We start from the raw sequence: 55,709 nt of genomic DNA on the forward strand, positions 1-55,709 counted from the left end.
TTTTTGCCATTTTTTTAAATGGTTGAATTTTAATAATCTCAGTCAAAAGAGTACATACATATCCAAAAAGTTTAGTTGTCTGCTTATAGTTAAGTGAAGCAACCAAATAATCTTGGTTAGAAAGTCCATCAGACTCAATTAAAAATGTATAGCAAAGTAACATTGCACATAACATTGTCTTACCTTGCCCACGGGCAACTGATAATAAAGCGGTTGTGAAACGTTTTGAACCATTATGCTTACGCCAACCCATTAATTGAGAAAAAATAAACTCTTGCCAAGGCATTAGCTTTAATTTTTCATCAATGTTGTCTACGTTTGGAACTAATGACTCAAATTTCAAGAAATTACGGATACGTTCTAATTGATATTCATACTCAAAATCATCATTTCCAATTCTTTGTAAGTCTCTTAAATGACGAAAACAAGCAAGTTTAATCATATATCCAGCTAAATAACGTCCATCTAGTACATCAAAGCAATATTTAGTGCCTGGATCATTATATTTTTTTCTAATCTTCGAAAAATCTATACTCTGATATGCTCCATCAATGTCATTCGTTTTAGATAAGTCAATTTTCAATAAGAATCACCTCCTTATTTAAAATCATCAACTGATCCATCATCGTAATCACCATCTTCATCATCTAAATATTTTAATAATTCACCACGTGATTTGGGTGATAAACCTAATTCAGAACCAATTGCTTTAAGGTTTTTCTGTGAATCATTATAAATTGAAGTCATTGGATTTCTTTTATATCCAACAAAGTCATGATCTATCACTTGACCACTTGCATCTTGTATTGAACGATAAATTGGTTGAACTTCATGATTCTTTTTAATGTGTTCATATGCATGACGAAATATTTCATAATCAGTAACGTATTGTTCAAGCAATTTTTCATCGCTTGCCCTAACATTTCCTTTTTCGTTCAAAAAGCGCACACATTTTCGCCATGCAGCAGCTGCAATCTTCCCCATATAAGCTGGTGGACGAACTGGCAAAGTCCCATTATAATCAGCATTAGGGAGCTTCTTGACCATTGTCAGTACCTCCTTTTTGTTTTAACCCCCCCTATATAAAAATTTTCAAAAATAGAATTATTTATAAGAAGGCGGCAGTGTGGTGCGGACGCCGCGGGCATCCTAGGCGGGGGTCTATTTTTGTTTCAGTTCATCAATCCATTTGAGTTTGTTCATTTTTAATAATTCATTGTCGTTTTTATATTGTTCTTCTTTTGTTTTCTTGTTATGACACTTTGCGCACAAAGTCCATAGGTTATTTACATTAAGCATTTCTTTTTCGTCACATAAACGTAATGGGACAATATGATCTGCATAAAGCCTTTGTTTAGCAATACCACAAATCTGGCAAGTAAAAACATCTCTGTTAAGAATATAGTTTCTAATCTGTTCCCATTGTTTAGACCGATAGAATTTAGCTCTGTTGGCATCATGCTTAGTCGTTGCCTTTCGTCTTATGGTTTTGTCATAGTGCTCGGTCTCTTGCTGCCTATGTCGTCGATGAATTGGGTCATTATCACGTTTGTAAAGCCATACCTTATATCTCAAATGATGTTGCTCCCAATGTTTAGGGCACCAACGATACTTAGCTTGTATGATTGCATGACATCCGTTCTCTTCACACATCTTCACTCTTGCCATTACTATTGCCTTTCACCCAATATGTTCTTATTGATTTCAATAATTTCGTACGATTAATTCATCATCTTTATTAATTTCATTACCATTCAAATCATAATAATGTACTGATCCATCAATGTATTCCATACAACTAATATCATTACGGAAATCGAACTCTATTTTATCCGGGTGTTTCCTATCTCGTTTCCGATGAACGTTTGCCATCTTGCTTTCCTTTCTGCTTACGTTTAATATCTTTATCAATCTTGCAAATCATTTGATATTCTTGGTAACTTGAATAAACAAGACCATCACGCTTATAAGTCATTAGCATCATCCTCATATGATGTTATTTTCTGAGATAACTCTTGAATCCCATCTTCTGTCATATATTTGATATTCATAGACTTAGATTTTTTATGTTGATCATTAGTTATCCAACTTATATTCAAACTAACCAATCCGTTTCTACTATTAGAGTTAATCAATTTATTATCGATATATACTTTAGGAACATCAGCAATATCATTAAATTCAATTCGAATTCGTTTATGTTCATTGTTTGACCTAATATTTTTAGATAAAGTGCTTAATCGCTTTGCAATCTTCCCTCTAATGTTAATTCCAGTTTTCATAATATAATTAACTTCTTCCATTGAGTTACCTCCAATTAATTTTATGTACAAAAAAAGACATCCAATACGGATGTCATTAATTAACCTGACGTCATAGACGTTGCGAACAGATTGACGTGATGCAATTTGCGATACATACATGGGCTATTGCCCGATAGTGCGTCTAGGAATCGAACCTAGATAAAAAACCTATCACACTAACTAATGATTGAATTTGAAAAGCATATCATTATATAAACAAGAAATGGAAAACTATATCGTTTAGTTATAATTTTATATAATACTATTATTGCATGTTCAAAGGTCGCCTGATGGTCGCAAAAAGGACACTAAAAGGTCGCTTTTTTATATACTATTAAATCAATTCCATAAGCTTCCATAGCGTATGCAAAGTCTATCGATGCTTGATTCTTTAGTTCTTTATATCTTGTACTTCCATATCCAATAGATTGAGCAACTTTCCAATCAGCTATTTCATTAATATAAACGTCCCAAAGTATTTTTCTTTTAAATCTTGATGTAGATTTAATTGCTTTTAATACATTCCTAACTTCATCTTGACGTTCAAACTTCTTAATCATTGCTTCTTCATTGGTATTTCCAACTGGAGAACTAGAAGGTACGTCTGAAATAGTAGGTGACTTAATATCTGCATCTGATAGTCCTGCCAGTAATAATAATTTAGGAAACTCTTTATTTAAAAATCGTTTAGCTTTAACTGCAGTCTTTTTTTCATCAATTTCTGGTATTAATTCCATCAATGCCCTCCTGAAGTTGGTAGTGTATAATGTAAAATGTCGAACATACATTTGCCTGCCAACTGGTGGGCATTTTTTATTTACATAGAAAATATAAAATAATGGCAATAATGACTGAAAGTGTAATTATTAAAATTAATCCTTCAACTATAAATTTAACTGTAAATATAGATGTTAAAAGCAAATAAGTATATTTACTCATTACATCTTTCCGTTCATAGCATTATTTACATCATTCATATTTAAAACTCCAAGTTTTAAACTTTCCACAACCAGTTTACGTCTTTGAATTGCTAAATTAATATTTTCAATAGTGCTGCATACTATTACCAATGCAATCATGCCTGAAACCAAATATACAAATATCATCCTTAATTCTCCTTTTTTACGAGTAATATAAACGCATTCTGCGGCGGTTTCAGTTTATTAATGGGTAGTTATTCACCTATGTGCAACATATAACGTCCATTTATTACCAAATTCTTATGTTTATTCTTCTATTTCATAATTTCCATACAATACTGCTTTTATAAATTTTTCAGTATTTCCAGGTAATCCAATCCAACTTTTAACATCTGAAAAATTAAAAAGTTCTGAATTCCAGATAAGAGCCGCTGAAAAAGAACCAAAAACATCAGATAAAATGGTATATATTTTTTTATCATCTTTCTTTTCCTGTTTAATAAAGTCAGCAACATAAAACGGAATTTTAATTGTCTCTTTTTCTTTAGGTTGCGTTGGACCCTGAAGTTCTATTTTAGGTAATGAGCTTAAATTTTTATTGATAAAATCATTTTGTAAATCTAAATTCGATTCCAATGATTTGCTTTTATCTTCCAAAATAGATTTGCTACTTAAAAATCCAACTACATATCCAGATAATCCAATTAAAGCACCTGTAAAACCACCAATTATAAAATTGCTCATATTTATTCTCCTATATCCAACTTTAAATATCCTATTTGCGTAACTATATTCATAATCTGATTAAATATTATTTTTAATCCTTCACTATCGGTTTCAATAAAATTATCTTCTAACCTCTCATCGGAACTAATAAAATGAATATCTTTGTTAGTTTTGATTTGCAAGTATGAATTATCGGGAATTTCAATTTTATAAATTTCTTTGTCTTTATTTTTATCTTCATATTGCTTTTTATTTAACATTTAATTTTCTCCCACACATTGGACAATAATTAATTTTTTGATGTTCTTCCAATATATTTAATTGATCGGATAATCTTAATGTTTTACCATCAAATATTTGAGCAGAAAATATATTTCCATCATGATATTCTCCTGAAATTAAATCTTTTTCTGCTAGCCCAAAACCGTGACCATCATCGTGGCAATATTTACAATCATCTTGTTCTTTAGTCATATACACACTCCTTAAATACTTCCGGCAATTGTTCTAATGTATCTCCCATATGAATGTTTGAAATAAAATTACCGCCCCAATCACCATCTCGTATTTCTAAAATTGGAAAACGTCTTTTGACCAAGTCTTCTTTAGCAATATAAACATCTAAAAAATTAGTTGGTTCGAAAATCCAATATTTCCAAGGAATATAAAAATATTTAACTTTTTCAACGTATTGATCATAAACTTCTCCAGCATTGCAATCGTAAGGAGCATCATCCCAATCATCGCCCCATTGTTCCCCGTTTTTACCAAGATAAAGCTTAATCAGATTCCCTTTGCATTCCCAATCAATGATTTGCAGTTTTTTAGTCATCATTGTTCTCCTTGATTACGAAATTATCTTTTTTATCATAAACATCTACGTATGTTTCTTTCTTGTCACCGTTATAAGTAATTTCAAAAAGTAGTTGATTAGTTCCACCTAAGCCTAAAATTGCTTTGCGATTTTGAAGTGTCTTACATTCCCATACTTTGAAAATTTCACCAGTATAAAAATCTGTTGGAAACTCCAATCCACTCATATCCCCAAAATTCTCTTTTACATATTTTTCTACTGCTTTTTCACATGTTTCATTAAATTCTTCATTATTCATAATTAGTCCTCTACTTCCACTAATTCTTTTTTAATCAATTCTCGCCAAATTTTTTCTACTCTAGCTTCATCTTCCCCAAGAGCTAAATCACAAACTTCTGCCAAAAATAATTCATCATCCTTCAATTTGTGCATTTGTTTTTCAGTTTTTACGTCTTTTTCTATATATTGAAGTTCTCCAAGCGACCATTGACGTTTTACTTCCATCTCATTATCTTCTGCCCAGCAAAAAACTATATCTGACATTGCATTATCTTCCAAAATGTCTTCAGGTAAACGATCTTTATCATATTCATCAAGATAATTAGAATTTTCTTCAATCAACTGATCAGTATCAACTTTTTCTTCATCGCAGTAGATAGATGCTATTTCAAAAAAATTTCTATCCACAAATGAATCAAAATCATATTTACTTCTTTTCATTTGTGTAGTCCTCCACATCTTCAGCAAAAAACATACCAGCAGGTTCATCTTTTAAGAATTCTTCAGCTTCTTCTTGTGTGAATTTAGTTTTCGTGATCTTATCTTCTAGGGAACTTTCAACAGTAAATCTGTTAATGGCTGGATACTCATTCAAATAATTAGACTCACTGTCTACCTTATCTGACCGTAACCTAATGTATTTTAACTTTGGCTTCTCAATTTCATAACCAACCACAAACATTTTTGCTAATAAATTTATAAAGTTTGTATCATCTAATCGTCGGTATTCTTTGATTTTATCGTCAGCATAATTTCTAGCTAAAATAACGCATGAAACATCATTGTCATAATAATCTTTTATAGTTTCAAATTTTTTTGCTAATTCTGAACTAACAACAGGTTTTTCAATTTCAATCTTTTCTGCCATGTTTATCTCCTTTAACACCGTTAAATATGTTTTTAATTTTCTAATCATTAGTTTTCGATAAAATTAAAATAGCTAAAATAATAATGTACATAATAAATTTGCTTAAATTTGATAGATAAACTCCAAAAAATATTTTGGCAATCCAACTAATAATAATCGTTACCAAATATGGAAAAACAAACATCAAGATAAATGCGACGATGCAGATTAATGCTAAAAGAATTGGCAATGGGAATAATTTAATCAAAAACTTCATATTTTTCTCCTATATTCCTATTCAAGAATTTGTTGAACTTTGCTGATTGATTCTTTTTTCTGTTCGTCAATCAAATGACCATATGTGTGCACAATTTGATCGGTTGTCGAATGGCCAACTTGATCTGCGATAAACATTGCTGGAATTCCTTTCATAAGTGAATAAGAAATATAAGTATGCCTAATCTTATGCATTGAGATGTTCTTAGTAATTCCATATTCATTCTGTAATCTAACAAACTGATGATTTAACGTATCGTTATAAATAGGTGCGTCTGCTTCTAAAACTAGTGGCTTTAATGCTTCAGGTCCTAGCCACATGTGACGCCATTCGTCATAACGTCTAATTAACTTAATGATTTTTTTATCAACGTAAACTTTTCTAATTGATGACTTGTTTTTGGTATCTGCAAATTCATAAGTTTTTCTTTTATATTCAAGTGTTTTATTGATATCAATATAATCATCATGAATATCATCAATAGTTAATCCTAATCCTTCAGCAAAACGGCATCCTGTATGCAATAAAATTGCAAATAGCATCAATTTTGCTTGCAAAGACATAGATTTTACATTTGAATTACTTCTATTTCCTTGTCTTCCTTTAGGTTTTACGGGTACTTTGTCAAAATTCGTTAGCTCTTCTAATTTATAATCAATTCGTGATTTAATTTCTTTACATTCAGAAGATGATAAAGTTTTTGGCTTGTTTCTATGAGCTTGCTTTTGTTCAGTTGACCAACTATCTTCAACAGAATGAATTTCTAGTCCATGCTTTGGAAGTCTTGCAAGAAATCCATTATCTCGAGCATAAATCAACGCTGCTAAAAGGTGGCGCTTAAAATCAAAAACAGTTTGTCTTTGGCGTGTTTTACCATACATGTCTAGCATTTGTTGAAGTACCATTGGTGTTTCTTCTAAATCAACTAGCATTAAATCACTAACATTTTCTTTAAGCCATTTACTAGCCATTTCGTATTTTTGATAAGTAACAAAAACCACATTTCTTTTTTTAACGTTGATTAAGTACCAGTCAAAGTATTCACAAAGCGACATCTTACGCATGTTCTCTCGTAAATCTTTGAACGTTTGTTTAAAACTTTGCTCATCTTCATTTTCCAAAAATTCTGTTACTGAATTCTTTGAATCGATTATTTCTGCCATCTTTATCTTTCTCCCATTCTTTTTTAATTATTAAGTTTTTACTGATGTTTTTATCCCAAATATCAATGTTTGATTCTACGTGTGGTTCATATCGATCTTCATCCCATTTAGAAATACCAAAATATTTTTTGACCGTGTCATTGTATGGCATCAAATTTACAGTACTAAATCCAAATGAATCATCTAAATCATTTTGAATAAAGAACACACCTTTTGCTACACGACTCAAAGCATCACAATTAACCACTATGGCATTCATGCCCCTAATTGATAAATTGAACAGTAAAAATGGAATTGCTCTATCTGAAAGTTCCTCACACCAATACAAATGTTCATGTGGGTAATATTCCCATGGAACTTGTTTAATACAGTCAGACCACCATTTTTCAATGGTAATTCCACCAGTTCCAGAACAAACATCCATATTCATTCCGTTTTTTTGATCCATTCCAATTATTTTAGTTAATATGTTAGAAACGGATGCTGGAGTGAAGTCTTGTTTATGCTTCTTTCGATCAGCTTGTTCTTCTTCAAAATATCCCTGAAACCAGTCATAGCTAATATCATTATTAATATTCAGAAATTTACGAAAGGTCTTTTCTCTTAGATCTCTATCGAAAACAATTTCCATCATCCTACTTGGTGCTTTAAATGCTTCATTGATTTCTAATATTTCATTGATCTGTGCCATTGTTAGCATTTTGTTTTCCACTATCTTGTGCCTCCGGTTTGTTTTCTTTTAGAACACTATCCTTTAGCCTAGTAATACGTTTTCGTAATTTTTTATACTCAGCTTTATTAATTTTTTCGAAATTACAATCAGCAGTCATTTTATTGAAAATATCAAACATTGGTTGGTGAGCAATTTCTGCCACTTCTTTCATTCGTTCAATTAAATAGTGCTTTTCGACATCTGTTGCATCGGTTCGTAAATCTTCAATATATTTCATATCAATAACATCATGGTCATCAGGATTTAAGAATTTATCAATCCCACTATTAGTAGCGCTTACTTGTTTAGACATTTTAACGATGGAAACAATTAAATCTTTGATCTTAAACCATTCTTCATCTGTAAATTGGATCGTCTTAGTCATATAATTCACTTTCCTTTTTGATATAACCCCATAAAAAATTACGACGATTATAAATCCCGTTATTTTGAACACATCTTGCAAAATAATTCACATCTGTAATTTCATGTATTTTTAAATTTTTTTCTGGGTTATAATATCTAGCTTTTCTAGGCATAAATTGCATTTTATAACCCATTTTTTTCATCTTCCAAAACAAATCTCGAATATATCCACTAGCTATTTGTTTTTTGTTATAGTCAAAAGCAATGAAAATTTTATATATTTTTCTTTTTTTAAATAAATGGACTTCCTCACCAGTTTTACGATTAACACGAATAACAAAGTAATTGCCCCAAACACAAGAACCTCTTTTACAAAACTGAGACATGTTCATAACATTTGGTTTAGGTTTTAAAAGATCATGCTCTTTAAACCAATTACAAGCTTCAAAACAACGACCTGTCATAATTTCTTTCATATTTTTATCGTAAATGCGATAAAGCCAATAATCTTGGCATATATTAGCAATTTCATACTTAACTTTTTCATCTAAGTAACATTTACCATTTACATATTCGCCAGTTACTAAATCTTTTCGAAGCATGAAGTAATTCCCATATTCAATTTTTCGTGTTCCTAATTCATTAAAATGTTGGCCCTTAACTGAGTTAAATTCTGGAAATCCATGGTTGTTTAAAAACTTAACTGCTTCGTTAGATTTTCCGAAAAAAATAAGATGCCCTTTTTTATCAAAAATATCGTATCTAAAGTTACTATGTTTAATCTTTTTTGTTTCAAACAACTTTTTTATTTTTTGAAAAATAACATCGTCATCTGGAATGTTTCCGTTATATTTATTTTCTAATTTATTTAGATATTTAATATAATTTTCTTTAGTAATTTCAATCATAATAATTTTCTTTAATTCAATCTAATTCATCCGCTATTTTTGGTCTTTCTGCCATAGATTTCTTCAAAAAAGAAACCAGATCTATTAAGTCTTGCAATCGTTACTAAGACCTCAAAACGCTTTTCAAATTCTAAAATTCTAATCCTTGCATCGCTGGTTATTTGATTACCTTTTACATCAACAACCTTTGTAATATTTCCGTCATTGTCACGAAATACAAAGTCGGGAGCATATCGTAAAGCAGCTAGTGAATAATCATTGACGGTTATTTTGGGCGAATACTCAAATGATTCATGAACTGTACAATTTACATCTTTATCATGTACATGTTGCATGTAGTATTTGAACTCAGCTTGAGAATCAAAAGTATATCCATCAAACTTAACTTTTCTTGCATGGTATTTATTAACACCTGTTCGTCTAATCATGCTGTAGCCTTTTTACTTTGAACTCCTAACCAGTCAAATACTTGGTGATGAGTTAATTCTTCGTTGATAATTAAACGCTTTATTTCATCGCTGCTTAATCCACTTTTAGAAACCATTAACTTATAAAAATCTCTTAGTTGATTAGTTGAAGGTTCAGTTTTAGTGTCCCATGGTTCTTTTTTGTACAACTTGCACATTTTCCATTCGATTCGAATTGATGTTTGAATAAACTCTTGTGGACTCAAAATGGCACACCTCCAATATCTTCAGGAATATCATCATCTGTGAACTTCGGATGTTGTGTATTATTTTCATGATTTGCCCACTTTGGCAACGTCTCTCGGACATTGTTTTGTTTATACTTACTTTTAGATTTCATCTCACGATTAATTCGTTGTTTATGCTCTTCAGTAAGCTTTTGAGCTTGCTCAACAGTTGTTACCTTGTTTTCTCGGTAACTCTTCATGACCTTTAACAGATACTTATCAATACCTCTTGAATTAATGTTGTATCTAGCAGCTTCAGAAATGGCATACTTAACTAACTCTTCACCAAATTCTTGAACCCAGTCTTGAATATCCTGTTGAGCAACTGCATTAGGAAATCCCCAAATCTCTTGCCAAGTCGTAAAAATGCTTTTGCTTTTAGATTTTTGTTCTTGGTTTTGATTGTTTGGTTGAACAGACGTGCCAGCGTCATCATCATTATTCATATTCTCTGTAGTAGTCTCTGGGTAATCTCTGGTATTGGTGTGTTCATTTTGAACAGTTGGAGCTGTTCGTTTTGAACACGTCGTCTGTTCATTTTGAACACATGGACTGCTCACTGATTCATTATTTAATTCATCAATTGCATCATAATTAATCGTGTACCATTTCGTTTTATCGAAACCTTTTTTATTAAAGTTTCCAGTTTCAACTAAACCCATTTTTTCTAGACTTGTAATAGCTCGTCTTAATGTTGATTTAGAAAAGAAAGGCATTTGTTCAAGCAATCCATCATACGTGTTGTAAGTCCATTTTTTTCCATTTTGAAAGTTGTTAGTTCGTTGCAACCAATAATGAAACTGCTGTAAAACAATCGCTTCATTTAGCCCTACTTTCTTAGCCAAATTAGGCAGAACAACTAATGGCTGTTCATCAATCAATAAATTACTCATGTTCGTCCTCACGATCATTAATTTGTATAAATAGACTTTCTTCGTCTAATTCTATTAATAGTTCCAAAATTAAACTGACAATCTTGCCACTCTAATTTCTTATGAATCCAACTACGCGAAACTGCATAGCCACAATCATTAATCTTTGCTGCTAATTCACTAGCAGTCTTAGCTTTAATCACTGAACCATCTTTAAATTGACACTTATAAATATAATGGCTTGTCCCATGTTTCTTTTTAATTGGTTTATTCTGATGAATTGCCTTGTCACGCTGACTTTCAGAATAAATTTGAATTTGTCTATATCGTTTATCTTTTAATACTTTAGGATTAGTCATTGATCCATAATCTTTTTCTAAAGCATCGACAAGTTCAATTAACTGTTGATTTGTTTTAATCATGATGTCCATGTCCAAATTCAGCTGAAGTTAAATTGTTTTTGATTCTGATTTTAAGAATCCCTTTATCAATCATTTTGTTCATTTCCAAAACTTTGTAAAAATGGACTGCTTTTATAGTTATTGATTTTCCGAGTTAATTCTTTATTTCGTTTCTCAGCTATAAATGCAGCACGACTATTTTTATGCTTGTTCATATCAATGATTTTTTTATTTGTTGCTATTTCTTTTTGCCATTTTTCTATCTGCTTATTAGCTACCATTACTATCTCCATTCAGATTGAATAAGATGCCCATTACTGGTAGAATTAAAATGTATTATATTTACCAATACGCATAATTCATGACTGTTCACGGTGCAACGTGAATGGTCTTTTTTTATACCTTTGATTAACTTACTCAACATCTCTTCCACCTCCCGCTAAATCCTTTAGAGTTTCCCATGCTCCATATTTGTGCAAATCTTTAACGATTAGGTAAATAATCAATGCAACAACAATTCCAATAATCAAAGTACTAATTGCTTCCAAACCAACTGTTAATAAATAGCCATAAAAAAACCAGTCCATTTTAAATCCCCTTTTCTTTATTTTCTCTACTACGTTCAACAAAATATGTTGCATCAATTGCTTCTTGTGGCATCCGCTGCCATGTCGATATATCACAATCAGGTAACCGATGTTGCAAATAACTTATTTTTTCTTTTCTAGTCATTAATAATTTCCCATTACATCTCTGAAACTGCCTCAAGCAGTTCATTATCAATTCTTGATTTTTCTAGTGCTACTGCTGATTCAAGTGATTCATCCGACATTTGTTCAAAAATCTTTTTATCTCTTTCTGAATGGATAGTTAATAAGTACTCAATTTTCTCTGATCTATTCATTTCTAATCCTCCCTAAACTTTAACTTCATGTTCTTTTATATATTGTTTTATTTCACCCAAGCGAAGCATTGGACCTCGACTCCAGGGAACAATAATTGCAGTGAACAAACCTTGTTGAATATATTTGTTCATCGTTGTATATGATCTAATACCAAGTTTTTTCATAGCTTTGTTTTTTGGAATCAAATCATCATTATCTTCAAATTCATCAATTCTGAAGTTACTCATCTAATTTTCCCCCTTGATAACTTGATAATTTTGCAGCTTTATAAAGACCACTAGCAACATCCGCAACATTATCTTTTTCTTCAATTTCCGCATTTACAACTATTTTTTCGTCATTAAATTTAGATAATTTTCGTATCTCATCCATTTCTTCATTTAATTTTTTAACTGAACTAACACTTAAATTTATTCTGATTTTAGTTGTCATTCATATCATCTCCCTAATTACGTTGATTTTTTAACTAGCTAACCAAATACCAATTAATGCACCAATAGTCCAAAATGGTAAAAGATAAATACAATATAAAAACGGATGTTGCTTTGGATTAATGAATAAGTCATGAAAATTTTTTAATCCACAAATTATTTTTTGATACATTTATTTTTCCAATCCCCTTTAATATCTAAATCATTAAGAAGATGAATAATTATTTTTCAAATCCTTTGATAACATCTATTTCTTTTTTATTAGAGACCTTCATGCTACTTGCGATAGCGTGAAGATCTTTTTCTATTTCACACAAGCAATTTAGCAGTTCCCTAAAATATGAAATCATCTATCTCACCACCTTCTTTAATTGCTTTTTTTGCAAGTCTGATTGCAAAATTTTTTCTATTGGTTCATCTAACATTTCAGAAAGAATGGGCAATTCACTGACTTGAAACTTATACGTTCCATTTTCTCTACGAGAATATGCTGCAACACCATTCAATCCTAAAGCATTTGCCATTTCCAGCTGCGTAATTTCTTTCTTTTTTCTAACACTTCTAATTAATTTTAAATTGATTCCACTTTTATTTTTGATATTTCCACTTCCTTTCAATTGCGATTAATGCAATTAATTACACTTAACATTGTATCTTGCGATTTTATCAATGTCAATTGTTTATCTTGCTTTTTTAACAATTTATAATATCTTTTTTCGCAAACATGTTAGGATAATATTGTGTTAATCGCAATTTATGGAGGTATATATCTTGGCTACTATAAAAACAATACAAATAATTGCTAATTTATTAGAAAGAAAAAGTATGAGTCAAGTTGAATTAGCTAAAAAATTGGGTATTGGAGAAAGTGCATTTAGTCGAATTATGAAAGGCTCAAGAAAAATTTCAGCTGATGAACTAAATGAAATGGCAGATATTTTTGGTGTGACTACAGATTATCTATTAGGAAGAAAAGTAAATCTTGGAAGTACCCCTGTTGCTGCTCATATGGATGATAATCTAACTGAGGAACAGAAAAAGGATATTGCTGATTATATTGAATTTAAAAAAGCTCAATATAAAAAAGAAAATGAGAGTAAAAATAAGTAGGTGTTGATTATGAATAACATCGAGAGATTAATGTCTCAATATCCAGATGTGAAATTTGAATTTGAAAATATGCCAACTGGTATGTGTGGTTTAAATATTGGTAATAAAATAACCATCAATAGTGATCTTGATTTACAAGAACAGTATCAATGGTTATGTGAAGAATTAGGTCATTTTGAAACATCAGTTGGAGATATTTCTGACTATTCTAATATATCTTCATATAAACAAGAGAAAAAAGCACGTAAATGGGGAATGAAAAAACGAGTTCCAAAGGAAGTACTTATAAAGATAATTTCTGAGCCACACGAAGATGATTACGAGATTGCGGATGAGATTGGAGTCCACGTTGACTATCTTCATTCAGTAGCTATGATTTATGGTTTTAATTATAAATAATAATAAGTCCAGATACGGATGACTTTAAAAGCTGAAAGTCAATACATAAGGAGTTTTTTATGAATAAATTTTTGTTGAGTATCGCTGGAGCTAGTGTAATTTCATTAACTGGTATATATGCAACAAATTTGCAACCAACTTACGCACAAGTCTCTTCAAAAACATTTCCTAAAGAAGTTCAAGGTAAATGGACTAGCCAAAATGGAGATACTTTTAAAATAAATGATAAAAAAGTAATTTTAAAGATTGCTAATGGCAAGAAAAAAGGTACATATAAATTTAAACTAAAAAGCAAAACTAACGATAGTTATAAATTAAAAATTGATGGTAAAAAGTTTAATAAAACCAAAGACTACTCATTGTCTGCATTCCAAAACGGAACAATGAAATTTACTTATGGTAAAAAAACAATGCAGTTTAATAATGAAAATGTAAAAACTGATGAGAATAAAACAAACTCTGTTTCCCAAACATCTTCTCAATCCAAAATTAATACTTCAAGTAATAGCAATACAAACTCCTCTAACCAACAAAATGAAGAATGGTCCGGAGAGAATGCTGTTGCTGCTAGAACTGGTCAAGGTCTCAGTAATTATGATCGTTACCTAGCAGAAAGATATCACTATAACCCCGTTTCAGGCACTTATGAAGGTACTCCAGAAGAACAAGCACAGGGTAAAGCACTAGCAGAACAAGACCAATCTAATTGGAATGATGAGCAAAATAAATCATATGTAACTAATGCCGATGATTCTCAAGCAATGGCTGAAAAAGATGCTGCTTATGCAGAAATGGATAATGAAAATCAATAAAAAAGCCTGCAATAAGCAGACTTGAAAGGAAATTTTTATGAGTATCCCATTTATTAAAGATAGCAGAAACTCAAATTATGAAGAAAGAATGTTGAGTGAACCTTATAGACATGTAGGATATTATAAACCTAATTTTTGTCCATTTGAAAATATGGCAACCCAATTCATTTATCAAACTAATACAAAAATATATGAATATATAGACAAAAAACAAACTCATAATCATTTAGGTATTGTTTTCCAATGTACATCATGTGGTAGATTTTGTTTGATAGATTATGACATAAATGATAGTAGTTTTTGCACACCTATAGATTATCCAAATACATTTAGCACTGATGAATTCCCCTTCCCTGAAATTATTGCTGAAAAATTCCCGAAATTCAAAAAAATATATATTGAATCTGAAATAGCTGAAAATAATGATCTAAATGAAATAGATGCAATGGGTTATAGAAAAGCTTTAGAATTTTTAGTTGAGGAATTTTTATTAACTATAGCAGACAATGAAACCGAAAAAGAAACCATAAAAAATAATTGGTTAAAAGCAAATATAGATAAACTTTCGGCTTTAGATCCATCACTAGCAGATAATGCCAATATGGTAGCTTGGATTGGTAATGATAAAACCCATACAAAAGAATTGCACCCTGATCAGACAATCGATGATATGAAAAACTATCTAAGTGTATTAACTGCTTATATTGCATTTAGAGTACAAGGTAAAAAAGGAAAGAAATATATGGAAGATTCCAAAAAATCCCGCAATAAGCAAAATTAATAAAATATTGGACTAGCAAAAATATATTTAATGAATAATTATAATGGAGGGTATATTTTAATTAAAAACTATATAGTCTTACCCAAAAGTATGAATATGAAACCTAATATAATAGAAAATCTATTAAAAGATTTTTATATTATAATGAATTCTAAAAGTGAACTAAAAAAAGAAGTCATAATAGATTTTTCTAGTGTTATATGGATTTCTGGTGAATTTACCCCTTTTTTAGCAACTCTTATGAGAGAACTTCAACATAATGGATTCAAGGTTAAAGTTATACCAAGTAATAATAAAAGAGTTAGTGAGTTTCTAGATAAAAATGGATTTAATTACTGTTTATTGAATCATGATATTACCGTTGATACATATGATACAACAATCCAATTTGTTGAATTAGTACCCCAGTCTATTGATGAAGTTAATAATTATATAGATAAAAAACTTTTTCAAAAAATCAAGAACGAAGTTAGATATGACATTCCAAAAAACTCTTCGTTTTATGCATCTATATTTGAACTATGTGATAACGTTAAAGTACATTCTGGTAGCGATGTAATAAGATTATGTGGTCAGTTTTATCCTGCCCAATCAACAATTTGTTTTTCAATATGTGATAATGGGATAACAATTCCAAAACTAGTTACTAATAAAAATAAATTTTTAAGTGATTGGTCCGACTCTGATTTAATTGACTGGTCTACAAAAGAAGGTAACACTACAAAAGATGAAGTTTCGGCAGGAATGGGATTATTTGATACTTTTAAATCATCTCTTGCTAGTAACGGTTCAATGAAAATTCTATCTAATTTTGGATTTTGGAAAGTTAAAAAGAACGGAAACATAACAAAACGAAATCTAAAATATCCATTTCATGGTACTTGTGTTACATTTTCAATGAATACAGAAGAAAACGACGATATTATTATGGAAAATGAAGCTGTAGAATTTTAAGAAAAGGAATAATTTTAATTATGGAAAAAGATATTAATGTAAAAAATATAATAAATTCTAATATTGCTGTAAGCTCAGATCAAGGAAAAGAACTATTTAATGTTTTACAAAAAAACATTTCAAATAATATAATATCAAATGTTTATTTTACTGGAATTAGCGTAGTAACTACTGCATTTTTAAACAAAGCAGTAGGAGATTTATATCAATTAACTGATTCCAATACTTTAAATAAATTTATTAAAATTAAAACTAAAGGCTTAACAAAACCACAATTTGAAAAAATAACTCTTGTAATGAAAAATTCTAAAAGACGTTTAACAAAAGAGGAAACGGATAAGAAAATATTCTAATTATGACAAAAATTAAAAGAATTGAAGCTTATGATTTTAATAATGAAAAAATTATAATTGATACCAATATATTATTATTAATTTTTAGAGTATCAACTAACGATGATGGTAGAACACCTTATGAAGATAAACTTAGTAATATATTTTTTGAAATATATGAAAATAATCATAATGCATGGCTAATAAATCAATCTATACTATCTGAATTTATAAACAAATCCTTAAGAAATTTTTGGGAATCATATAAAGAGGATACAAACAATCCTAAACTCCCCTATAAAAGTTTTTTTGAAAAAAATGAAATAATAACTGGTTATAGAGATACTGATGACTTTAAAAATAAATATAAATTAGTATTAGTTTCAGTTGAAGAAATACTTTCCTTAACAACCTTAATTTCTTCTTCTGTAAATGCAACTAAAAAAGCTGCATTAAAAAAATACAGAGGCTTAGATTTGACTGATGAAGAAATAATTCAAGACGCATTAGAAAATAATGCAATGATTTGGACAAAAGACAAAGATTATTTGAACGCTAAAGAATCAAACAAACTAACAATTTTAAAATAAAAAGTCGTTATTATAATGACTTTTTATTTTAAAATTGTTATCGAACGTATGTTTGCAATATATTTTTTATATTTAAAGGAGAAATTTATGGCAACAATTAAACCGTATACATTGAAATCCGGCGAAAAAAGATATTCAGTTAGTGGATATATCGGATTAAATCCTAAAACTAATAAACAGTTCAACTTTTTTCGAAGAGGTTTTAAATCAAAAAAAGCTGCTAATATAGCAGCTAAAAAAATAGAATTTGAAATTTTAAATGGAACCTTCAAAAAAGATAAAAATAAAAAGAATACTTTCCAAGAAATGTATGAAATGTGGTTTAAAAATGATTATTCCCAAGGAAATAGAAAGAGAAGCACTTTAGCCACTACAAAACGTAATTTTAGGCTTCACATATTACCTATTTTTCAAGATTATTTAATTGATAAAATAACGCCAAGTGATGTATATGATGCAGTAAAGCAATGGAACAAAGAAAAACTTCAGAAAACAAATCAATTAAAAAACTATTTATCTAACGTATTACAATTTGCTGTAACAAATGGTTATGTAGAAAGAAATGCTGCACAAGGCATCCGCGTTCCTAAACATGAACATAAGATAAATAGAGATACAATTGGTAACTATTATGATATTGATGAATTAAATGAATTTCTTAACTGTCTGAAAGAAGATAATAAAGGTAATTATCAACCATATGTCTTCTTCACCCTACTTGCATATACAGGATTACGAAAAGGTGAAGCATTTGCTTTAAAATGGAACGATATTGATTTTAACAATAATAAAATTGACATCAACAAAACATTATCAAAAGTTGAAAATGAATTAGTTATCCAAACACCTAAGACTAAAGGAAGTAAGCGAAATTTAAAAGTGGCCACACCCATAATTAACATTTTGAAAAAATGGCAAATTGAACAAAAGAAATTTTTATTAAAGTTTGGAATAAATCAAAATCCTCAAAATTTAATATTTACAAATAAAAAAGGAACTTTGTGGCAACCAACAAAAGCAAAAATTTGGTTAGATCGAACACAGAACAAGCATAATTTAAAACATGTAACTGCTCATGGATTTAGACATACTTTTGCTACTTTATCATTTGCTAACGGAGTTGATGTAAAAACTGTAAGTAAATATTTAGGTCATACAAATATTGAAACAACTATGGATGTTTATACTGCAGTTACTAAAGAACAGGAAAATGATGCAAGCGAAAAGATGGCAAAATTAATCAGATTATAGTTATCTACATCAAAATCTACATCACTAAAATATTTAATGTTTAGAACAGTATATAAATGTTGATATAACAACACATTCAAAAATAATGGTTTGAACCCAGTATACTCAATTATAATAAATAATTTAACATAAAAAGAGCCTGTAACTCTCATAGTTACAGGCTCTTTGTTTATAATTAAATAATAACTTATATAATCATATTAAAACGTATTCAATTGATTGGTATTAAGACATTTCATCTTAGAGTCTTCTTTATTTATTCAAAAATTTCCAAATTACTCCGCCAATAAATGCTGCAATCAATACCGGTATGAACAACATAAATACCAATTCTTTTGGCATATAGATTCCTAATAGGGCTAAGCATCCAAATAAGATAAAGCTGAAAATCAAAACAACTGTATCGATAAAACAAATGATTTGACCACAGTCGGCCCAAGCATTTTTATAAATTTTTCTTTTCATCAGTTTATCAATTAGCCATAAAGCTGCAGTAACAATCCACATAACAATATTAATTACAACCAATGTTTCTAATAAGTCAAGTATTTCAAGCATTTTAAACTCCTCCACTAATTATTGATTACAATTTAATTATATACTTTTATTTACAAAGATAAATTATTATCAGTTATCAACTTTATAAAATCAATAAGTTCATTTAATATATTGAAAAATTTGATGGTGTTATACTTATCTTGTTTAATTAACAGATAACTAACAAAGGAGATTAATAAAATGGAATTTAATAATGTTACAGTAGTTGGTGGTGGAACACTTGGATCACAAATTGCTTATATGTCAGCTTTTCATGGTAAAAATGTTACTATTTGGGGTCGAAATGATGGCTCATTAGACCGTGCTAAAGAACGAGTTAGTCGTTGGGCACAAGCAGTTAAAGAGGATCTTGGTGCAACTGATGAACAATTAGCCAGTGCGCAAAAACACCTTACTTATACTACTGATTTAGCTAAAGCATTAAAAGGCGCTGACTTAGTAATTGAAGCTCTCCCAGAAAACATTGAAACCAAGAAAGATTTCTATGAAAAATTTGCTAAATTAGCTGACCCAAAAACTATTGTTGCTACAAACACATCAACACTTTTGCCTTCTCAGTTTGCTGATGACACAGGCCGTCCAGATAAATTTTTAGCTTATCATTTTGCTAATGAAATTTGGAAGAACAATACAGCTGAAATCATGTCACAAAGTAAAACTGATAAAGATCTCCCTAAAATGTTTGAAAATTATTCTAGAGAAATCGGAATGGTTCCATTACTTGTTAATAAGGAACAGCCAGGTTACATTTTAAATTCACTGCTAGTTCCCTTCGTAACAGCTGGAATTCAACTTTGGGTTAAGGGAATTTCAGATCCAAAAACAATTGATAAAACTTGGATGATTGCAACTGGCTCACCAATGGGTCCTTTTGGATTTATTGATATGATTGGTTTGCGAACTGTTTATGAAATTAACAAAATGTCTAATGATCCAACTTCACAAAAAGCAGCTGAACTGCTTAAAAAAATGATTGATAACGGTGATATTGGTGTTGAATCTGGTAAAGGATTTTACACTTATCCTGATCCTGATTTTAAAAAAGCTGACTTTTTGAAATAAATTTACTAAAAGGTTTCTCATTTTGTTGATGAGAAACCTTTTTTATTATTGATTTCTTTTTTCTAATTCTTGATTAATTAATAATACGTTTTGTCTTGCTTCTAACATTGAACTAATCCAAATAGAAATATAAATGACAACAAAAATCATGGTAAATAGAACCAAATTTCCAAACCCAATTTTAAACCAACCACACAAAACAGCTAATGGTAAAAATAATGTATAAGTCACACAAAAATGAATAATCGTTTTTTTAGTAATGCTCCAATTCTCCTTTTTAAAAATTAATCCTGAAAATGAAAATATCATTCCAATCGTCATCCATAATAATCCCGACACAATCGTTGCAGTTAAATTTGAAGTAAAATGTTGCATAAAAATTGGAGTGGATGGTATGAACTCAGTAGAATGATAAATCCAAGAAAAGAAAACTGCATCCCAAAAACCAAAAAAAGTTCCAAATCCAGCTCCATATAAAATACATTTAAAGATTCTCATTTTAAATCAACTCCCGTTTTATTTTTTGTACAAATCTCCTAGATGCAAATAAAGTTTCATTATTTTTTAATATCATCTCATATGAACCAAGTTTACTTAACGAAAATCGTTTTACATAATCTAAATTAACTATTTCTGAACTAGAAATCTGCATAAATTCTTTTGATGACAATAAATCATTTAATTGATAAATCCGTTGTTTAATCCGATAATTTTGTCTGTCAGTTTTACAATAAACAATATTTTGATATGTATAAAATCGAACTATTTCTTGCAGTGGAATTGCAAATTTTTGCTTGTCGACATAGCCATACATTAATTTTTGCTTGGTTATTCTTTCAATTTCAGTAGCTAGTTCTTTCAATGACTCAGTTTTTTCTTTGGCATTAATTGTTACAAATGGATTAATAAATGAGTCTTTAATATTGAAGTATATTTTCATTACTTTTGCCCCCTTGTGTTTAAATCCTAGCAAAAAGAAGTTGTAAAACAATCCTTTTTATAGTAATCGGTTCAAAATAACTAATAATTGGAAAAGCATCCTGAAATTAATCATTTTTCAGGATGCTTTTTATCGAATCATATTCATAAATTGTTCTTCAGTAATAATTTTGATGTTTTTACCTTTAGTTGCATTTAATTCTTCTGCCCGACGCTGTTTGGTAGACTTCCCATCAACTACAATAGCAGGATTTTCGATACCTACTACCACATAATCGGTTTTTAATACTACTGATTTTTTAACTATTCCTCCTTCTCCTTCCACAATTTTTTGAGCTTGTTCTCTAGGAAGTTGTTTCAAGTCACCTGTAAAAACAAATATCTGATTCTTTAATTTAGCTTTGTTTTCTGGAACTACTAATTTATCAATCAATTGATTTCCAAACAATGCTCGTTGTTTATTAATCTCATTTTTACTCAATGACTTATCAAATTGATCATAAAAATAATCTTTTGCTTTCCATTGTCGAAATTTTGGTCGTGATGGCTTTTGTAAATAACCAGCATCACGTAACTTTTGATAGACAACTGCCGTAGTTTTAACATCATTCAAAGAATTATGAGAACGATTGTCAACCCCAAAGTAATTTTTTAAAGTTTCTAATTTTGTGTTTGGTAATTTTAATTGACTTTGAGCAGCCTGAGCAATGTCAAGAGTATCAACATATTCACATTGAGAAAGACTTAATCCATTATATTTTAAAAAAGATAAATCAAACATTACATTATGCCCAATCAGCGATTGATTACCAATAAAATCATTTAATTTAGGAATTATTTCCGTAATTCCAGGTGCACTATCTACATCTGAATTTGAAATTCCAGTTAAATTTTCAATAAATGGACTTATTTGCTTATGAACAGGTTTTATTAAAGTATCCAAATAATCCAGTTCTTGATCCTGTTTAAATTTAACAGCTGATACTTGGATAATTTCATCACGTTCTTTTTTTAGACCAGTAGTTTCAATATCTAAGACCACATAGTCATATAATGGCTGCCTAATTTTTTTCATCATCTGTTCTCCAATTAAAAAGAGTTAGTACTTTAATAAAAGCATAACTCTTTTTTTGATTAGTTTCGATTAATTTTTCTAGATCGTTAATTTTACAGTTCACTAACTTCATGTTTTGATAACACCCATTGATTAGCATCATGCCATCCATCAGCTAATTTAATAGATTTTTCTTTTAACTCCATCAACTTAAATCCACATTTCTTGGCAACTTGGTTACTAGGAAAATTATCCACAGCAGCATCAATAATAATATTCTTTAAAGCTAATTCTGTAAAACCAAATTTACACATTCCTAAAACAGTACGATGCATAATCCCTTTCCCAATAAATTGATTACCAAGCCAATAGCCGATTTCACCATTTTTATGCTTAGTATCAAAACGATTAAAACTAATCATTCCAGCAACTTTTCCCCGATAAATAATCACAGTGGATAATGATTTACCCAGTTCGTATTCTTTCATAGATTGATTTAAAAATTTTATTTCATCATTAACGGTAGCCATTAGTTGGGCCCAAGGTAGCCATTTACCTATATTCATATTTGATTGCTGAATTAACTTATATAAATCAACTGCATCTTGGTATGAATCAGGTAGCTTAAGTGTAATCTCATTATCTATTTTTAATGGTAAAGACACAAAAATCACCCATTCAACTTTCTGATAGTTAAAGAGATGATACCTGATTAATTATTAATTTACAATGACTCTGTCAATTGTGGATGATGTTAAACATAGTGCAAAATATAAATAACTGATGGAAAAGTAACTGAAGACCCATACAAAGAAAAAAATAAACATTTCTTGAGCTACATCATTCATTTTCCAGCTTTTGAAATTGATCCATTTAAGTCATCATATTCGTAACGACTAATTTTCCCAGTTTGCAATGCTTTACGTAATTTATCAATTTCCATTGCATGATCTGGATTACTCAAATAATTATTCTCGCCGCGATTTGTACCAATATAAGTTGCATCTAAAAGTGACTTAGGTTTGATTATTTGAACGAAATCAAATACTCTTCCTGTTTTAATTTGATTAATTTTATACACATGATTTTCAAACTCGAATTGAATTTCCCCATTGGGAGTTCCATTAATAAATTTCAATTTTTTTACCTGAAGCAGCGGAAAAGTTTTGGTAGTATCTTTTTGTGCTAAAATCAATGTTTGTTTCGTAGCTAATAACACAACTTCTGTTTGTTTAATTTTACCTAATAAAAATGAAATTATTTTTTGCGTTCCAAACTTTTGTTGTAAGATTTGATAAAAATCAATATTTATTTGATTTTTGAGAGTCGCTATTTTTTTGTTCATTGTCTTGACCTTATTAATCAATATTCAATATGTTGATCTTCAACAATCGATTGATAATTCATCTTTTCAAGCCATTTTGGCAACGTTAATTTCTCCATGATATTCATATCTACATCTGGAGTTAAGATTGATCCACCTGGAATCGCATCAACTGGAATTGAAAAGTATGGCCCAACCGTGATAGCATTGCCAATCTCACCAGGTTTCATCATTACATGAGCAAATCCAATCCAGGAACTAGCAAATGAAGTATTAGCATCCTGACCGCATTGAGCAATTGATAAAGCAATTGCTCTACGTCGTTGATCTAAAAATTCATTTAAATCATCCTCATTTGGAGTATCCCAAATCCCTGCATCTTCAATAAACATTGATGAATTATGAACTGGATCTTTGGCAATTGAAATGGCAATGGCAGACCATACCCCATAACTTTCTCCTGGTTTTAATGGCCGATCTTTTTTGGGACGATACGAAGTAACCCCTTTATTTGCACAAACAATAAAACTACCAGGTGCTGGATAATGACGGCGATTATCTGCCGTACCAAAATATTCAACTAAGGTATCTTGAAGCGGCTTCCCATCATAAATAGGTAATTTAGAACCATCCCATTGTTCTTCTTCAAATAATGGCTTGGCATTATCAACTGCTGGGTTCCTTAATAAATCATAACCTAAAATATGCCCCTGCACTCCTGTAAAACTTGAAGCAGTTGTCATATTAATCTGACCCATATAAGCATTTTTACATTCAGCACGATCATATGAAACAATGCCATCTAACACATCATCATCAGTTTTGACTCTTGTGCCAGCATCAACCTTTAACCCAGTTACATAACCTGTCCCAAGATTTCCTGGTTCCATATAGCCACGTGAGTATTGTTTATAAGGACTAATTGCAATACGATCAATTCCTTCTTGGTTTAAAATATTATCAATTTTTGCCATTAAAATTTCTCCTAATCATTCTTAAGATTATTAATTCAACTTTAATGGTAGCACAAGCAAAAGTTTGTTACACATTTCACATCTTGGCTTTTGTGCAATTATCTAATTATTTTACAAAATAAAAACTGTTAGCCGAATTAACCAGCAATAACAGTTTTACTAAATCTATTTAAGTATAATGAACAACCCTATTACAGCAATTAAAACAATCATAACAGCAAAAATTCTCTCAAATTTACCAAAAACTGGTTTAGTAGGAGCATATTGTTTTCTAGCATAGATAAACAACGGAATTCCAATTGCATATATTACAAAAGCAATCGTTAAATATTTAATCCCAGCTGTGTAACCCATAAACAAGGTTCCAATAATTGCCAAGAATGCAGTAATAAAGGCACCTGTACGTGAAGTAGATACGACATTTTCCTCTGGATTAAAAGTTTCTTTTTTAGCACTGATTTTAGCTAAAAATAGCATTGAAATCAAATATGGTGGAACAGTCATGGTAGCCACAATTGTCAGTGTCGTATTAAATGCTCTTCCAGCAAAATGAGTAAAGAAAATAATAATTTGAATCACTAACACTGTCATTAATAATGAAGCAACCGGAACATTGTGTTTCCCCATCTTGGTGAAAAATTTAGGGAAAGTTCCGTCTTCTGCGGCTGCTCGTGGCATTTCTGACAATACTAGAATCCAGCTTAGCCAACTCGCTAAAACTGCAACGATTACTCCAAAGGTAATAATCAAACGTCCAACAGGACCCATTACATATTGCATTAAGCCAGCCGTTGATGGACTAGACAAATTAGCAAGCTGTCCATAACTTTTTAGCCCTAATGGAAGAATTGATACTAAAGCATATAACACCAAACAAATTAAAAAACCGTCTCTAGTAGCATGACGCACATCTTTTTGACTTTTAGCATTTCCTGAAAGAACAACTGCACTTTCCACTCCTGAAAATACCCAAAGAGTAGTTAACATGGCGCCTTTAACTTGAGAAAAAAGACTGCCTAATGCTTTATCATCGACATGAGGCAAATTTTTAGCTGCCATAGGATTGGTAATAAATGTCTGCCAATTAAATGCTACAATCATTACAATAATGAAAAATGCAACAATTAACAACATACAAACTGTGCCTAGCATATCAACATTACTTGTGGTTCTAATCCCTTTTACAATTAACGAAGCCATAATCCAAAGTACTAAAGAACCACCGATCACAGCTGCCCAATTGTTACCGCCTGCAAAAGTTCCCGGCCAAAAAGCATTTAAAGTCGACATTAATAATACGGAATAAGCAGCAATTGCAAATGACTGACAAATCCAATAACCCCAACTAACGAAAAAAGCGGTAAAATTACCAAATCCGGCATGAGCATAATGATAAAGCCCCGTCGTATATTGTGGTCTTACTTGTGACAAAATCAAAAATGATTTAACAATCAATCCAATAATTAACCCAGAAATTCCCCAAGCAATTATTTGGGCAATTAAACCAGCATGTAGTGCCATATTTTGGGGTAAATCATAAATTCCCCCACCAACCATCGCTGAAAGTACAAAGGCAGTTAATCCAAGTGTACCAATTTTTTCATCTTTTTTATTATTCAAACTCACACCTCTTTCGTGATATCTTCATTATAAAGACATCGAATGTGTTTAGCAATCAAACTCATAATTAGTAAATTTTGTACTAAAAATGATAATGTCCTTTAATATGAAATACACGATGATGTTTATGAGATTGATAACCAGTGTTAAATTTCTTATAAGTTTTTGAATGATAATTTTCATAATTAATTGGTGTAGGAACTTGCATACTTGGATCAACGTTTGAACGTCCAGTAGCATAATCGAAGCTTAATCCAGGTTGCACATTATATAAGTACCGATTAAAATGTACGCTGCCATCAGTACTAGCGGCCTGAACCCATAAACCTTGAGCCATTAAGTCATTACCATCATATATCGGTGTCACTTGATAAATCACTTTTTTATTTTTTTCTAAAGCGTTTCTAACCATTTGTTCGTTAATTGTCATTACTTTTTGATTTGAAAAAGCTGATTGTGTAAATAAATTTTTCGGATTATCAATCGATCCCTTCTGACCTGGATCGAATTGTCCATTACTGTTCAAATTAAAACTGCATGAATATGCAATTAAATGTCCCCGGTTGACTGGAAAAACTTTTTTCCCATTAACCTTTTTGGGTTGATTATACCATCCAGTTGGTTTGAAAACTTGCGGTGCTCGACCTTCAGAATGTCCCAAATTATTTTTTGTTAAATAAGCAGTCGCTGTTCCCGCTCGATTTAAATGGTCAAGATTAGAAAAATTAATTTTACTAGTATCATAATTAATTTTTGGGATTGTTTCTGGATTATCCTTATTTAAAACTTCATAAGCCTGTGAACCAGGTTGGTATTGTTTCTTTTGTAATGCTTGATATGTAGAAGTTTGTTCTAAATTTTGGGATTCATCGGCCTTAACGACATTTAAAGGAACACTTAGCAGTGCTGAACTTACTAATGTAATAGCACCTAACTTAACCGAATTTTTCATTTTTTATCCTTTCTATTGATGGCGAACGTCTGTTTTGTATCTTAAATTAATTTCAAACTTCTGTCAAAATTATTTGATTGCAAATAAAAAATTCCATCACAAATAATTGTGATAGAATTCTGTGTTTATCTAGTCTTGATACACAAATTTTCCATTTGTAAAGGTAGCCAAATTATTGGCACTGACTTGATATCCAATAAAAGGAGAATTAAGTCCCTTTGACTTCATATTAGATGCGGCAATCCTATGCTGATGCTGCAAATCCCAAACAGCAAAATTAGCTAGATTCCCGATTTTAATTTCATTATCATTTGTTAATTTAAATTTTTTAACTGGTGCGCTGCTCATCCACTTTAATAAGTGTTGGAGCGTAACTTTCTTAGTTACAACTAAAGAAGTATATAACAAAGGAAATGCTGTTTCGATTCCAGTAATTCCAAAAGCTGAATCAACAAATGAATTCCCCTTATCAGTCACTGTATGTGGGGCATGATCGGTAGCAATCATATCAATCGTTCCATCTAACAATCCCACTAATAATGCCTCGCAATCTTCTTTGTTTCGTAATGGTGGATTCATTTTATACATTGGGTTATCCATTTTGATCATAGAATCATTCAGTAATAAGTGATGTGGGGAAACCTCTGCCGTTACGTTGACCCCATCAGCTTTAGCACGTCGAATCAATTCAACACTACGCGCTTTAGAAACATGACAAACATGATAATGCACACCAGTAACTCTAGCTAATTCTAAATCACGAGCTAGCTGACTTGTCTCAGCCACTTCATTAGCTCCTTTAAGCCCTAATGTCTTTGAAACTATCCCTTCATTCATCACTCCACCATTCATCAAAGCGTGATCTTCTACATGGGCAGCTAATGGCAATCCAGTTTTAGAAATTTCAGTCATTGCATCAAACATCGTTTTACCAGTTTGAATTCCAATTCCATCATTACTAAAAGCAACTGCTCCTGCACGTTTCATCGCAGCAAAATCAACTAATTGATTACCGCGTTCATCATAGGTTACAGGAGAATATTGCTTGACATTAATAACACCCTGTTTTTCGTTATAAGTAATCATTTCTTTTAATTTATCAGGAGTATTAGGTACTGGAGTTACATTGGGCATGGCACAAACGGTAGTATATCCCCCATGAGCAGCAGCTTCACTTCCAGTTTTCACTGTTTCTTTGGCAGTTTGTCCTGGATCACGAAAATGAACATGAACGTCTACTAAACCGGGAAGGATTGTTTTCCCTTCAGCATTAATTATTTTTTCAACAGACTCAGTTGTAATTTTTTTTTGTAATTTTTTGATTATTCCATCTACTAACAACACATCTTCTTGCTGTAATTGTTCGTCGTGATAAACTTGAGCATTTTTAATTAAAATTTTCATAATTAATTAAATCCTTTAATTTCAGCTGGACTAACAATTCCTTTATTGACTAAAATATCGGTTAAAATTGCCATTCGCATGTACATTCCATTCTCCATTTGTTTAAAAATTCTTGATTTATCACTTTCTACTAATTCAGAATCAATTTCAATTCCTCGATTAACTGGCGCTGGGTGCATAATAATAGCATTATCTTTCATCATGCCATAACGTTCTTTGGTTAATCCGTATTGTTGATGATAATTCGTCGCATCAAATTTATCTGCTGCTTTTCCAAGTCGTTCTTTTTGAACACGTAACAGCATCACAACATCTGAATTTTGGGTTGCCTCGTCAATGCTTAAATGAGAACCATAGTTTGCAAACTTTTCATCATACCACTGATCTGGACCAGCAAATGAAACATTTGCACCTAACTTAGTAAGTAATTCCATATTAGATCTAGCAACTCGAGAATGATTTAAATCGCCAATAATACTAATATTTAATCCTTTAAATGTCCCAAACTCTTGATAAATTGTCATCATATCAAGTAAAGATTGAGACGGATGCTGGCCACTGCCGTCCCCCGCATTAACAATGCTAATATCTAAGTTAGCTTGTAGAAGTTTTTTATAAAATTCATTATCAGAATGACGGATAACGGCAAAATCGACTCCGATAGCTTGGATGGTTTTAACAGTATCTAATAATGTTTCACCTTTCGTAACTGAACTTGCTTCGGCATCAAATTGTAAAACTTGAATTCCTAATCGTCTTTCAGCCATTTCAAAACTAGTATGGGTTCTAGTACTATTTTCAAAGAAAAGGTTCATTGCATAAGTCGGACGATTAAGCCGTATCGTTTTCCCCTCACTAAATAACTGTGCTAATTTAATTTTATGCAATACCTGTTGTTGAGTCAGATCTGCAACTGTTACTAGGTCATGCTTGGTTGTTAATGCCATTTTATATCCCCCAAGATTTTCATCCGTTGTAAATAAAACTGCATAAATAAAAGACATACTACAATTAACGTAGTATGTCTTTTTTAAAACATTACCAGTTAACTTCTCGATCTCTCTGAATCGAATTAAAGTATTCTCCATTTATTGCTATCTACTTTATCCAAATTCATTAAAGATGTCAATAGACATAATATTATTGACATCCCATCAGGAATTCAGTAATATTTACAATAATTAATCTTAACTTGGTTCAGAGAAGCCAAAAGACCCTATTACTAATTAATATAAACATATCGCTGTCGCAATTTTGACTACCTAGTATTTCTCTGAAAACCATGGTCTTAATTGTGACTTTTTGTATATAAAGGAGTTTTTACAATGACTAACATCTCAATTTCCGCAACTATTGGTAATGAAACCTTTCAATATCCTTTCATCAATGCTGCAGGTGTTTCTGATGAAACAGCTGCTGAAATGAATCAAATTTTAAATTCTGAAGCCGGTGGAGCAACTACTAAAAGTGCCACTTTAAAATCTCGTAAAGGAAATCCAAAGCCTCGCTATGCGGATACTGAATTTGGCAGTATTAATTCCATGGGTCTTCCAAATCAAGGATTAGACTATTATTTAGATTTCATTGAACGAAATCAAATTAATAAACCAATTGATCTATCAATTTCTGGTACCTCTATGAAAGATAATTTAACTGCACTCAAAAAGGTACAAAAAAGCAGTTTCACTGGTTTATGTGAATTAAATCTTTCTTGTCCTAATGTAATTGGTAAACCTCAAGTCGGTTATGATTTAAATGCAATTGAAGAAACTTTAACATCTGTGTTTGAATTTTTTACTAAACCATTAGGATTAAAACTTCCACCTTATTTTGATCTTCAACAGTATGATGCCGTTGCTAAAATCTTAAATAAGTATCCATTAACTTATATTAATACCATTAATAGTGTTGGAAATGGATTAGTCGTTGATGCTAAAACCGAGTCAGTCGTAATCAAGCCTAAAGGAGGCTTTGGTGGAATCGGTGGAACATACGTAAAACCGGTAGCACTTGCTAATGTTCGTGCATTTCGCCAGCGTCTCAATCATGAAATTAAGATTATTGGTACTGGTGGCGTTAAAACTGGCTTGGATGCTTTCGAACTAATTTTATGTGGTGCAGATATTGTAGAAGTTGGAACTGCCCTTGCTCAAGAAGGACCACAAATTTTTGCCAGGTTAAATCAGGAACTTGCAACTATCATGCAGGAAAAAGGTTACCATCAACTATCTGATTTCCGTGGCAAATTAAAAGAATATCAGAATTAGCTAAAACTGTTGTAAATCTCAATGTACGTGACAGTCAATTATTAAAAAAGAAATTCAATTATAAGGAATTACATATGAATACATTAAAAGAATTACTATCTATGCAAGGACATTCATTTTTAAAAGAAGCTGATTTTACACCTGCACAAATCGAAGCTTTAATTGATTTTTCAATTAATCTTAAAAATGAAAAACAGCAGACTGGTAAAGTAACTAAATATCTTCATGATAAAGATTTAGTTCTTTTGTTTCAAAAAACTTCTACGAGAACCCGACTTTCCTTTGAGCTTGGCGGAGATGATTTAGGTGCTAATACAGCATATATTGACCCTACTTCGAGCCAGTTTGGTAAAAAGGAATCAGTCGCGGATTCTGCTAAAGTGTTCGGGGAACTTGCAGATGGAATTGAATATCGAGGATTCGCTCAAAAAGATATGGAAATCATGGCAGCTAATACTGGTGTTCCAGTTTGGAACGGTTTGTCAAACGAATGGCATCCTACTCAAATGATTGCTGATTTTATGACTATCAAAGAAAATTTTGGTTACTTAAAAGGACTGACCTTAACTTTTGTGGGAGATGGACGTAACAACATGGCTAACTCCCTCTTAGTAACAGGCTCAATGCTAGGAGTTAATGTTCATATCGTAGCTCCTGACTCCCTACAACCAGTTCCGGAAATTCAGAAATTGGCAGCTAACTTTGCTAAAAAATCTGGAGCTCATCCACTAATCACTGCTGATATTGAAAATGGTGTAAAAAATAGCAATATTATTTACACCGATGTCTGGGTTTCAATGGGAGAATCTAACTGGCAGGAACGAATCAAACTATTGTTACCTTATCAGGTTAATATGAAAATGATGCGAGCAACTGGGACTCCTGATAACCAACTAATTTTTATGCATTGTCTCCCTGCTTTTCATGATGGTAACACCAGTACTGCAAAAGAAGCAGTCAAAAAATACAATCTAAAAAGTCCAGAAATGGAAGTTACTGACGAAGTATTTCAAAGCAAGTTTGGACAGCAATTCAGTGAAGCTGGCAATCGAAAATATTCCATTATGGCCATCATGGCAGCTACTCTGGGTGATTTAAACATGTATGCTGAACATTAAAAAAATAAAAAAACTTTCACGAATTTTAATCGTGAAAGTTTTTTTGGGTTAAATTATTTGTTAGCCTTTCGACGTTTAATACCGAAAAGAGTCATTAATCCTAGTATAATTGCTCCTAAAATTGATGCAAGCAAAGTAGTTTGTTCACCAGTTTGTGGTAAAACACTATTACCTTTACTATTCGATCCTGCATGATTCTGACTAGCTGCATTAGTTTGGTTATCAGTCATAGCAGCCTTAACTGAATTTGCATCAGCAACATCAGAAGTAACTTTACTACTACTAGAGTTATTATTTGAAGAACCAGTTTGTCCATTACCTGATTTTGATGAACCAGCAGTTAAAGCACTAGTAGCTGCTTGAGTTTGATTAACCGCTTGAGTAGTCGTTTGCTTGTTAGCATCATTTTGATTACTAGTTTTAACTTGACTATTCAAAGTTTGATTTACATCATTATTTGTACTCTGGTCATTACTAATTGGGGTAATAATTTCAGAATTATTTTTACCATCTTGAGTAATTTTAAATTTAGTATCTAAATTGGTTTCTGGTGTACCTGGTTGGTAACCAATAGAAGTATCGTTAGTCACTGCAAAGTTTTTACTAAATAGCTTAGTATAATTGGATGGTGCTAAGTAATTAGAATCGTCTACAGTTGCGGTAGGCTGACTAGCAGCTACTTTATTTTGGCTTGGTGTTGTATTACTAGCATTATTAGTGTTAGCAGCACCGTTATCAGAAGTTGTATTATTAGCAGCTACACTGTAGTTATTAGTAGAATCAGTTGCATTAACTACTCCATTTACCCGACCAAAAAGTACTTGACCTGGGAAGTATCCCGATGAATCATTATTAATTACTCCTCGGTTCTGAGCATCCAACATTAAACCATTTCCAAGGTAAATTCCATCATGATAGATACTACCATCATTAAAGAATACTAAGTCACCAGCTTGAGCTTCATCTGAAGATATATGTTGAACAGCTGCATATTGGTCAGAAGCAACTCGTGGTAAATTAATTCCATTTTGGCCAAAAACATATTGAACGAATCCAGAACAATCAAATCCAGCAGGTGTAGTTCCACCCCAAACATAAGGAGTTCCAACATATTGCTTACCAGTATTAATAATTGAACTAGCATTATTAGTAGTTGTTGATGGAGCATTATTTACAGCTAATGAAGTGGTAGCTGCCGCCTGTCTATTTACTGGAGCTGCTGTAGCAGTTGTTTGTGGAGCGGCACTCTGTGTAGGCGCTTGTGTAGTTGCAGGTGCTACATTAACAGAAGCATTATTAGTTACTGCTAAATTAGTAGTAACGTTTCTAACTTGGTTTTGTGGTACAGAAGTCGAAGCTGCTTGAACGTTAGATTCGGTAGTCTGACTATCATCATTATTTACTGTAGGAGTTGACTGAGCAGTAACATTATCTGCAGTTGTATTTTGTGGGGTTGGTGTACTTTGATTATCAGTTACTTGGTTATCAGCTGGTTGATTAGCTGCAGGTGTATTATCAGCTGCTTTTGCTACATTATCATCAGTAGTAGCAGCATTATCAGCTACATTTTGACCAGCTGGAGTAGTATTTTGATGCTGATTGTCTGTTACAGCTGCATTATTCAATTGATCAGCAATATTTTGATTATTATTTTCACTTTGATTGTTAGTTACATCATTAGTATTTGAAGTTGTTTGTTGATTTGACTGTTGATCAGTTTGCTTACTTGTATCATTATTATTAGTTTGTACAGATTGATTAGTTGGAGTTGTATTAGGTGTCACATCTGCAGAAGCACTGTTAGAAGCAAGTAATACTCCACCTGAAACCATTAAAGTTGCAATTCCAGCAAACATCCATTGTTTACCAGCCTTATACATTTTATAGTGTAATTTTTCGTTCTTCATTAAGTAAAACTCCTTTATGGGTTATCTTATAATTATAATTTATATTTACTTTTCCACTTACGATGATCATAATATCATCACAAAACCAATATATGGAGTTAAAAACCCTTTTTTAACAAGATTGTCATATAAATGAAATATATTACAAATACATTAAGAAAGGCAAATACAATCGTTTGACTTTAATTGACCAATGGTAGTACACTAAGTTCCCATGGGTATTAAATATTTAGAAAGGAGAATGTTATGGCAAAAAAATCAATGATTGAAAAAAGTAGACGCTCTGCTAAATTCGCAACACAACAATATACACGTTGTGAACGTTGTGGTCGTCCCCGTGCTGTCTACCAAAAATTTCATCTTTGTCGTATCTGTTTAAGACAACTTGCGCATAAAGGTCAAATTCCTGGCATGAAAAAAGCTAGCTGGTAATCAAAGCTGGAAGGAGTTCTAATATGAAAAAAGAAGATTTAGCAACTGCTTACCGTAATCTAAAAAGTCCAAACAAACGAACTAAGAGCCGTGCGTTACGAACTATAAAAAAGGCTAAAAATGAAAAATAATCGCAATTCCTAAAAAGAACTGTAATCTAACATTAGATTACAGTTCTTTTTAGGTTTAAAATATCCTTATATAATAGAAGCAAATAAAATATTTTGTAATTTTAAATAATTATTTATTAATCGGATAAATAACTTGAATATCCGATTTATTAAGGTATATTTAATTTGTTTAACAAATTATTAAATATTTTATGATATCATGTGTTGAAAGGAGATGTTAATTATGACTGATGTACTTGTTCTCGGAGCTGGTTATGCCGGACTTCGAGCATGTAAACAATTAGCTAAAAGTAAATTAAATTTAAACATTAATTTAGTTAACAAAAATTCGTATAATTATGATGCAACTGCTCTAGAAACTGTGGCAGCCGGTGCTACTGCACCAGAAAACATTATGATGGATATAGCTGACGTAACTAGCGATAAAGTTCATTTTATTCAAGACGAGGTTGAAGTTATCAATCGTGATCAAAATTCAGTAGTTTTAAAAAATAGTAAACAAGAACTGAAATACGATTACCTATTTAATGCCCTTGGTTTTGAACCAGAAACTTTTGGAACCCCAGGTGCAAATGAATATGCGTTACAAATTAGCAACATTGATAATGCGATTGCTGATTATAAAACGGTGGTTAAAAACCTGGAAACCTATCAAAAAACTGGTGATAAAGATTATCTAAGTATGATAGTTGTTGGCGGAGGTTTAACCAGTGCAGAATTACTGGGTGAGTTAGTTCATCAAATTCCTAAGTGGGCACACAAATACGGGTTTGAAAAAGCAGATTTTAAATTAACTTGTATTGGTCCTAATTTATTGTCAATGTTTGACGAAAAACAACGTACCTATGCACAACGTTACTTAGAAAAACACGGGGTAACTTTTATTCTGGGTCAAAACGTTAAATCAGTTTCTGAGACTGGTGTTGTTTATGGAGATAATAATCAGAAGCTCCCTGCTAGAACAGTTTTTTGGACTGCAGGAGTTAGTGGTAGTCATGTGATTGAAAAGTCTGGATATCCTGAACATCGTGATCGAGTTGCGGTTAATGATGACATGACGTCACCTACCAATGCCAATGAATATATCATCGGTGATGTGGCCGCTGTTAAAGATCAATCGACTGGTCGTTTTTATCCGCCAACGGGTCAAATTGCAATTCAGGAAGCTAATATTGCTGTTGCAAATCTAACAGCTAAATTAACTCACAGTAAGCCAGTTCCATTCACATATAAAAGTTTAGGAACAGTTTGTTCATTAGGACCAACTACTGGGATTGCTTATGATTTGTTAGGATTTCCAATCAAACTAACTGGCTTTCTTGTTCCTCCAATCAAAAACTTGATTTTTAAACGATCAGCTTTTGAACTTTCTGGACTCAAAGCCGCCTTACAACGCTAATAATATTATAATGAAAGAAGTATGATAATATGTTTAATTTAGGACTTAGTGTGTTGTCATTAGCACGGTTCCAATTTGCAATGACTACTATTTTTCACTTCTTCTTTGTCCCTACTTCAATTGGGATGGGTTTAATGGTAGCCATCATGGAAACGACTTATGTGATAACAAAAAAGCCAATCTACAAATCGATGACTAAATTCTGGGGCAAGATCTTTTTACTTAGTTTTGCCGTCGGTGTTGTGACTGGATTAATTCAAGAATTTCAGTTCGGAATGAACTGGTCTAACTACTCTCGATTTATGGGTGATATTTTTGGTGCTCCCCTAGCAATCGAAGCTCTTCTCGCCTTTTTCTTAGAATCAACTTTCCTAGGAGTCTGGATGTTTACCTGGGACAAAATGAAACCAGCTTGGCACGCCTTAATGATTTGGCTGGTTTTCATTGGTTCTGTAATTTCAGCCTTATGGATTTTGGCTGCCAACAGTTTCATGCAACATCCAGTTGGGTATGCTATCAACAAAAAAACTGGACATGCCGTAATGACTAGTTTTAGTGCCATTGTTACTAATAAACAGCTTTGGTATGAATTTCCTCATGTTATTTTTGGAGCTTTTGTAACTGGTTCATTTATTGTTGCCGGACTTTCAGCAATCATGCTTTTCCGAAAAAAATCACCTAAATTTTTCCGGAAATCAATGCGTCTTGGTTTAATCATCGGATTATTAAGTTGTGGTGGCAGTTTCTTATCTGGTGATTCACAGATGGTATATTTACAACATGATCAGCCAATGAAATTCGCTGCTAATGAAGGAATTTACCAAAATGTAAAAAGCCCTGCTCCATGGACAGTTGTCCAAATTTCAGATAATAAAACAAAACGTGGTTATGGTAAAATCGAAATTCCCTATCTATTAGATATTTTAAGTTACCACAAACTATCTGGTGATGTTAAGGGAATGAACGCTGCTAATGCAGAATTACACAAAAAATACGATAAGAAGTTCGGAAAGAACATGAACTATTATGTCGCTACCAACACTCTCTTCTACTCATTTAGAATTATGTCTGCTGGGTTAGGTGTATTAGGACTCTTAGCAATCTTAGGACTATGGTTCTCTAGAAAGAAAAAAGATACAATTATGAAACAAAAATGGTTAACTTTCTTGCTTTCGATTGCAACTATCGGACCTTGGATTATTAATTCTTGTGGTTGGTTAATTACAGAATTAGGTCGTCAGCCTTGGGTTGTTTATGGTCTATATCCTACGGCTGCTGCAGTTTCACCTAGTACGTCAGCTGGCGAGGTATTATTTACCAACATCATTTACTTCATTGTTTTTGCAACATTAGCAGCCTTTATGATTATGTATTCCCTAAAGATTGTTAATAAAGGACCTAAAGCAGTTGGTGATAATGAAAATTATGACCTTGAAGATCCATTTTCAAAGGAGGCCTTTAAATAATGAGTATCTTACAATTATTGTGGTACAGTGTTATCGGTTTACTATTCGCATTATTCTTAATCCTTGATGGTGCAGATTTCGGGGTTGGAATGGCCACTAGATTTTTATGTTATAACGATACTGAACGCGGATTGGTTTTAAGAACGATTGGCGCTCACTGGAATGGTAACGAAGTTTTCTTAGTTACAGCTGGCGGAGCAATGTTTGCTTCAATTCCACTATGGTATGCTAGTTTGTTCTCTGGTTTTTATATTGTTTTATTTCTAATTTTAATTGCTTTGATTTTTCGAGGAGTTTCTTTTGAGTTTTCAGAAAATGCAGAAACAAAACAAGGAAAAAATCGCTGGATGTGGGCAAATTTCTTTGGTAGTTTATTTTTACCTTTCTTATTTGGGATTTTGTTCATGGATATGATTCAACCAGTTCCAATGGATAGTCAAGGTAACATTTTTGCTGGTTTCTGGAATGTAATCAATCCCCTATCGCTATTAGGGGGAATTGCTTTAACTGCAATTTGTTTATACCAAGGATTACATTACATTTCCTTGCATACTACTGGTTTGATTGAATACAAAGCAGAACGATTAGCTGATAACCTATACTGGGCTGCTTATCCTGTTGAAGTACTCCTTGTCGTTGCTCTTTATTTTCAAACTAATTTTTTTGAACGCCATTTATACAGTACGTTAATTTTGTTAGTTTTAATTGTTGCAATGACTGTTTGGGGGCAAATCGCAAGTGCTAAAGATCATGAATGGCAAGCTTACTTTGCTAGTTCTTTAAGTCTTGTATTTGTTGTAATGTTAGTTTTCGTAGGATTATTCCCATACGTTCTAATTGCTGAAAATCCTGCTCATTCTATCTTAATCACCCAAGCTTCCTCAACTCCATACACATTAACAGCAATGACAATTGCCCTGGTAATTCTTTTACCTATCATGTTGGCTTACTTTATTTGGAGTTATATTTACTTGTCTGGAAGAATTTCTTTGCAAGAATATGAGAAAATGGAAAAACAAGACGAAAGTTATTAAAAATATGATTGGAGAATTGCATGTTTGATAAACAACTTATGTCAATTCCCGGTGTCAAAAAGTTAATTGTAAAACTTTCTTGTTTAGCAGTTATTCAAGGATTAGCAATCATCTTTGAAGCCGTGTTCTTATCATTAGCGGTTGTGCTAACTTGGAAACTCAAAAAGGTAACAGCATTATTTACTCCAATGCTGTTATTTTTTGTATTTTTTGCAATTCGCTATCTAGTTACCCGAATCGAAGCTCAGTTAACTGATCAATTTGCTTCTAAAGCAAGCGGAACTCTCAAACAAAAACTCTTAATAAAAGAATTTGAGCTCGGTCCTACTATTGTTAGCAACTTAGGTTCCGGTCATTTGATAACATTGGCACTGGAAGGCATTAACAAAATTGATAACTATTTAAATTTAATCATAATTAAAACCGTTAACATGGCAATAATTCCCTGGGTCCTTTTAATTGCAGTTTTTTTACTAGATAAACTTTCTGCTTTTATTTTATTACTTATGTTTCCCATTATTATTTTATTTATGATCATTTTAGGAAAAGCAGCAGCTGCAAAATCAAATGCCCAATATGAAGGATTTACCAATATGTCCAATAATTTTGTAGATTCAATGCGTGGGTTAAAAACATTAAAATTATTTGGTTTGAGTAAAAAATATAGTAATAATATTTATAAAGTCAGTGAAAATTATCGTAAAAGTACCATGAGTGTCTTAAAAGTTGCACTATTATCTACATTTGCTCTAGATTTTTATACTACTGTTTCAATCGCAATTGTAGCTTTATTTTTAGGAATTAATTTAATTAATGGTCATATTTTATTATTTCCTGCTTTAGCCATTTTAATTTTATGTCCTGATTATTTCTTGCCAGTTAGAGATTACGGAAATGATTATCATGCAACTCTGGACGGCAAAAATGCATTAGTTAATATTAATGAAATTCTTGCTATTCCTTCCCCTCATGCCGAAGTTACTTTAAAAGACTTTGCTGGGTGGACCGCAAATAGTTCCTTAGCCGCTAACCATCTAAATTTTGACTATGAAAAAGAACCAACTTTATCTGACATCAATTTTAAGATCCATGGGTATACAAAAGTTGGAATTGTCGGTCGATCTGGATCAGGGAAATCAACTTTATTAAATTTAATTGGCGGGTGGCTACAACCAACAAATGCTAAAACATTGCCATTTACAGTTAATAATCAAAAGGTTGATAGCTTGGCTCAAGCAGCATGGCAGCAACATATTAGTTATATCCCTCAAGATCCCTATATTTTTAGTGGAAGTATTGCTGAAAATATTGCTTTTTATAAACCATCTGCATCAACAACCGCAATCAAATCTGCTGCTGAAAAGGCTGGATTAACTGGATTTTTAGCTGAGTTAAAAGCTGGATTGGATACCAAAATTGGTGAAGGTGGTCGCGGTATTTCAGGAGGTCAAGCACAAAGAATTGCATTGGCACGTGCTTTACTAGATCAAAGTCGTAATATTTTATTACTAGATGAGCCAACTGCTCATCTAGACATTGAAACAGAATATGAGTTAAAACAAACAATGCTTCCCCTATTTAAAGATCATCTTGTCATTTTTGCTACGCATCGATTACATTGGATGAATGATATGGATTATGTCTTAGTAATGGAAGATGGTAAATTGGTTGAACAAGGTAATCCAACTAATTTGTTACAACAAAATGGTATCTATCGAGATTTAATTAACGAGATTAGAGGTGAAATCCATGAAGAAAATCTTTAAAAATGACTCTTGGATTAAGCCCTATTTAAAAAAATACAAAGGTTTATTAGCATTAGTATTTTTCTTAGGTGTTATAACTTTTATTTGTTCAATTGGACTGATGTTTACAGCTGGATATTTAATTAGTCGTTCAGCTCAAAGACCTTATAACATCTTATTAGTCTTTGTACCGGTTATCATTACTGAGGGTTTTGGAATCTTTCGACCAGTTTTTAAATATTTGGAACGAATCAATAGTCATAACTGGGTTTTAAAAGTTACATCCAACCTGCGTAAACGACTCTATGAAACACTTGAAAAACAAGCCATGTTCTTAGATCAAAAATTTAAAACTGGTGATTTATTAAGTGTTTTAGCAGATGACATTGATCACTTAGAAAATCTGTATCTAAGAACTATTTTCCCATTAATCGTAGCTTATTTAACCGGAATTATTCTAATTATTGTTTTAGGAATTGTAAGTTGGATTTATGCTTTATTCATGTTATTTACTTTTTTATTAATCCTATTGGTGATTCCTTTAATATCAGTTGCAGTTCGTGGTGCTAGTTTAGAATATCAAAAAACACTACTACACGATTCTTACAATAATTTGACCGATGCAACACTAGGAATTGGCGATTGGATGATATCGGGACGAAAAAAAGGCTTCTTACAACAAACCACTAAAAATGATGATAAATTGTCAGAGTCAACTTTTAAAACTCATCAATTTGAATGGAATCGTGATTTTGTAATCAAATTAATTTTTGGAATAATTGTAGTTGTAACTCTCATTTGGACGAATTTTGCTCTTACCTCTTCGACTCGATTAGCTGACTATGTAGCTGCATTCGTATTAGGTGTCTTTCCCTTAATCGACGCCTTTGCACCTGTTTCACAAGCGATGGAAGAATGGCCAATGTATCGAGATTCAGTTATTCGTCTTAATCAACTCTCTGATGATGAAACAACGGAACCAAATGTTCCTCAGACTAATTTAAATCCCAATGATTTTAAAAACATTGAAATGAAAAACGTTACCTTTCACTACCAAGGTGATTCACTTGATTTATTAAAAAATGTTTCTTTAAAAGTTTTAAAGGGACAAAAAACAGCTATCATTGGTCCCTCCGGAGTTGGTAAAACAACTTTGTTACAATTATTGCTAGGCGCCTTGACCCCAACAAGTGGGATGGTAACTATCAATGAAACGGTTGATGTCGCTGCCTTACAAAATAACCGTTCTAAGTGGTTTAGTGTTCTTGATCAAAAACCATTTTTGTTTAAAACTTCGGTACTAAATAATGTTCGAATTGGGAATGAGAATGCAACTGATGCTCAAGTTGAACAAGCATTAGCCGCTGTTGGTATGAAAAAATTTGTTAATTCGTTACCAAATGGTATTTATACCGATGTTTCAGAAAATGGAGTTCGTTTTTCGGGAGGGCAACGTCAGCGATTAGCGCTTGCACGAATTTTATTACAAGATAACCCTATTGTATTATTAGATGAACCAACTGTGGGATTAGATCCAATTACCGAAAATGATTTAATTAAAACACTTGATCTAGTATTAAAAAATAAAACGGTGATTTGGGTAACACACCATCTACAAGGATTAGATACTATGAATCAAATTATCTTTTTAGAAAATGGTGTCATTAAAATGGCTGGAAAACCTAGTTCATTGTATAAAAATAATCCTCGATTCAGACAGTTAACTGCCATGGATCAAGGATTACCATTCAAAAAATAATTAACTAAAAAGTTGGTGAATAACTGTTTCCAGTTCTGTTCTGTTACTAGATTCAGGTAACTCTTTTAATAATGAAAATGCTTCGTCTAAGAAGCTTTGTAAAACTTTGCGAGCATAATCAATTCCACCGCTTTTTTGAATTATATTAATAACTTTTTCTAGATCAGCTGAATTCAGCTGATCTTTTTTTAACAATGTCTCTAATTCTTCTTTGTGTCCAGTCGTCAAAGCTTGAATAACAGGCAAAGTATAAATTCCACTTTGTACATCATTTAGAGTTGGTTTACTAGTCTCAACATCTGGTTCAAAATCACGTAAATCATCTCTAATTTGAAAGGCCATCCCAATTTGTAGACCAATTTTTTCTAACAAAGCAATCCAATGTGAATCACCTCCGCTTAAAATTGCACCCTCACCCATACTAATTCTAAATAATTCGGCTGTTTTTCCTTTAATTGCTTTGAAATATTGAGTTTCAGTTCGATTTATATTATAACGTTCAACACTTTGATTTAGTTCTCCTGCTAAAAGATCCTCCATTACCTTTACATTATATTTCAGATTTTCAAAATTTGGAGCATATTTTAATAAGAGTTCAAAATACTGTGTGAATAAATAATCACCTAAGTAAACTGCATTATGAATCCCAAAATTAAAGTTTAGTGTTTCCTTTCCACGGCGCAGATCTGAATCGTCAATAACATCATCATGAACTAAAGAAGCCAAATGAATAATTTCAATGGAAGCAGCTGCTTTTTCATACTGCTTATCAATATCTGGTTTAGTTCCTAAATTAGCTGACAATAAGAGTAAGGCCGAGCGAAGCATTTTGCCATTACCATCAATCAAATTTTTGATTCCATCATTAAATTCAGGAATATTAACCTTAATCTGATTATCCATGATAATCTCAGTTTCAGTTAATTTTTCTTTTAAAGATGTAAAGTTTTCCCATAAACTCAAATCCATGTTTTACCGCCCTTGTAATACTTATTAATAACATTAGTATAGCATACCAAATTACTACATTAAGCTAACCTTTCAATATTAATGTCAGTATATATTCTAATAATTAACAATAGCATTTTTAAAATAAAATACTATAGAAATGATAAATAAATTTTTTTTACAACAAATAAGATTTTTACTCCTTGAAAATCAAAAAAACCAGTTGTAATCTAAATTGATTACAACTGGTTTTTAAATATTCTTATTCATGTAATTCTTTGTTTAACTTCTCACCAAGTTCTTCAAAACCAGGTTTTCCGAGCAAAGCAAACATATTCTTTTTATATGCTTCCACACCAGGTTGATTAAATGGATTAATTCCATTTAGATATCCAGAAATTGCTACCGCAACCTCAAAGAAGTAAATTAAGTAACCTAAACTGTATTCTGACTCGTCAGGAATCTGAACAGTCATTACTGGTACTCCACCATCGTTATGTGCTAAAACAACTCCTTCATAGGCTTTGTCGTTAACTTCGTTCATTGATTGTCCTTTTAGATAATTCAAACCATCTAAGTTTTCTTTATCCATTGGAATTTCAACGTTATAAGGTGGATTTTGAACTTTAACAACCGTTTCAAACAAGTTACGTAACCCTTCTTGAATGTATTGTCCAAGTGAATGCAAATCAGTTGTAAAGTTAGCTGATGAAGGATAAATTCCTTTTTGGTCTTTTCCTTCAGATTCACCCATTAATTGTTTCCACCATTCTGAAAACATTCGCAAGTTTGGCTCGTAGTTTTCAACTAATTCAGTAACATAGCCTTTACGATATAAAATGTTACGCAAAGCAGCATAACGATAAGCATCATTTTTAGCAAGATCAGAACTAACATAATCTTTGGAAGCATCGGCAGCACCCTGCATTAATTGATCGAGATCTGCACCAGTTGCAGCAATTGGAAGTAACCCGACTGGAGTCAAAACAGAATAACGTCCACCAACATCATCAGGAATAATAAATGATTCATACCCGTTAGCATCTGCTTCCTTACGTAAAGCACCACGTTTAGCATCAGTTGTAGCATAGATTCTTTGATTAGCATCTTTACCATATTTTTTGATTAATTTGTCTTTAAAAATTCTGAAGGCAATTGATGGCTCAGTGGTAGTGCCCGACTTAGAAATTACGTTCACTGAGAAATCACGATCGCCTAAAAATTCTTCTAATTCGTGTAAATATGAAGCACTTAAAGAATTCCCATCAAAGACTACTTGTACACCACGACGATTTTCTTTAGGTTTTGAATTATAGTAACTACCATTTAAGAAATCAATCGCCATTTTAGCGCCTAAATATGATCCACCAATTCCGATAACTACTAAAACTTCTGAATCTTTTCTAATCTTTTCAGCAGCTTTTTTTATTCTGGCAAATTCAGCTTTATTATAATCAGTTGGTAAGTTGAGCCAACCTCTAAAGTCAGCTCCAGCGCCTGTTCCATCACGAAGTTCAGTGTCAGCAGCATCAACCATTGCCTGCATTTCTGGAACTTCATTGTCATGGACAAATTTTTTCACTTTTGAATCATCAAATTTAATGTGTGCCATAGTAATATACCTTTCAAAAATAATTAATTAATCGTTTTGTTGTTCGTCGATTGCTTTTTTGGCTAAAACAAAATCACCAAAAGTTGCTGATCCATTATGAGCAATTTCAGGAGCAGTAATGTATTTTTCCAATGAACCAACATTTAGATAGTTATTGAATAATAAAGTAAATTGAGCTCTTACCTTAGCAATAAAATCAGGGGTACAAACTCCTCCACCTAAAATTACTTTATTAGGTCTAAAAGTTACAGTTAAATCAATAACTGCTTGAGCAACGTAGTACGCAATAATGTCCCAAGTTGGGTCAATAATTGGGGTATCAATTCCTTTAACTCCATTTCGAGCTTCAAAAGTAGGACCGGAGGCAACCCCTTCAAGACAATCTCCATGCCATGGACAAATTCCCTTGAAGTCTAAATCGTCACGATGACGTTTAACTTTAATATGACCAAATTCTGGGGTACCTTCTACTCCAAGAAATTCTCCATTAATTACTGCACCCATTCCAATCCCAGTTCCGATTGTAATATAAGCGACTGATTTAATGGATTCATCATTCTTTTTAGCGCTAATATACTCACCATAAGCTGATCCATTAACATCAGTAGTCCAAAACATAGGAACATTAAAGTTTTCTTTCATTTTTCCTAAGAAATCAATATTACTCCAACCTTTTTTAGGGGTTTTAATAATCCAACCATAAGTTTCCGAATCTTTATCAACATCAATTGGGCCAAATGAAGCAATTCCAAACGCATCAATGTGATCAAATTTCTTAAAATATTTAATTACTCTAGCTAGAGTTTCATCTGGAGTAGTGGTAGGAAATTGAGTTTGGTCAATTACATTAAAATTTTCATCACCAACAGCACAAACAAATTTAGTTCCACCTGCTTCAATACTTCCATATAGCATAATCATCATCCTCCTTGGATGTCTTCTTAACTTTTCTTTGATTAACTATATTATAATAGTCGCTAAACACTATTGCAATGCATTTGTAATCGTTTTCATAAAAATAATGTTTCACAAACTGAGACCCTTGTGTATCAACTATTCCAGCGAGAAACTATTTTTGTAATTTGAACCATAATCCTTTTATTGGACTTTCACGCAAATATTCTTTATCAAATGGAAAATCTGCTGGTGCTTTAAAAACTTCTTTTTCAATAAAGGAATGTTGCGTGTTATCTAAAGCAGCTTGGGCATTACTCCTCAAATCACGAATACCAACACTAGTAGTTTGAGTAGTTAGGAAAATATCGGCTTGTGAATTTGCTAAAGCAAAGACCGTGGTAAGCAATTCTTTCAAATCTTTTCGAATGTTAAAGTTACCTTTCTTACTACGCAAAAAGACTGGTAAGTTAATAGTAATTACGTCAAAACTTAAATCATGTTTTGAAGCATAATCAAGATATCCTTTCAAATCCATAATACGAACTGTTTGAGCATCCGCCTGAACATCATTAGCCGCAAATTCTTGGACTAAATCTGTTTTAGCACGTTTATTTTGATCCACGTCTTCAGTTTGTACAGATCCACCCATGATAGTAGCAGCAACAAACCCGGTTTGATCAAAAAGCAAATTCAAGGTGACTTTAGCTTGTGAATTTTTCTTAATCTGTTTGCGAACATCACGATAACCTAAATCAAGTCCAGTTTTAGTTGCACCAGCTAAATGAATTGGATAAATTGTTCCATTTTCAGTAATATTTTTATCTACTTGAGGATCAGGAGCCATTCCGTTAACTGCCTTAATCTCACTGCCTTTTTCAAAATGTTTAACTTCATAGATGTTTTGATAACTTGCTAAACTATTTGTAATCGCTTGTAATAAAATCCGTCTTTGGTTAAAAATTCCATCATTTTCCCAGCTGATGACAATTTCACCATCATAATCATCAATGTTAAGTCCACCAAGTCCATCACCTTGTCCATTAAACAAACGATAAGCGTTTACCCCTTTTTCTTGTAATGAAACTCGTTGATTAAAGGCATGCTTAAACAATTTGGTAAAGAAGTTTTCGTCAATTGGTTGGTTTTCTTTGCGACTCAAGATCCAGCCAATCCCATTTCCATCTTTTGCCAAATAAGCACTGGCAACAAAATGACCGCCTTTCATTAAGGCGACCCATTCACCATTGTTGGTAAAATCATTTTCATTATCTAAATCTTTTAAACTTATTTGTGGGTAACCACCTTCAAATTTACTTGCGGCTGCACCTGTAATTTCAATTTCTCGCATAATTTCTCCTTAATAAATATTGTTAATAATTATATTGTAACTTTATTTTAGATTTAATAGTAGGAACTTAAATTAAATGATATGATAAAATGATATCCAGAAATGAGGTTAAAGAAAATATGTATAAGTATTTAGTGTTTTTTGATTTAGACTGTACCCTTTTTGACAATGATTCAAAAGTTAATGACGAAGTGGCAATGGCTATGGATAAAATTCGTGCGAATGGCGGACTACCAATTATTGCAACTGGTCGAACTCTCTATGAAATCCCAGATACATTAAAAAAAACTAAAATTAATACGGTAGTCGCCTCTAATGGTGATTATGGAATGTATCAAAACAAAAAAGTTTTTTCCCGAGTAATTAACCCAAACGTGATTGACAAATTAGCAGATTTTGCTGCTAAAAACGATAACTCAATCACAGTGTTAGATCAGCATGGAAAAGCATCATCTGCACACGATGAATTATTGATTGAAGCCTGCAAGAGAGTTCATGCTCCCATTCCCAAATTAGTCAATAAAGAATATTGGCATGAACATCCAATTGATATGATGTTTGTTACTAATACCGATAAAGACGAACTATATGAAGCAGAATTTGGTGACAAATTAACCTTTTTCCGTAATTCTCCCTTTAGTATTGATATCGTCGATCACGGTGCGTCAAAAGCAACTGGGATTGAACAATTAATTCAAACTGCCGGATTAAAAGGAATTCCTACTTATGCATTTGGTGATGGTGATAATGACATTCCAATGCTTGATTATGTTGACCATCCAGTCGTAATGGGAAATGGAAAAGATAATGTCAAAAAGCATGCTGAATTTATCACAACTAATAACGATAATCATGGAATTGTGAATGGTTTAAAACATTTTGATTTAATTTGACCAATAAATATGATATAATATTTTTATATCTATCGGGGTCGTTATGGATTCGACGGGTATGGTTCGTGCCTGAACTGCATTTCGTACTGCGATGCGTTAAATCGTTCAGTTCATTATAACTGCAAAAAATAATAACAATTCTTACGCCTTAGCTGCCTAAAAACAGTCGACGTAGATCCATCTAATCTCGTCCATGGATTAGTAATGGGTCCTAACTTAAGTGGACTCACGCTCCTCTGCCCCCATCTGAGGCAGAGAGAAGAGATTAATCAGATTAGCTTTTCATATTAGCCTTGATTAATGGCGTCATGAAAAGTGAATTTTAAATAATTGATCTATAAATGTAGACGTTCAGGTGGCGACATACTCGGACGCGGGTTCAAATCCCGCCGACTCCATTAAGCATTATGTTTAAGTTTGTTAGGTTACTAAAAGTATTGATATAACAGCATTTTTAATTTTAAAATTGTGTTTAGTTGTTATTGGTTGGTAAAAAGTTGAAAATGTTGTTAAAAATAAAAGACACTCAAAATTAATTGAGTGTCTTTTTATCAACTTAAATTTATGATATTGTCTAGCAAACAATTATTTTTTGTTATAAATTGCCCCTTCTTCAGGGATATCACTTTCATTATAAACAATAGCAGCTTTTTTGCTTCCATCTTTATTAGAATATATTTTTAATAATTCAGTTGAAATTTCATTCAACTTCAAACTATTAGAATCTATGAAATTAAGTGCATTTTGTACATCATTGACATCTTCAAAACCACGTATTCCCTTTAATCCCAACATACCATCTTCTAATCTATCAGATAACTTTGTACTTTTAAATGGCATAATATCAATTTCCTTTCAACAAATTTTATAATATTACAATTATAATTTTTATATTGTATCAAATAATAAAGCAAAAAAATCACTGAATTTAATCATTTAATGATTCTTAATTTTGGAAAATCATTTGATGATGCTTTATTTTCAATAGAAAAATCAGTCCTAAACATAGATTCAAGATCTTCAATTGGCAATCCTAAATCATTAGAAATTTTACGTTTAGAAACTATATTTGCATCAATAAGCATTTTAAGAGACTTATAAAATATTTCTGGATGTTCTTTTTTTATTTTATCATCATAAGGCTCATGTTTTCTCCATTTGTTTTTTGAAATCTGTTTTTGCAAATATAAATATTGATTATCATTGAGCAAATGTAGCGAATAGGCCCTATAAATAAGTGCGCTTATAGATACATTCCAATGTAACTTAGCTTTTTTAAAAAAAGACATATCAGTAGAAATCAAATAATCACTATAGCTTTCATCAGGAAGTAATAAATCAGATGCAAACTGATTAGCTTGACTTTCAAGAATTTTTTTATATTTTGTATTATCTAATTCGAAAATATTTTCTATACCAAAATGTAATAATATATGACCCAATTCATGGGCAAGGTTGAATCTTCTTCGAGAAGCGGATTCATCATTGTCAGTCAACGCAATTATTGGTCTACTGTTTACCCATGTTGATACAGCATCCAATTTTTCACTGTGCATTGAAGTTTCTGTTATTAAAATACCATTAGATTCCATTATATTAATCAAATTATTAATTGGTCCATTTCCTAAATTCCAAATTACTCGTACCTGTTTTGCTAAATTATTTATCATTTCTGATGTAATATTTTTAATATTTAAGTCAATAGGATTTGGAATAATTAATTTTGGCATAGTAATATAATTCGAAATATAAGAAATACTTTGAGCAGCAAAATCTAAACGAATCTTTTGCATATCACGTAATTTTTTAGTGCTTGCTGCTTGACTTCTAAAAAAAACAGCACCCATAGGTATTTCTTTATTATTTTTTCCAAAGAAATTTACAGGAAATTTTAAAGTATTTGCAATTTTTAATATTGAATCTCCACGAGGATTAGTCGTCCCCATTTCGTATTTACTGATAGATTGTCGTGAAAGTCCTGTTTCTTTTGCAAGCTGACTCATACTAAGTCCCCTTGCTAACCTAGCTTTTTTTAGTTGAATAGGATTAAACTTTTCCTCCAACATCTTTATTTTCCCTTTCTATTTTCATAATTTCTTTTACTTTATCATTAAATGCTAAATTTATTTCTCTTTTATCGTAGGTGCTATTAGTAGATAAAGTTGAAACTGAATCTGTTATATCTTTAATTCCATTCCAAGATGTTACACCAATATTTGGTAATCCCAAATTAACATAATCTAACTTATAATTCGATCCGCCATACGTAACCATTAAATATGGATTTACGCTTGCTGAAGATTTAATGTTTTCGTCATCAAATAATGAAATTTCATCATTTAAATAACTTCTATTAGTTCTATTCCAAGCACTTTGAGGTAAAGATTTCTTTGATCTTGTTTTATGTGTAGTGATAACTGCATCACCACTATAAATGACGGGATAAGTATATCCATTTTGGGAAATCTTTTTATTTTTAATTTTTAAATCAATATCTGACTTTTCCGCTTCATCCTGTAATAGAATATCAACATAAATATGCCTTAACATTCCATAAGCATTTCTAGCTTGAAATAATTGTAACGATGGCTCTCGCTTTACTAATTCATCAAAAAGATTGTAACCACGCTTTATTGTGTTAGAAAAAAAGCCTGGCAAACGTGGATCCATATCTTTTTTCATATAATAATCTAAAGGTGTCATTCAATCGGTCCTTTCCGTTTACATCGTGAAGCATATGTAAACATATTACCTTTTTGGGTTGATTTTGTCAACTTTTCACAAAATAAAGATAATAGTTACTTTTTAGAAAAACCCAAAATCACACTACCAAATTAAAGATAGTGAGGCCTACTTTGTATTTAATTATTTGCTGCTTTTACCTTTATATTACTCATTTTAACAGCCTCCCTGTAAAATAATTTTAACGATAATATCGAATTCCGTGACAAAGATAAATACAGGTATTAATTCTATATTTCAATACAGATGTATTGTTAACAATTACTGTAAATATTCGATTGCTTAACTTCAAACTAATCTCACTTAAAGAGTTGCCAGACCTAGTTACGTAATTATACTGCATCAGCTTATTAGATACATGGTTGTTATTAATTAGTAAATTCTGTCCACGATAGAATGTTTGATTTAGATTATCGCCAAAAACATTAGGATTGTTTAATAAGATGATCCAATCTCTATCACCGGTTTTACGACCAATACTGGTTAAAGTATCTCCGTTTTGAACTGTGTACTTTACTGGATTACATTTATTAGTAACTGGCTTATTATTAGGCTTAACTGGTTGTGGTTCAGCAATCGGCTCATTTGCTGGATTATTATTGGTATTTTTGATGTAAACATTATCAGTGATACTAGTCAAATCAACATCTAAATCACATGGACTTTCTTGATATTTCCAAATTGCAACTCCGTTCATAGATGGGAATGCGTTTTAGTTTGGAGTACCGTCGACTCCATTTTTAACATCTAGCCTGCAAGTATTAGCGCTTCAAATGCTGATATAGCAGGCTTTTTATTTTTCTTAGCATTCGTAGAAACTTATATATTCATTTAAAAAGAAAATCAATTTAATCTTTTATAATAACAATTTAGTATAAAATTTTAATTTTATTTCTTATTCCTCAATTGACATTTTCCCATTTTCAGTTATCCTAGTAGAAATACAATTGAAAGGACGAACCGCAATGAATAAACAAGAAAAAATTAAAATTCTCGCTGACTTAATTGCCATTCGTTCCGTAAATAACAATGAGGAAGCAGTCGCACAATATCTAACTACTTTGTTAGGAAAACATGGTATTGAAACCGAACTCGTCAAATATGCTCCACATCGTGCTAATCTAGTTGCTGAAATTGGAACTGGTAAACCCGTAACTGTTTTTAGTGGCCACGAAGATGTGGTTGACGCTGGTGGAGACTGGGATACTGATCCTTTTGACTTAAGTGAACAAGATGGAAAGTTATATGGTCGAGGAGCTTGCGATATGAAAAGCGGTGTGGCTGCAATGATTATTGCACTAATCGAGCTTAAGGAAGCAGCAACTCCAATCAATGGAACTATTAAACTTTTAATTACCGTTGGTGAAGAAGTTGGAGAATATGGTGCCGAGCAACTCACTCAACAAGGTTTTATGGAAGATGTTGATGCTCTTATCATTGGAGAACCAACTGGTTATCGAATTTGTTATGCTCATAAAGGTTCTTTAGATGTTCAAATTAAATCCAAAGGTAAAATTGCTCATAGTTCTATGCCCACGCTTGGAAATAACGCCATCCAAAATCTCTTAGAGCTTTTAACGCTTATTAATAATGAAATTAAAAGAATAGATGCAACTGACCCTTCCATTGGAGACTTTCTCTTTAATTTTACGGTCATCAAAGGTGGTACGCAGGTTAATTCAATTCCAGGGACTGCAAGTGTAGAACTAAATGCACGAACAATTGATGAATTTAATAATGCCAACGTCCTTAAAACTATTAAAACAGCTATTGAAAAACTTGAGCAAAAAGATCCTAAGTATCAATTTGAATTAAATGTAATGATGGATTTACCCCCTGTTGATGGCAATGAAGAAAATAAATTAGTTCAATATGGACAAAAGATTGGAAAACAAGTCACTAATCAAGACATTCCAACTTTTGGTGGTACTTATACAACTGATGCAGCTAAATTTTTAGTTAACAAGCCAGCCACTTTTCCCTTCATGATCTTTGGTCCAGGTAATAGTTCATTACACAGTTCTAACGAATACATTAGTACTGAAATGTATCTTAATTTTATTGAGATCTACAAAAAATTAATGTTGGATAATCAAAATTTTGCATAAATAAAAAGCCTATTCGCAATAACTTTAAAAAAAGTTGTCGTAATAGGCTTTTCCTTTGTGATAATTATCTTTCAGCCCACAAAGCCATCTCTCGAATCACATCTTGTGATTGTGGAACAATTCCAACTTTATCAATAAAAGCATGCATCATCCCACCATAGTATAAATAAGTAGTATCATTTCGATGTTTAGCCACCGAACATGCATATTGATATCCTTGGTTATTTAAACAATCAAATTCAGCTGCGATTACCATTGTTCGTGGCATTTTAGCGAACTCATCATCTGATATTGCTGCTGGAGAAATTGTTTTATCTGTCATTTGATTATCATCATCTACATAAATATTTTTTAAGATATCAATCGCATCAATATTTCCAGCGTCCATATCTCTAACTAATTCCTTTTGATCGTTGGGCATTTCTCCTAACTCAAGTTGATGAGCCTGCTTTCGATTATCAACCATGGGATAAATTAAAACTTGACCTTTAATCAAATTATCATCCTGAACTGCATCCAAATATGACATTACTGCTGCGAGGTTTCCGCCGGCACTATCTCCGCTTACATAGATTCTTTCTCGATTGATTTTTAACTCATCAGCATGTTGATTTACATAAGTAAGTGCCCTTTGACAATCAGCTAACAATTGAGTCGCAGTTACTTCAGGTGTCATGCGATAATCAACCGCAAAAACGATTCCATGACAATCAGCTGCTAATTTTTTACAAAAGTTTTTAGCATTTAAAGCTGATCCACCATAAAAATCGCCACCATGATAATAAACAAAACAAGGTTTATTTTGACTAGATGTATTTTCTGCTTCATATTTTTCTAAAATGACATCGCCTAAATCAAGCTCTGTTTCCGAAACTGCAAAAGAAATATCCAAATTTTCTGAACCCATAGCCGCTCTAATAGCTAAAGCTGTTTGCGCTGCTTGAGAATGATTTTGATTTGTCATTCTCTTCGTCGCTTTGCTTCCGGGAACAAATCCGTTTTGTTTACTTGCTTCATATTTAACCAAAGATTGATCAACTTCACCGTCATTTTCAGCAACTTTTTTCAAAACTAAAACATTATTATCATCTCTTTTAAAATTCGCAAAGTCATAGTTAGGCGAAATTGTATTTAAACAGGTGTAATAATCTAACGTGGTCGGTGTCCAAATATTTTTAGTATTCATTGTAAAAATCTCCTTTTCATGATTAAACTTAGTGTAATCCAAATAAAAGATAATTACATTTTTAAATATTTGCCTGAAACAAAAAGAGATTCAACATTATCGTTGAATCTCTCAAATTTATTTTTTAGCTTCCTTTGCTTGAGCAGCTTGCGCTAAAATATTCAAATAATTAAATGGACGATCAAATTGTGGTTGGAACAACATATCTACCATCGCTAAGTCATCAATAGTATTTTTATTTTGGATACATACTGATAAAACATTAGCTGATTGAGAGACATCATACATACTAGTTAAAGCTCCACCTAAAATCCGACGTGAATCTGGATCATAAACTAATGACATTAAAACTGAATCGGTTGTTTTCATAAATTCTGGACGATAATTATCTTCCACAATCACTTGATGAGCATTGATGTTTTGTGCTTTAGCAGCCGCCATATTCAGACCAGTTGAAACATAAGTCCGACCGTACAATTTTAATCCCGATGAAGACTGAGTTCCCATGTACTTGGTCTTGTCTTCGGTCAAGTTTTCACCAACTAATAATCCTTGACGAACTGCGTTAGTGGCCAATGGAATGTAAGCATTTTTACCAGTTGGATTATAATGAACCGCTGCACTATCGCCGGCTGCAAAAATATCATGATTCGTAGAATGCATGTAATCATCGGTTATAATAGCCCCATTGTCCATCATCTCAACTTGTCCATCTAGCAAGCTGGTATTTGGTTTGAATCCAATACATAAAATGGCAATGTCTGATTTAATTTCTTTTCCAGCAGTAGTTTTTACGATAATTCCATCATCTTGTTCTTCAAAAGCAGCAACTTTTGAACCTAATTCTAGGTTAACACCATGGTTCTCATAATCTTCAGCTAAAATTTCAGTAAATTTAGGATCAAAATATTTATAAAGAACACGTTTGGATCCATCAATCAAATTAACATTAAAGTTTTGATTAGAATATGCTTCGGCTAACTCGGCACCAATGTACCCTGAACCAATTACTGTAATTGATTTAGCCTTAGGTGCTTCATCAAACAACTTTTTCGCATCATTCCAGTTCTTACATAAGTAAACTCGTTTACTATCAATTCCAGGAATTGGAGGCACAATTGGCAATGAACCAGTCGTCATAATCAGCTTATCATAGGTTTCTGATTTTTCTTCTCCTGAGGTTAAATCTTTTACTTTAATGGTCTTAGCTTTAGAATCAATCTCAGTAACTTCGTGTTTCATTTGCACGTTAGCACTTAATGATTCCAACTCTTCTGGACTAGAATAAAAAAGCCCCTGTGGATCATTATTTTTAATTTCTTTTCCAAGATACAATGCAATTCCACAAGACAAAAATGAAATATTGTCGTTTTTTTCATATACGGTAACTTCTGCATCTGGATGGTCTGCGATTGCCTTTTTAATGGCAAACGTCCCAGCATGAGTACATCCTACAACGATTACTTTCATATTAAGACCTCTTTCACAAAGATAATTTAACAACTATTTATTTTAATAATATATCACGATGTGAAAACATACACAAGTAAATTAAGTAAAAGTTAATTTTACATAAAATAAAAAACCAATTAAGGATTCAAGCTTTCTTAATCGGTCTTTTATTAATCTTATTTTGCGACTTGCTGCAATGTTTTAGCCGTATGGGTGAATGGTTCACAACCATCTTTAGTAACTCTTACGCAATCTTCAATCCTAACTCCGGCAACTCCAGGAATATAAATTCCTGGTTCAAGTGAAAAGCACATATTTTCTTTTAATTCTAACTGATTTCCTTCCATAATTGAAGGATATTCATGCTCACTCATTCCCATACCGTGTCCAAGACGATGAATGAAATATTTTCCATATCCAGCTTTGTCAATAATATCACGCGCAATTTTGTCTAAATCTTCTGCCTTAACTCCTGGTTTAACCGCCGCTTGAGCTGCTAATTGAGCTTCTAAACAAACTTGATAAATTTCC

74 protein-coding genes and 1 other RNA gene (2 of these 75 cut by a window edge) are annotated in these 55,709 nt (G+C 31.9%); 21 read left to right on the forward strand and 54 right to left on the reverse strand.

Features of this window, described 5'->3' with window-relative positions:
* The 31 genes from AC0GLR_RS04590 to AC0GLR_RS04740 all read right to left on the reverse strand — a co-directional run.
* Positions 1-583, reverse strand: partial view of a terminase large subunit gene (locus AC0GLR_RS04590; protein WP_495604299.1) — the 5' portion only. It extends 1,280 nt beyond the left edge of the window; only the first 583 of its 1,863 coding nucleotides appear in the window; it begins with the start codon at positions 581-583; the stop codon falls past the left edge of the window.
* A gap of 14 nt (positions 584-597) precedes the next feature.
* On the reverse strand, positions 598-1,047 hold the full coding sequence (locus AC0GLR_RS04595) for a phage terminase small subunit P27 family (RefSeq protein ID WP_495604300.1): 450 nt from the start codon (positions 1,045-1,047) through the stop codon (positions 598-600).
* Between the two features lie 114 nt (positions 1,048-1,161).
* The gene (locus AC0GLR_RS04600) at positions 1,162-1,668 is read right to left on the reverse strand and encodes an HNH endonuclease (protein ID WP_495604301.1); all 507 of its coding nucleotides are present in this window, start codon (positions 1,666-1,668) and stop codon (positions 1,162-1,164) included.
* 175 nt (positions 1,669-1,843) lie between these two features.
* Entirely contained in the window at positions 1,844-1,975 is a 132-nt protein-coding gene (locus AC0GLR_RS04605) for a hypothetical protein (protein WP_495604302.1), read from the reverse strand.
* A complete protein-coding gene (locus AC0GLR_RS04610) occupies positions 1,965-2,303 on the reverse strand; it encodes a hypothetical protein (protein WP_495604303.1) in 339 nt (112 codons plus the stop codon). Before AC0GLR_RS04610 ends, AC0GLR_RS04605 begins: the two co-directional genes overlap by 11 nt.
* Positions 2,304-2,611: 308 nt before the next feature.
* Positions 2,612-3,040, reverse strand: coding sequence for an ArpU family phage packaging/lysis transcriptional regulator (locus AC0GLR_RS04615; RefSeq protein WP_495604304.1), 429 nt, complete (start codon positions 3,038-3,040; stop codon positions 2,612-2,614).
* Positions 3,041-3,241: 201 nt separating this feature from the next.
* Positions 3,242-3,409: a hypothetical protein gene (locus AC0GLR_RS04620; RefSeq protein ID WP_495604305.1), complete on the reverse strand. Its 168-nt coding sequence runs from the start codon at positions 3,407-3,409 to the stop codon at positions 3,242-3,244.
* Between the two features lie 120 nt (positions 3,410-3,529).
* Positions 3,530-3,967 (reverse strand): hypothetical protein, encoded by a 438-nt coding sequence (locus AC0GLR_RS04625; RefSeq protein WP_495604306.1) that lies wholly within the window; start codon positions 3,965-3,967, stop codon positions 3,530-3,532.
* A 2-nt stretch (positions 3,968-3,969) separates the two neighbouring features.
* Positions 3,970-4,209 carry a hypothetical protein gene (locus AC0GLR_RS04630; protein WP_495604307.1) on the reverse strand — a complete coding sequence of 80 codons (240 nt, stop codon included), beginning with the start codon at positions 4,207-4,209 and terminating at the stop codon, positions 3,970-3,972.
* Positions 4,199-4,423: a hypothetical protein gene (locus AC0GLR_RS04635; RefSeq protein WP_495604308.1), complete on the reverse strand. Its 225-nt coding sequence runs from the start codon at positions 4,421-4,423 to the stop codon at positions 4,199-4,201. The genes AC0GLR_RS04630 and AC0GLR_RS04635 overlap by 11 nt, the downstream gene beginning before the upstream one ends.
* Positions 4,416-4,781 (reverse strand): hypothetical protein, encoded by a 366-nt coding sequence (locus tag AC0GLR_RS04640; protein WP_495604309.1) that lies wholly within the window; start codon positions 4,779-4,781, stop codon positions 4,416-4,418. Before AC0GLR_RS04640 ends, AC0GLR_RS04635 begins: the two co-directional genes overlap by 8 nt.
* On the reverse strand, positions 4,774-5,061 hold the full coding sequence (locus AC0GLR_RS04645; protein ID WP_495604310.1) for a DUF6275 family protein: 288 nt from the start codon (positions 5,059-5,061) through the stop codon (positions 4,774-4,776). The genes AC0GLR_RS04640 and AC0GLR_RS04645 overlap by 8 nt, the downstream gene beginning before the upstream one ends.
* 2 nt (positions 5,062-5,063) lie before the next feature.
* Positions 5,064-5,483: a hypothetical protein gene (locus AC0GLR_RS04650; protein WP_495604311.1), complete on the reverse strand. Its 420-nt coding sequence runs from the start codon at positions 5,481-5,483 to the stop codon at positions 5,064-5,066.
* Positions 5,470-5,910, reverse strand: coding sequence for a DUF1642 domain-containing protein (locus tag AC0GLR_RS04655; RefSeq protein ID WP_495604312.1), 441 nt, complete (start codon positions 5,908-5,910; stop codon positions 5,470-5,472). Before AC0GLR_RS04655 ends, AC0GLR_RS04650 begins: the two co-directional genes overlap by 14 nt.
* Before the next feature lie 40 nt (positions 5,911-5,950).
* Complete coding sequence (locus AC0GLR_RS04660; protein ID WP_495604313.1) at positions 5,951-6,166, reverse strand: hypothetical protein; 216 nt, start codon at positions 6,164-6,166, stop codon at positions 5,951-5,953.
* Positions 6,167-6,183: 17 nt separating this feature from the next.
* The gene (locus tag AC0GLR_RS04665; RefSeq protein ID WP_495604314.1) at positions 6,184-7,329 is read right to left on the reverse strand and encodes a tyrosine-type recombinase/integrase; all 1,146 of its coding nucleotides are present in this window, start codon (positions 7,327-7,329) and stop codon (positions 6,184-6,186) included.
* Positions 7,277-8,041, reverse strand: a complete 765-nt coding sequence (locus tag AC0GLR_RS04670; RefSeq protein ID WP_495604315.1) for an SAM-dependent DNA methyltransferase — start codon at positions 8,039-8,041, stop codon at positions 7,277-7,279. The genes AC0GLR_RS04665 and AC0GLR_RS04670 overlap by 53 nt, the downstream gene beginning before the upstream one ends.
* Positions 8,004-8,426, reverse strand: coding sequence for a hypothetical protein (locus AC0GLR_RS04675; protein ID WP_495604316.1), 423 nt, complete (start codon positions 8,424-8,426; stop codon positions 8,004-8,006). Before AC0GLR_RS04675 ends, AC0GLR_RS04670 begins: the two co-directional genes overlap by 38 nt.
* On the reverse strand, positions 8,419-9,315 hold the full coding sequence (locus AC0GLR_RS04680) for a hypothetical protein (protein WP_495604317.1): 897 nt from the start codon (positions 9,313-9,315) through the stop codon (positions 8,419-8,421). Before AC0GLR_RS04680 ends, AC0GLR_RS04675 begins: the two co-directional genes overlap by 8 nt.
* Before the next feature lie 26 nt (positions 9,316-9,341).
* Positions 9,342-9,743, reverse strand: coding sequence for a DUF1064 domain-containing protein (locus AC0GLR_RS04685; RefSeq protein ID WP_495604318.1), 402 nt, complete (start codon positions 9,741-9,743; stop codon positions 9,342-9,344).
* Entirely contained in the window at positions 9,740-9,988 is a 249-nt protein-coding gene (locus AC0GLR_RS04690) for a hypothetical protein (RefSeq protein WP_495604319.1), read from the reverse strand. The genes AC0GLR_RS04685 and AC0GLR_RS04690 overlap by 4 nt, the downstream gene beginning before the upstream one ends.
* Complete coding sequence (locus AC0GLR_RS04695; RefSeq protein WP_495604320.1) at positions 9,985-10,902, reverse strand: DnaD domain-containing protein; 918 nt, start codon at positions 10,900-10,902, stop codon at positions 9,985-9,987. Before AC0GLR_RS04695 ends, AC0GLR_RS04690 begins: the two co-directional genes overlap by 4 nt.
* A gap of 17 nt (positions 10,903-10,919) precedes the next feature.
* On the reverse strand, positions 10,920-11,303 hold the full coding sequence (locus AC0GLR_RS04700) for a hypothetical protein (protein WP_495604321.1): 384 nt from the start codon (positions 11,301-11,303) through the stop codon (positions 10,920-10,922).
* Positions 11,304-11,368: 65 nt separating this feature from the next.
* On the reverse strand, positions 11,369-11,563 hold the full coding sequence (locus tag AC0GLR_RS04705; RefSeq protein ID WP_495604322.1) for a hypothetical protein: 195 nt from the start codon (positions 11,561-11,563) through the stop codon (positions 11,369-11,371).
* Positions 11,564-11,695: 132 nt separating this feature from the next.
* Positions 11,696-11,869, reverse strand: a complete 174-nt coding sequence (locus tag AC0GLR_RS04710; RefSeq protein WP_495604323.1) for a hypothetical protein — start codon at positions 11,867-11,869, stop codon at positions 11,696-11,698.
* A 1-nt stretch (position 11,870) separates the two neighbouring features.
* The gene (locus AC0GLR_RS04715) at positions 11,871-12,014 is read right to left on the reverse strand and encodes a hypothetical protein (RefSeq protein ID WP_495604324.1); all 144 of its coding nucleotides are present in this window, start codon (positions 12,012-12,014) and stop codon (positions 11,871-11,873) included.
* A gap of 13 nt (positions 12,015-12,027) precedes the next feature.
* On the reverse strand, positions 12,028-12,186 hold the full coding sequence (locus tag AC0GLR_RS04720) for a hypothetical protein (protein ID WP_495604325.1): 159 nt from the start codon (positions 12,184-12,186) through the stop codon (positions 12,028-12,030).
* 12 nt (positions 12,187-12,198) lie between these two features.
* Positions 12,199-12,414 (reverse strand): hypothetical protein, encoded by a 216-nt coding sequence (locus tag AC0GLR_RS04725; protein WP_495604326.1) that lies wholly within the window; start codon positions 12,412-12,414, stop codon positions 12,199-12,201.
* Entirely contained in the window at positions 12,407-12,619 is a 213-nt protein-coding gene (locus tag AC0GLR_RS04730; protein ID WP_495604327.1) for a hypothetical protein, read from the reverse strand. Before AC0GLR_RS04730 ends, AC0GLR_RS04725 begins: the two co-directional genes overlap by 8 nt.
* 30 nt (positions 12,620-12,649) lie before the next feature.
* Positions 12,650-12,790, reverse strand: coding sequence for a hypothetical protein (locus AC0GLR_RS04735; protein WP_495604328.1), 141 nt, complete (start codon positions 12,788-12,790; stop codon positions 12,650-12,652).
* Between the two features lie 178 nt (positions 12,791-12,968).
* Positions 12,969-13,235, reverse strand: coding sequence for a helix-turn-helix transcriptional regulator (locus tag AC0GLR_RS04740; protein WP_495604329.1), 267 nt, complete (start codon positions 13,233-13,235; stop codon positions 12,969-12,971).
* Between the two features lie 154 nt (positions 13,236-13,389).
* Here AC0GLR_RS04740 and AC0GLR_RS04745 point away from each other — a divergent pair, with 154 nt between their 5' ends.
* From AC0GLR_RS04745 to AC0GLR_RS04780, 8 genes are all read left to right on the forward strand, one after another.
* The gene (locus AC0GLR_RS04745) at positions 13,390-13,728 is read left to right on the forward strand and encodes a helix-turn-helix domain-containing protein (RefSeq protein WP_495604330.1); all 339 of its coding nucleotides are present in this window, start codon (positions 13,390-13,392) and stop codon (positions 13,726-13,728) included.
* 9 nt (positions 13,729-13,737) lie between these two features.
* Positions 13,738-14,127: an ImmA/IrrE family metallo-endopeptidase gene (locus AC0GLR_RS04750; protein WP_495604331.1), complete on the forward strand. Its 390-nt coding sequence runs from the start codon at positions 13,738-13,740 to the stop codon at positions 14,125-14,127.
* 59 nt (positions 14,128-14,186) lie between these two features.
* Positions 14,187-14,939: a hypothetical protein gene (locus AC0GLR_RS04755; RefSeq protein WP_495604332.1), complete on the forward strand. Its 753-nt coding sequence runs from the start codon at positions 14,187-14,189 to the stop codon at positions 14,937-14,939.
* A gap of 37 nt (positions 14,940-14,976) precedes the next feature.
* Complete coding sequence (locus tag AC0GLR_RS04760) at positions 14,977-15,720, forward strand: DUF4145 domain-containing protein (RefSeq protein ID WP_495604333.1); 744 nt, start codon at positions 14,977-14,979, stop codon at positions 15,718-15,720.
* 30 nt (positions 15,721-15,750) lie between these two features.
* Positions 15,751-16,674: a hypothetical protein gene (locus tag AC0GLR_RS04765; RefSeq protein ID WP_495604334.1), complete on the forward strand. Its 924-nt coding sequence runs from the start codon at positions 15,751-15,753 to the stop codon at positions 16,672-16,674.
* A gap of 20 nt (positions 16,675-16,694) precedes the next feature.
* The gene (locus tag AC0GLR_RS04770; RefSeq protein ID WP_495604335.1) at positions 16,695-17,027 is read left to right on the forward strand and encodes an STAS-like domain-containing protein; all 333 of its coding nucleotides are present in this window, start codon (positions 16,695-16,697) and stop codon (positions 17,025-17,027) included.
* A gap of 2 nt (positions 17,028-17,029) precedes the next feature.
* Positions 17,030-17,596, forward strand: coding sequence for a hypothetical protein (locus tag AC0GLR_RS04775; RefSeq protein ID WP_495604336.1), 567 nt, complete (start codon positions 17,030-17,032; stop codon positions 17,594-17,596).
* 87 nt (positions 17,597-17,683) lie between these two features.
* Positions 17,684-18,847 (forward strand): tyrosine-type recombinase/integrase, encoded by a 1,164-nt coding sequence (locus AC0GLR_RS04780; protein WP_495604337.1) that lies wholly within the window; start codon positions 17,684-17,686, stop codon positions 18,845-18,847.
* Positions 18,848-19,099: 252 nt separating this feature from the next.
* Here the strand turns inward: AC0GLR_RS04780 and AC0GLR_RS04785 are convergent, their stop codons facing one another.
* Positions 19,100-19,405 (reverse strand): hypothetical protein, encoded by a 306-nt coding sequence (locus tag AC0GLR_RS04785; protein WP_495604338.1) that lies wholly within the window; start codon positions 19,403-19,405, stop codon positions 19,100-19,102.
* 180 nt (positions 19,406-19,585) lie between these two features.
* Between AC0GLR_RS04785 and AC0GLR_RS04790 the strand changes: the two genes are divergently transcribed.
* Positions 19,586-20,467 (forward strand): 3-hydroxyacyl-CoA dehydrogenase, encoded by an 882-nt coding sequence (locus tag AC0GLR_RS04790; RefSeq protein WP_495604339.1) that lies wholly within the window; start codon positions 19,586-19,588, stop codon positions 20,465-20,467.
* 45 nt (positions 20,468-20,512) lie between these two features.
* Here the strand turns inward: AC0GLR_RS04790 and AC0GLR_RS04795 are convergent, their stop codons facing one another.
* From AC0GLR_RS04795 to AC0GLR_RS04840, 10 genes are all read right to left on the reverse strand, one after another.
* Positions 20,513-20,965 carry a DUF3021 domain-containing protein gene (locus AC0GLR_RS04795; RefSeq protein ID WP_495604340.1) on the reverse strand — a complete coding sequence of 151 codons (453 nt, stop codon included), beginning with the start codon at positions 20,963-20,965 and terminating at the stop codon, positions 20,513-20,515.
* Between the two features lies 1 nt (position 20,966).
* Positions 20,967-21,407 carry a LytTR family DNA-binding domain-containing protein gene (locus AC0GLR_RS04800; protein ID WP_495604341.1) on the reverse strand — a complete coding sequence of 147 codons (441 nt, stop codon included), beginning with the start codon at positions 21,405-21,407 and terminating at the stop codon, positions 20,967-20,969.
* A gap of 129 nt (positions 21,408-21,536) precedes the next feature.
* Positions 21,537-22,481, reverse strand: a complete 945-nt coding sequence (locus tag AC0GLR_RS04805; protein ID WP_495604342.1) for an exonuclease domain-containing protein — start codon at positions 22,479-22,481, stop codon at positions 21,537-21,539.
* 92 nt (positions 22,482-22,573) lie between these two features.
* The gene (locus AC0GLR_RS04810) at positions 22,574-23,125 is read right to left on the reverse strand and encodes a GNAT family N-acetyltransferase (protein WP_495604343.1); all 552 of its coding nucleotides are present in this window, start codon (positions 23,123-23,125) and stop codon (positions 22,574-22,576) included.
* A gap of 179 nt (positions 23,126-23,304) precedes the next feature.
* Complete coding sequence (gene hdcB, locus AC0GLR_RS04815; protein ID WP_495604344.1) at positions 23,305-23,805, reverse strand: histidine decarboxylase maturation protein HdcB; 501 nt, start codon at positions 23,803-23,805, stop codon at positions 23,305-23,307.
* 17 nt (positions 23,806-23,822) lie between these two features.
* The gene (hdcA, locus tag AC0GLR_RS04820; RefSeq protein WP_495604345.1) at positions 23,823-24,758 is read right to left on the reverse strand and encodes a histidine decarboxylase, pyruvoyl type; all 936 of its coding nucleotides are present in this window, start codon (positions 24,756-24,758) and stop codon (positions 23,823-23,825) included.
* A gap of 165 nt (positions 24,759-24,923) precedes the next feature.
* On the reverse strand, positions 24,924-26,384 hold the full coding sequence (gene hdcC, locus AC0GLR_RS04825) for a histidine-histamine antiporter (RefSeq protein WP_495604346.1): 1,461 nt from the start codon (positions 26,382-26,384) through the stop codon (positions 24,924-24,926).
* A gap of 76 nt (positions 26,385-26,460) precedes the next feature.
* Positions 26,461-27,330: a DNA/RNA non-specific endonuclease gene (locus AC0GLR_RS04830; protein WP_495604347.1), complete on the reverse strand. Its 870-nt coding sequence runs from the start codon at positions 27,328-27,330 to the stop codon at positions 26,461-26,463.
* Positions 27,331-27,459: 129 nt separating this feature from the next.
* Positions 27,460-28,734, reverse strand: a complete 1,275-nt coding sequence (locus tag AC0GLR_RS04835; protein ID WP_495604348.1) for a dihydroorotase — start codon at positions 28,732-28,734, stop codon at positions 27,460-27,462.
* Positions 28,735-28,736: 2 nt separating this feature from the next.
* Positions 28,737-29,681, reverse strand: coding sequence for an aspartate carbamoyltransferase catalytic subunit (locus AC0GLR_RS04840; protein WP_495604349.1), 945 nt, complete (start codon positions 29,679-29,681; stop codon positions 28,737-28,739).
* A gap of 378 nt (positions 29,682-30,059) precedes the next feature.
* Between AC0GLR_RS04840 and AC0GLR_RS04845 the strand changes: the two genes are divergently transcribed.
* The gene (locus AC0GLR_RS04845) at positions 30,060-31,001 is read left to right on the forward strand and encodes a dihydroorotate oxidase (protein ID WP_495604350.1); all 942 of its coding nucleotides are present in this window, start codon (positions 30,060-30,062) and stop codon (positions 30,999-31,001) included.
* A 74-nt stretch (positions 31,002-31,075) separates the two neighbouring features.
* Complete coding sequence (gene argF / locus AC0GLR_RS04850; protein ID WP_495604351.1) at positions 31,076-32,119, forward strand: ornithine carbamoyltransferase; 1,044 nt, start codon at positions 31,076-31,078, stop codon at positions 32,117-32,119.
* Between the two features lie 53 nt (positions 32,120-32,172).
* On the opposite strand, the gene AC0GLR_RS04855 is transcribed toward argF, so the two are convergent.
* Positions 32,173-34,026, reverse strand: a complete 1,854-nt coding sequence (locus AC0GLR_RS04855; protein ID WP_495604352.1) for an NlpC/P60 family protein — start codon at positions 34,024-34,026, stop codon at positions 32,173-32,175.
* 246 nt (positions 34,027-34,272) lie between these two features.
* On the opposite strand from AC0GLR_RS04855, the gene AC0GLR_RS04860 reads away from it, so the two are divergent.
* From AC0GLR_RS04860 to cydC, 7 genes are all read left to right on the forward strand, one after another.
* Positions 34,273-34,458, forward strand: a complete 186-nt coding sequence (locus AC0GLR_RS04860; RefSeq protein WP_495604353.1) for a type Z 30S ribosomal protein S14 — start codon at positions 34,273-34,275, stop codon at positions 34,456-34,458.
* Between the two features lie 23 nt (positions 34,459-34,481).
* Positions 34,482-34,589 carry a putative metal homeostasis protein gene (locus AC0GLR_RS04865; RefSeq protein ID WP_159442460.1) on the forward strand — a complete coding sequence of 36 codons (108 nt, stop codon included), beginning with the start codon at positions 34,482-34,484 and terminating at the stop codon, positions 34,587-34,589.
* A gap of 223 nt (positions 34,590-34,812) precedes the next feature.
* Complete coding sequence (locus AC0GLR_RS04870; protein WP_495604354.1) at positions 34,813-35,988, forward strand: NAD(P)/FAD-dependent oxidoreductase; 1,176 nt, start codon at positions 34,813-34,815, stop codon at positions 35,986-35,988.
* A gap of 29 nt (positions 35,989-36,017) precedes the next feature.
* Positions 36,018-37,454 (forward strand): cytochrome ubiquinol oxidase subunit I, encoded by a 1,437-nt coding sequence (locus AC0GLR_RS04875; RefSeq protein ID WP_495604355.1) that lies wholly within the window; start codon positions 36,018-36,020, stop codon positions 37,452-37,454.
* A complete protein-coding gene (gene cydB / locus AC0GLR_RS04880) occupies positions 37,454-38,488 on the forward strand; it encodes a cytochrome d ubiquinol oxidase subunit II (RefSeq protein WP_495604356.1) in 1,035 nt (344 codons plus the stop codon). Before AC0GLR_RS04875 ends, cydB begins: the two co-directional genes overlap by 1 nt.
* Positions 38,489-38,508: 20 nt before the next feature.
* Positions 38,509-40,254, forward strand: coding sequence for a thiol reductant ABC exporter subunit CydD (gene cydD / locus AC0GLR_RS04885; protein WP_495604357.1), 1,746 nt, complete (start codon positions 38,509-38,511; stop codon positions 40,252-40,254).
* The gene (gene cydC / locus AC0GLR_RS04890; protein ID WP_495604358.1) at positions 40,238-41,992 is read left to right on the forward strand and encodes a thiol reductant ABC exporter subunit CydC; all 1,755 of its coding nucleotides are present in this window, start codon (positions 40,238-40,240) and stop codon (positions 41,990-41,992) included. The genes cydD and cydC overlap by 17 nt, the downstream gene beginning before the upstream one ends.
* On the opposite strand, the gene AC0GLR_RS04895 is transcribed toward cydC, so the two are convergent.
* The 4 genes from AC0GLR_RS04895 to AC0GLR_RS04910 form a co-directional block, all read right to left on the reverse strand.
* Positions 41,993-42,961, reverse strand: coding sequence for a polyprenyl synthetase family protein (locus tag AC0GLR_RS04895; protein ID WP_495604359.1), 969 nt, complete (start codon positions 42,959-42,961; stop codon positions 41,993-41,995).
* A 241-nt stretch (positions 42,962-43,202) separates the two neighbouring features.
* Positions 43,203-44,552 carry a glucose-6-phosphate isomerase gene (locus AC0GLR_RS04900; protein ID WP_495604360.1) on the reverse strand — a complete coding sequence of 450 codons (1,350 nt, stop codon included), beginning with the start codon at positions 44,550-44,552 and terminating at the stop codon, positions 43,203-43,205.
* A gap of 27 nt (positions 44,553-44,579) precedes the next feature.
* Entirely contained in the window at positions 44,580-45,467 is an 888-nt protein-coding gene (locus AC0GLR_RS04905) for an ROK family protein (RefSeq protein ID WP_495604361.1), read from the reverse strand.
* Positions 45,468-45,621: 154 nt separating this feature from the next.
* Complete coding sequence (locus AC0GLR_RS04910) at positions 45,622-46,797, reverse strand: class I SAM-dependent methyltransferase (RefSeq protein WP_495604362.1); 1,176 nt, start codon at positions 46,795-46,797, stop codon at positions 45,622-45,624.
* Positions 46,798-46,916: 119 nt separating this feature from the next.
* Here AC0GLR_RS04910 and AC0GLR_RS04915 point away from each other — a divergent pair, with 119 nt between their 5' ends.
* Positions 46,917-47,690 (forward strand): Cof-type HAD-IIB family hydrolase, encoded by a 774-nt coding sequence (locus tag AC0GLR_RS04915; RefSeq protein WP_495604363.1) that lies wholly within the window; start codon positions 46,917-46,919, stop codon positions 47,688-47,690.
* 34 nt (positions 47,691-47,724) lie between these two features.
* Positions 47,725-48,091: a transfer-messenger RNA gene (ssrA, locus tag AC0GLR_RS04920) on the forward strand.
* A gap of 184 nt (positions 48,092-48,275) precedes the next feature.
* Here ssrA and AC0GLR_RS04925 read toward each other — a convergent pair.
* The 4 genes from AC0GLR_RS04925 to AC0GLR_RS04940 form a co-directional block, all read right to left on the reverse strand.
* Positions 48,276-48,530: a hypothetical protein gene (locus AC0GLR_RS04925; RefSeq protein WP_495604364.1), complete on the reverse strand. Its 255-nt coding sequence runs from the start codon at positions 48,528-48,530 to the stop codon at positions 48,276-48,278.
* 92 nt (positions 48,531-48,622) lie between these two features.
* Positions 48,623-49,693 carry an XRE family transcriptional regulator gene (locus AC0GLR_RS04930; protein WP_495604365.1) on the reverse strand — a complete coding sequence of 357 codons (1,071 nt, stop codon included), beginning with the start codon at positions 49,691-49,693 and terminating at the stop codon, positions 48,623-48,625.
* A gap of 43 nt (positions 49,694-49,736) precedes the next feature.
* A complete protein-coding gene (locus AC0GLR_RS04935; protein ID WP_495604366.1) occupies positions 49,737-50,393 on the reverse strand; it encodes a hypothetical protein in 657 nt (218 codons plus the stop codon).
* Between the two features lie 220 nt (positions 50,394-50,613).
* Positions 50,614-51,129 (reverse strand): LysM peptidoglycan-binding domain-containing protein, encoded by a 516-nt coding sequence (locus AC0GLR_RS04940; protein WP_495604367.1) that lies wholly within the window; start codon positions 51,127-51,129, stop codon positions 50,614-50,616.
* A 268-nt stretch (positions 51,130-51,397) separates the two neighbouring features.
* Between AC0GLR_RS04940 and AC0GLR_RS04945 the strand changes: the two genes are divergently transcribed.
* Positions 51,398-52,540 (forward strand): ArgE/DapE family deacylase, encoded by a 1,143-nt coding sequence (locus tag AC0GLR_RS04945; RefSeq protein WP_495604368.1) that lies wholly within the window; start codon positions 51,398-51,400, stop codon positions 52,538-52,540.
* Between the two features lie 64 nt (positions 52,541-52,604).
* On the opposite strand, the gene AC0GLR_RS04950 is transcribed toward AC0GLR_RS04945, so the two are convergent.
* The 3 genes from AC0GLR_RS04950 to AC0GLR_RS04960 form a co-directional block, all read right to left on the reverse strand.
* Entirely contained in the window at positions 52,605-53,726 is a 1,122-nt protein-coding gene (locus tag AC0GLR_RS04950) for an alpha/beta hydrolase (RefSeq protein ID WP_495604369.1), read from the reverse strand.
* Between the two features lie 117 nt (positions 53,727-53,843).
* On the reverse strand, positions 53,844-55,196 hold the full coding sequence (locus tag AC0GLR_RS04955; RefSeq protein WP_495604370.1) for an FAD-dependent oxidoreductase: 1,353 nt from the start codon (positions 55,194-55,196) through the stop codon (positions 53,844-53,846).
* 158 nt (positions 55,197-55,354) lie between these two features.
* A protein-coding gene (locus tag AC0GLR_RS04960) for a M24 family metallopeptidase (RefSeq protein ID WP_495604371.1) crosses the window boundary here: on the reverse strand, positions 55,355-55,709 show its final stretch. It continues 746 nt past the right edge of the window; only the last 355 of its 1,101 coding nucleotides appear in the window; its start codon lies off the right edge, out of view; it ends in the stop codon at positions 55,355-55,357.

This window comes from Fructilactobacillus sp. YLN 2412, from assembly GCF_059488745.1.

Coding starts and splice junctions, on each gene's coding strand:
- AC0GLR_RS04595 (WP_495604300.1), bottom strand. CDS start 1,047: ATGGTCAAGAAGCTCCCTAATGCTGATTATAATGGGACTTTGCCAGTT.
- AC0GLR_RS04600 (WP_495604301.1), bottom strand. CDS start 1,668: ATGGCAAGAGTGAAGATGTGTGAAGAGAACGGATGTCATGCAATCATA.
- AC0GLR_RS04605 (WP_495604302.1), bottom strand. CDS start 1,975: ATGACTTATAAGCGTGATGGTCTTGTTTATTCAAGTTACCAAGAATAT.
- AC0GLR_RS04610 (WP_495604303.1), bottom strand. CDS start 2,303: ATGGAAGAAGTTAATTATATTATGAAAACTGGAATTAACATTAGAGGG.
- AC0GLR_RS04615 (WP_495604304.1), bottom strand. CDS start 3,040: ATGGAATTAATACCAGAAATTGATGAAAAAAAGACTGCAGTTAAAGCT.
- AC0GLR_RS04620 (WP_495604305.1), bottom strand. CDS start 3,409: ATGATATTTGTATATTTGGTTTCAGGCATGATTGCATTGGTAATAGTA.
- AC0GLR_RS04625 (WP_495604306.1), bottom strand. CDS start 3,967: ATGAGCAATTTTATAATTGGTGGTTTTACAGGTGCTTTAATTGGATTA.
- AC0GLR_RS04630 (WP_495604307.1), bottom strand. CDS start 4,209: ATGTTAAATAAAAAGCAATATGAAGATAAAAATAAAGACAAAGAAATT.
- AC0GLR_RS04635 (WP_495604308.1), bottom strand. CDS start 4,423: ATGACTAAAGAACAAGATGATTGTAAATATTGCCACGATGATGGTCAC.
- AC0GLR_RS04640 (WP_495604309.1), bottom strand. CDS start 4,781: ATGACTAAAAAACTGCAAATCATTGATTGGGAATGCAAAGGGAATCTG.
- AC0GLR_RS04645 (WP_495604310.1), bottom strand. CDS start 5,061: ATGAATAATGAAGAATTTAATGAAACATGTGAAAAAGCAGTAGAAAAA.
- AC0GLR_RS04650 (WP_495604311.1), bottom strand. CDS start 5,483: ATGAAAAGAAGTAAATATGATTTTGATTCATTTGTGGATAGAAATTTT.
- AC0GLR_RS04655 (WP_495604312.1), bottom strand. CDS start 5,910: ATGGCAGAAAAGATTGAAATTGAAAAACCTGTTGTTAGTTCAGAATTA.
- AC0GLR_RS04660 (WP_495604313.1), bottom strand. CDS start 6,166: ATGAAGTTTTTGATTAAATTATTCCCATTGCCAATTCTTTTAGCATTA.
- AC0GLR_RS04665 (WP_495604314.1), bottom strand. CDS start 7,329: ATGGCAGAAATAATCGATTCAAAGAATTCAGTAACAGAATTTTTGGAA.
- AC0GLR_RS04675 (WP_495604316.1), bottom strand. CDS start 8,426: ATGACTAAGACGATCCAATTTACAGATGAAGAATGGTTTAAGATCAAA.
- AC0GLR_RS04680 (WP_495604317.1), bottom strand. CDS start 9,315: ATGATTGAAATTACTAAAGAAAATTATATTAAATATCTAAATAAATTA.
- AC0GLR_RS04685 (WP_495604318.1), bottom strand. CDS start 9,743: ATGATTAGACGAACAGGTGTTAATAAATACCATGCAAGAAAAGTTAAG.
- AC0GLR_RS04695 (WP_495604320.1), bottom strand. CDS start 10,902: ATGAGTAATTTATTGATTGATGAACAGCCATTAGTTGTTCTGCCTAAT.
- AC0GLR_RS04700 (WP_495604321.1), bottom strand. CDS start 11,303: ATGATTAAAACAAATCAACAGTTAATTGAACTTGTCGATGCTTTAGAA.
- AC0GLR_RS04705 (WP_495604322.1), bottom strand. CDS start 11,563: ATGGTAGCTAATAAGCAGATAGAAAAATGGCAAAAAGAAATAGCAACA.
- AC0GLR_RS04710 (WP_495604323.1), bottom strand. CDS start 11,869: ATGGACTGGTTTTTTTATGGCTATTTATTAACAGTTGGTTTGGAAGCA.
- AC0GLR_RS04715 (WP_495604324.1), bottom strand. CDS start 12,014: ATGACTAGAAAAGAAAAAATAAGTTATTTGCAACATCGGTTACCTGAT.
- AC0GLR_RS04720 (WP_495604325.1), bottom strand. CDS start 12,186: ATGAATAGATCAGAGAAAATTGAGTACTTATTAACTATCCATTCAGAA.
- AC0GLR_RS04725 (WP_495604326.1), bottom strand. CDS start 12,414: ATGAGTAACTTCAGAATTGATGAATTTGAAGATAATGATGATTTGATT.
- AC0GLR_RS04730 (WP_495604327.1), bottom strand. CDS start 12,619: ATGACAACTAAAATCAGAATAAATTTAAGTGTTAGTTCAGTTAAAAAA.
- AC0GLR_RS04735 (WP_495604328.1), bottom strand. CDS start 12,790: ATGTATCAAAAAATAATTTGTGGATTAAAAAATTTTCATGACTTATTC.
- AC0GLR_RS04750 (WP_495604331.1), top strand. CDS start 13,738: ATGAATAACATCGAGAGATTAATGTCTCAATATCCAGATGTGAAATTT.
- AC0GLR_RS04755 (WP_495604332.1), top strand. CDS start 14,187: ATGAATAAATTTTTGTTGAGTATCGCTGGAGCTAGTGTAATTTCATTA.
- AC0GLR_RS04760 (WP_495604333.1), top strand. CDS start 14,977: ATGAGTATCCCATTTATTAAAGATAGCAGAAACTCAAATTATGAAGAA.
- AC0GLR_RS04765 (WP_495604334.1), top strand. CDS start 15,751: ATGAATAATTATAATGGAGGGTATATTTTAATTAAAAACTATATAGTC.
- AC0GLR_RS04770 (WP_495604335.1), top strand. CDS start 16,695: ATGGAAAAAGATATTAATGTAAAAAATATAATAAATTCTAATATTGCT.
- AC0GLR_RS04775 (WP_495604336.1), top strand. CDS start 17,030: ATGACAAAAATTAAAAGAATTGAAGCTTATGATTTTAATAATGAAAAA.
- AC0GLR_RS04780 (WP_495604337.1), top strand. CDS start 17,684: ATGGCAACAATTAAACCGTATACATTGAAATCCGGCGAAAAAAGATAT.
- AC0GLR_RS04785 (WP_495604338.1), bottom strand. CDS start 19,405: ATGCTTGAAATACTTGACTTATTAGAAACATTGGTTGTAATTAATATT.
- AC0GLR_RS04790 (WP_495604339.1), top strand. CDS start 19,586: ATGGAATTTAATAATGTTACAGTAGTTGGTGGTGGAACACTTGGATCA.
- AC0GLR_RS04795 (WP_495604340.1), bottom strand. CDS start 20,965: ATGAGAATCTTTAAATGTATTTTATATGGAGCTGGATTTGGAACTTTT.
- AC0GLR_RS04800 (WP_495604341.1), bottom strand. CDS start 21,407: ATGAAAATATACTTCAATATTAAAGACTCATTTATTAATCCATTTGTA.
- AC0GLR_RS04805 (WP_495604342.1), bottom strand. CDS start 22,481: ATGAAAAAAATTAGGCAGCCATTATATGACTATGTGGTCTTAGATATT.
- hdcB (WP_495604344.1), bottom strand. CDS start 23,805: ATGAACAAAAAAATAGCGACTCTCAAAAATCAAATAAATATTGATTTT.
- hdcA (WP_495604345.1), bottom strand. CDS start 24,758: ATGGCAAAAATTGATAATATTTTAAACCAAGAAGGAATTGATCGTATT.
- AC0GLR_RS04830 (WP_495604347.1), bottom strand. CDS start 27,330: ATGAAAAATTCGGTTAAGTTAGGTGCTATTACATTAGTAAGTTCAGCA.
- AC0GLR_RS04835 (WP_495604348.1), bottom strand. CDS start 28,734: ATGAAAATTTTAATTAAAAATGCTCAAGTTTATCACGACGAACAATTA.
- AC0GLR_RS04840 (WP_495604349.1), bottom strand. CDS start 29,681: ATGGCATTAACAACCAAGCATGACCTAGTAACAGTTGCAGATCTGACT.
- AC0GLR_RS04845 (WP_495604350.1), top strand. CDS start 30,060: ATGACTAACATCTCAATTTCCGCAACTATTGGTAATGAAACCTTTCAA.
- argF (WP_495604351.1), top strand. CDS start 31,076: ATGAATACATTAAAAGAATTACTATCTATGCAAGGACATTCATTTTTA.
- AC0GLR_RS04855 (WP_495604352.1), bottom strand. CDS start 34,026: ATGAAGAACGAAAAATTACACTATAAAATGTATAAGGCTGGTAAACAA.
- AC0GLR_RS04860 (WP_495604353.1), top strand. CDS start 34,273: ATGGCAAAAAAATCAATGATTGAAAAAAGTAGACGCTCTGCTAAATTC.
- AC0GLR_RS04865 (WP_159442460.1), top strand. CDS start 34,482: ATGAAAAAAGAAGATTTAGCAACTGCTTACCGTAATCTAAAAAGTCCA.
- AC0GLR_RS04870 (WP_495604354.1), top strand. CDS start 34,813: ATGACTGATGTACTTGTTCTCGGAGCTGGTTATGCCGGACTTCGAGCA.
- AC0GLR_RS04875 (WP_495604355.1), top strand. CDS start 36,018: ATGTTTAATTTAGGACTTAGTGTGTTGTCATTAGCACGGTTCCAATTT.
- cydB (WP_495604356.1), top strand. CDS start 37,454: ATGAGTATCTTACAATTATTGTGGTACAGTGTTATCGGTTTACTATTC.
- cydD (WP_495604357.1), top strand. CDS start 38,509: ATGTTTGATAAACAACTTATGTCAATTCCCGGTGTCAAAAAGTTAATT.
- cydC (WP_495604358.1), top strand. CDS start 40,238: ATGAAGAAAATCTTTAAAAATGACTCTTGGATTAAGCCCTATTTAAAA.
- AC0GLR_RS04895 (WP_495604359.1), bottom strand. CDS start 42,961: ATGGATTTGAGTTTATGGGAAAACTTTACATCTTTAAAAGAAAAATTA.
- AC0GLR_RS04900 (WP_495604360.1), bottom strand. CDS start 44,552: ATGGCACACATTAAATTTGATGATTCAAAAGTGAAAAAATTTGTCCAT.
- AC0GLR_RS04905 (WP_495604361.1), bottom strand. CDS start 45,467: ATGCTATATGGAAGTATTGAAGCAGGTGGAACTAAATTTGTTTGTGCT.
- AC0GLR_RS04910 (WP_495604362.1), bottom strand. CDS start 46,797: ATGCGAGAAATTGAAATTACAGGTGCAGCCGCAAGTAAATTTGAAGGT.
- AC0GLR_RS04915 (WP_495604363.1), top strand. CDS start 46,917: ATGTATAAGTATTTAGTGTTTTTTGATTTAGACTGTACCCTTTTTGAC.
- AC0GLR_RS04925 (WP_495604364.1), bottom strand. CDS start 48,530: ATGCCATTTAAAAGTACAAAGTTATCTGATAGATTAGAAGATGGTATG.
- AC0GLR_RS04930 (WP_495604365.1), bottom strand. CDS start 49,693: ATGAGTCAGCTTGCAAAAGAAACAGGACTTTCACGACAATCTATCAGT.
- AC0GLR_RS04935 (WP_495604366.1), bottom strand. CDS start 50,393: ATGACACCTTTAGATTATTATATGAAAAAAGATATGGATCCACGTTTG.
- AC0GLR_RS04940 (WP_495604367.1), bottom strand. CDS start 51,129: ATGAACGGAGTTGCAATTTGGAAATATCAAGAAAGTCCATGTGATTTA.
- AC0GLR_RS04945 (WP_495604368.1), top strand. CDS start 51,398: ATGAATAAACAAGAAAAAATTAAAATTCTCGCTGACTTAATTGCCATT.
- AC0GLR_RS04950 (WP_495604369.1), bottom strand. CDS start 53,726: ATGAATACTAAAAATATTTGGACACCGACCACGTTAGATTATTACACC.
- AC0GLR_RS04955 (WP_495604370.1), bottom strand. CDS start 55,196: ATGAAAGTAATCGTTGTAGGATGTACTCATGCTGGGACGTTTGCCATT.